General features: G+C 62.5%; 52 protein-coding genes, 1 tRNA gene and 1 pseudogene (1 of these 54 only partly in view). 37 read left to right on the forward strand and 17 right to left on the reverse strand.

All coding sequences use genetic code 11. From position 1 onward, the window contains the following. Window positions 1-60: 60 nt before the first annotated feature. Window positions 61-137, forward strand: a tRNA-Asp gene (locus tag BN1120_RS06710). A gap of 1,312 nt (window positions 138-1,449) precedes the next feature. On the opposite strand, the gene BN1120_RS06720 is transcribed toward BN1120_RS06710, so the two are convergent. The 5 genes from BN1120_RS06720 to BN1120_RS06740 form a co-directional block, all read right to left on the reverse strand. After that, entirely contained in the window at window positions 1,450-2,436 is a 987-nt protein-coding gene (locus tag BN1120_RS06720) for a helix-turn-helix transcriptional regulator (protein WP_029313511.1), read from the reverse strand. 286 nt (window positions 2,437-2,722) lie between these two features. Then, window positions 2,723-3,109 (reverse strand): SirB2 family protein, encoded by a 387-nt coding sequence (locus tag BN1120_RS06725; protein ID WP_039040394.1) that lies wholly within the window; start codon window positions 3,107-3,109, stop codon window positions 2,723-2,725. After that, the gene (locus tag BN1120_RS06730; protein ID WP_042015284.1) at window positions 3,106-4,962 is read right to left on the reverse strand and encodes a monovalent cation:proton antiporter-2 (CPA2) family protein; all 1,857 of its coding nucleotides are present in this window, start codon (window positions 4,960-4,962) and stop codon (window positions 3,106-3,108) included. Before BN1120_RS06730 ends, BN1120_RS06725 begins: the two co-directional genes overlap by 4 nt. Before the next feature lie 70 nt (window positions 4,963-5,032). Next, on the reverse strand, window positions 5,033-5,632 hold the full coding sequence (locus tag BN1120_RS06735) for an NAD(P)H-dependent oxidoreductase (protein WP_042015286.1): 600 nt from the start codon (window positions 5,630-5,632) through the stop codon (window positions 5,033-5,035). Between the two features lie 59 nt (window positions 5,633-5,691). Beyond that, a complete protein-coding gene (locus BN1120_RS06740) occupies window positions 5,692-6,534 on the reverse strand; it encodes a LysR family transcriptional regulator (RefSeq protein ID WP_042015287.1) in 843 nt (280 codons plus the stop codon). Window positions 6,535-6,674: 140 nt separating this feature from the next. On the opposite strand from BN1120_RS06740, the gene BN1120_RS06745 reads away from it, so the two are divergent. The 6 genes from BN1120_RS06745 to BN1120_RS06770 all read left to right on the forward strand — a co-directional run bounded on the left by BN1120_RS06745 (window position 6,675) and on the right by BN1120_RS06770 (window position 14,899). Further along, window positions 6,675-7,397 carry an SDR family oxidoreductase gene (locus BN1120_RS06745; RefSeq protein ID WP_041214285.1) on the forward strand — a complete coding sequence of 241 codons (723 nt, stop codon included), beginning with the start codon at window positions 6,675-6,677 and terminating at the stop codon, window positions 7,395-7,397. A gap of 76 nt (window positions 7,398-7,473) precedes the next feature. Beyond that, complete coding sequence (locus tag BN1120_RS06750; protein WP_010672576.1) at window positions 7,474-7,797, forward strand: hypothetical protein; 324 nt, start codon at window positions 7,474-7,476, stop codon at window positions 7,795-7,797. A 45-nt stretch (window positions 7,798-7,842) separates the two neighbouring features. Next, a complete protein-coding gene (locus BN1120_RS06755; RefSeq protein ID WP_010672577.1) occupies window positions 7,843-8,274 on the forward strand; it encodes a DUF411 domain-containing protein in 432 nt (143 codons plus the stop codon). 288 nt (window positions 8,275-8,562) lie between these two features. Next, window positions 8,563-10,728: a S9 family peptidase gene (locus BN1120_RS06760; RefSeq protein ID WP_042015288.1), complete on the forward strand. Its 2,166-nt coding sequence runs from the start codon at window positions 8,563-8,565 to the stop codon at window positions 10,726-10,728. A 547-nt stretch (window positions 10,729-11,275) separates the two neighbouring features. Continuing rightward, window positions 11,276-12,247, forward strand: coding sequence for a TAXI family TRAP transporter solute-binding subunit (locus BN1120_RS06765; RefSeq protein ID WP_029313514.1), 972 nt, complete (start codon window positions 11,276-11,278; stop codon window positions 12,245-12,247). A gap of 87 nt (window positions 12,248-12,334) precedes the next feature. Beyond that, the gene (locus BN1120_RS06770) at window positions 12,335-14,899 is read left to right on the forward strand and encodes a TRAP transporter permease (protein WP_042015289.1); all 2,565 of its coding nucleotides are present in this window, start codon (window positions 12,335-12,337) and stop codon (window positions 14,897-14,899) included. An 88-nt stretch (window positions 14,900-14,987) separates the two neighbouring features. On the opposite strand, the gene BN1120_RS21530 is transcribed toward BN1120_RS06770, so the two are convergent. Continuing rightward, on the reverse strand, window positions 14,988-15,146 hold the full coding sequence (locus BN1120_RS21530; RefSeq protein WP_005332188.1) for a hypothetical protein: 159 nt from the start codon (window positions 15,144-15,146) through the stop codon (window positions 14,988-14,990). Window positions 15,147-15,318: 172 nt separating this feature from the next. On the opposite strand from BN1120_RS21530, the gene BN1120_RS06775 reads away from it, so the two are divergent. Beyond that, window positions 15,319-15,945 carry a lysoplasmalogenase gene (locus tag BN1120_RS06775; RefSeq protein WP_010672583.1) on the forward strand — a complete coding sequence of 209 codons (627 nt, stop codon included), beginning with the start codon at window positions 15,319-15,321 and terminating at the stop codon, window positions 15,943-15,945. A 60-nt stretch (window positions 15,946-16,005) separates the two neighbouring features. Here BN1120_RS06775 and BN1120_RS06780 read toward each other — a convergent pair whose 3' ends face one another. After that, a complete protein-coding gene (locus BN1120_RS06780) occupies window positions 16,006-17,559 on the reverse strand; it encodes a DHA2 family efflux MFS transporter permease subunit (protein WP_010672584.1) in 1,554 nt (517 codons plus the stop codon). Continuing rightward, window positions 17,559-18,611, reverse strand: a complete 1,053-nt coding sequence (locus BN1120_RS06785; protein ID WP_042015291.1) for an HlyD family secretion protein — start codon at window positions 18,609-18,611, stop codon at window positions 17,559-17,561. The genes BN1120_RS06780 and BN1120_RS06785 overlap by 1 nt, the downstream gene beginning before the upstream one ends. A gap of 97 nt (window positions 18,612-18,708) precedes the next feature. Between BN1120_RS06785 and BN1120_RS06790 the strand changes: the two genes are divergently transcribed. Next, on the forward strand, window positions 18,709-19,611 hold the full coding sequence (locus tag BN1120_RS06790; RefSeq protein WP_010672586.1) for a LysR family transcriptional regulator: 903 nt from the start codon (window positions 18,709-18,711) through the stop codon (window positions 19,609-19,611). A gap of 129 nt (window positions 19,612-19,740) precedes the next feature. Further along, entirely contained in the window at window positions 19,741-20,055 is a 315-nt protein-coding gene (locus tag BN1120_RS06795; RefSeq protein WP_010672587.1) for a putative signal transducing protein, read from the forward strand. Window positions 20,056-20,070: 15 nt separating this feature from the next. Here the strand turns inward: BN1120_RS06795 and BN1120_RS06800 are convergent, their stop codons facing one another. Next, window positions 20,071-21,354, reverse strand: coding sequence for a dicarboxylate/amino acid:cation symporter (locus BN1120_RS06800; RefSeq protein WP_041214291.1), 1,284 nt, complete (start codon window positions 21,352-21,354; stop codon window positions 20,071-20,073). 208 nt (window positions 21,355-21,562) lie between these two features. On the opposite strand from BN1120_RS06800, the gene BN1120_RS06805 reads away from it, so the two are divergent. Together BN1120_RS06805 and BN1120_RS06810 are read left to right on the forward strand one after the other, a co-directional pair. After that, on the forward strand, window positions 21,563-21,808 hold the full coding sequence (locus tag BN1120_RS06805) for a YecH family metal-binding protein (protein ID WP_039040405.1): 246 nt from the start codon (window positions 21,563-21,565) through the stop codon (window positions 21,806-21,808). Window positions 21,809-21,909: 101 nt separating this feature from the next. Beyond that, window positions 21,910-22,509, forward strand: a complete 600-nt coding sequence (locus tag BN1120_RS06810) for a YhgN family NAAT transporter (RefSeq protein WP_010672590.1) — start codon at window positions 21,910-21,912, stop codon at window positions 22,507-22,509. A gap of 62 nt (window positions 22,510-22,571) precedes the next feature. Here the strand turns inward: BN1120_RS06810 and BN1120_RS06815 are convergent, their stop codons facing one another. Continuing rightward, complete coding sequence (locus tag BN1120_RS06815; RefSeq protein ID WP_010672591.1) at window positions 22,572-23,549, reverse strand: LysR substrate-binding domain-containing protein; 978 nt, start codon at window positions 23,547-23,549, stop codon at window positions 22,572-22,574. A gap of 291 nt (window positions 23,550-23,840) precedes the next feature. Between BN1120_RS06815 and tatA the strand changes: the two genes are divergently transcribed. From tatA to BN1120_RS06830, 3 genes are all read left to right on the forward strand, one after another. Next, window positions 23,841-24,005, forward strand: coding sequence for a twin-arginine translocase TatA/TatE family subunit (gene tatA, locus BN1120_RS06820; protein WP_010672592.1), 165 nt, complete (start codon window positions 23,841-23,843; stop codon window positions 24,003-24,005). Window positions 24,006-24,015: 10 nt separating this feature from the next. Next, window positions 24,016-24,318: a YfcZ/YiiS family protein gene (locus tag BN1120_RS06825; protein WP_010672593.1), complete on the forward strand. Its 303-nt coding sequence runs from the start codon at window positions 24,016-24,018 to the stop codon at window positions 24,316-24,318. 216 nt (window positions 24,319-24,534) lie between these two features. Then, window positions 24,535-25,956 (forward strand): MltF family protein, encoded by a 1,422-nt coding sequence (locus BN1120_RS06830; RefSeq protein ID WP_042015292.1) that lies wholly within the window; start codon window positions 24,535-24,537, stop codon window positions 25,954-25,956. 5 nt (window positions 25,957-25,961) lie between these two features. Here the strand turns inward: BN1120_RS06830 and BN1120_RS21535 are convergent, their stop codons facing one another. Further along, window positions 25,962-26,126: a hypothetical protein gene (locus BN1120_RS21535; protein ID WP_154676072.1), complete on the reverse strand. Its 165-nt coding sequence runs from the start codon at window positions 26,124-26,126 to the stop codon at window positions 25,962-25,964. A 72-nt stretch (window positions 26,127-26,198) separates the two neighbouring features. On the opposite strand from BN1120_RS21535, the gene BN1120_RS06835 reads away from it, so the two are divergent. Beyond that, window positions 26,199-27,452, forward strand: coding sequence for a phospholipase D-like domain-containing protein (locus BN1120_RS06835; RefSeq protein WP_042015293.1), 1,254 nt, complete (start codon window positions 26,199-26,201; stop codon window positions 27,450-27,452). Between the two features lie 469 nt (window positions 27,453-27,921). Here BN1120_RS06835 and BN1120_RS06840 read toward each other — a convergent pair whose 3' ends face one another. Next, window positions 27,922-29,040, reverse strand: a complete 1,119-nt coding sequence (locus BN1120_RS06840) for a fatty acid desaturase (RefSeq protein WP_042015295.1) — start codon at window positions 29,038-29,040, stop codon at window positions 27,922-27,924. Window positions 29,041-29,189: 149 nt separating this feature from the next. On the opposite strand from BN1120_RS06840, the gene fabR reads away from it, so the two are divergent. Then, the gene (fabR, locus tag BN1120_RS06845) at window positions 29,190-29,810 is read left to right on the forward strand and encodes an HTH-type transcriptional repressor FabR (protein ID WP_010672598.1); all 621 of its coding nucleotides are present in this window, start codon (window positions 29,190-29,192) and stop codon (window positions 29,808-29,810) included. A 19-nt stretch (window positions 29,811-29,829) separates the two neighbouring features. Further along, window positions 29,830-30,195, forward strand: a complete 366-nt coding sequence (locus tag BN1120_RS06850) for a YijD family membrane protein (protein WP_041212194.1) — start codon at window positions 29,830-29,832, stop codon at window positions 30,193-30,195. 33 nt (window positions 30,196-30,228) lie between these two features. Here BN1120_RS06850 and BN1120_RS06855 read toward each other — a convergent pair whose 3' ends face one another. Together BN1120_RS06855 and rsmD are read right to left on the reverse strand one after the other, a co-directional pair. Beyond that, entirely contained in the window at window positions 30,229-30,543 is a 315-nt protein-coding gene (locus BN1120_RS06855) for a DUF1145 domain-containing protein (protein WP_010672600.1), read from the reverse strand. 108 nt (window positions 30,544-30,651) lie between these two features. Continuing rightward, window positions 30,652-31,281 (reverse strand): 16S rRNA (guanine(966)-N(2))-methyltransferase RsmD, encoded by a 630-nt coding sequence (rsmD, locus tag BN1120_RS06860; protein WP_042015297.1) that lies wholly within the window; start codon window positions 31,279-31,281, stop codon window positions 30,652-30,654. Between the two features lie 110 nt (window positions 31,282-31,391). On the opposite strand from rsmD, the gene ftsY reads away from it, so the two are divergent. The 10 genes from ftsY (at window position 31,392) to hutH (ending at window position 43,393) form a co-directional block, all read left to right on the forward strand. Then, a complete protein-coding gene (gene ftsY, locus BN1120_RS06865) occupies window positions 31,392-33,134 on the forward strand; it encodes a signal recognition particle-docking protein FtsY (RefSeq protein ID WP_042015299.1) in 1,743 nt (580 codons plus the stop codon). A 222-nt stretch (window positions 33,135-33,356) separates the two neighbouring features. Further along, window positions 33,357-34,025 carry a cell division ATP-binding protein FtsE gene (ftsE, locus tag BN1120_RS06870; protein WP_010672603.1) on the forward strand — a complete coding sequence of 223 codons (669 nt, stop codon included), beginning with the start codon at window positions 33,357-33,359 and terminating at the stop codon, window positions 34,023-34,025. Beyond that, window positions 34,025-34,978 (forward strand): permease-like cell division protein FtsX, encoded by a 954-nt coding sequence (gene ftsX / locus BN1120_RS06875; RefSeq protein ID WP_029313524.1) that lies wholly within the window; start codon window positions 34,025-34,027, stop codon window positions 34,976-34,978. Before ftsE ends, ftsX begins: the two co-directional genes overlap by 1 nt. A gap of 452 nt (window positions 34,979-35,430) precedes the next feature. Then, window positions 35,431-36,285: an RNA polymerase sigma factor RpoH gene (rpoH, locus tag BN1120_RS06880; protein WP_029313526.1), complete on the forward strand. Its 855-nt coding sequence runs from the start codon at window positions 35,431-35,433 to the stop codon at window positions 36,283-36,285. 127 nt (window positions 36,286-36,412) lie between these two features. Then, entirely contained in the window at window positions 36,413-37,072 is a 660-nt protein-coding gene (gene can, locus BN1120_RS06885; protein ID WP_010672606.1) for a carbonate dehydratase, read from the forward strand. Window positions 37,073-37,082: 10 nt separating this feature from the next. After that, on the forward strand, window positions 37,083-37,787 hold the full coding sequence (hutC, locus tag BN1120_RS06890) for a histidine utilization repressor (protein WP_041212197.1): 705 nt from the start codon (window positions 37,083-37,085) through the stop codon (window positions 37,785-37,787). A 156-nt stretch (window positions 37,788-37,943) separates the two neighbouring features. Then, window positions 37,944-39,179: an imidazolonepropionase gene (gene hutI, locus BN1120_RS06895; RefSeq protein WP_039040413.1), complete on the forward strand. Its 1,236-nt coding sequence runs from the start codon at window positions 37,944-37,946 to the stop codon at window positions 39,177-39,179. Continuing rightward, complete coding sequence (gene hutG, locus BN1120_RS06900; RefSeq protein ID WP_042015300.1) at window positions 39,172-40,110, forward strand: formimidoylglutamase; 939 nt, start codon at window positions 39,172-39,174, stop codon at window positions 40,108-40,110. The genes hutI and hutG overlap by 8 nt, the downstream gene beginning before the upstream one ends. A gap of 45 nt (window positions 40,111-40,155) precedes the next feature. Further along, window positions 40,156-41,859 carry a urocanate hydratase gene (hutU, locus tag BN1120_RS06905; protein WP_042015303.1) on the forward strand — a complete coding sequence of 568 codons (1,704 nt, stop codon included), beginning with the start codon at window positions 40,156-40,158 and terminating at the stop codon, window positions 41,857-41,859. Between the two features lies 1 nt (window position 41,860). Then, a complete protein-coding gene (gene hutH, locus BN1120_RS06910; protein ID WP_010672611.1) occupies window positions 41,861-43,393 on the forward strand; it encodes a histidine ammonia-lyase in 1,533 nt (510 codons plus the stop codon). A 192-nt stretch (window positions 43,394-43,585) separates the two neighbouring features. Here the strand turns inward: hutH and BN1120_RS06915 are convergent, their stop codons facing one another. Next, complete coding sequence (locus BN1120_RS06915; protein ID WP_010672612.1) at window positions 43,586-44,683, reverse strand: calcium:cation antiporter; 1,098 nt, start codon at window positions 44,681-44,683, stop codon at window positions 43,586-43,588. A 151-nt stretch (window positions 44,684-44,834) separates the two neighbouring features. Continuing rightward, window positions 44,835-46,370, reverse strand: a complete 1,536-nt coding sequence (locus BN1120_RS06920) for an EAL domain-containing protein (protein WP_042015442.1) — start codon at window positions 46,368-46,370, stop codon at window positions 44,835-44,837. A gap of 513 nt (window positions 46,371-46,883) precedes the next feature. Between BN1120_RS06920 and BN1120_RS06925 the strand changes: the two genes are divergently transcribed. Then, window positions 46,884-48,803, forward strand: a complete 1,920-nt coding sequence (locus tag BN1120_RS06925) for an EAL domain-containing protein (protein WP_042015305.1) — start codon at window positions 46,884-46,886, stop codon at window positions 48,801-48,803. On the opposite strand, the gene BN1120_RS06930 is transcribed toward BN1120_RS06925, so the two are convergent. Continuing rightward, a complete protein-coding gene (locus BN1120_RS06930; RefSeq protein ID WP_042015307.1) occupies window positions 48,800-49,714 on the reverse strand; it encodes a 1-aminocyclopropane-1-carboxylate deaminase/D-cysteine desulfhydrase in 915 nt (304 codons plus the stop codon). The genes BN1120_RS06925 and BN1120_RS06930 overlap by 4 nt on opposite strands. 120 nt (window positions 49,715-49,834) lie before the next feature. Between BN1120_RS06930 and BN1120_RS06935 the strand changes: the two genes are divergently transcribed. The 8 genes and pseudogenes from BN1120_RS06935 to mshE form a co-directional block, all read left to right on the forward strand. Continuing rightward, window positions 49,835-50,698, forward strand: coding sequence for a hypothetical protein (locus BN1120_RS06935; RefSeq protein WP_042015309.1), 864 nt, complete (start codon window positions 49,835-49,837; stop codon window positions 50,696-50,698). Next, window positions 50,698-51,290: pseudogene (locus BN1120_RS06940) on the forward strand (PilN domain-containing protein). Before BN1120_RS06935 ends, BN1120_RS06940 begins: the two are co-directional and overlap by 1 nt. Next, a complete protein-coding gene (locus BN1120_RS06945) occupies window positions 51,290-51,937 on the forward strand; it encodes an MSHA biogenesis protein MshJ (protein ID WP_042015312.1) in 648 nt (215 codons plus the stop codon). Before BN1120_RS06940 ends, BN1120_RS06945 begins: the two are co-directional and overlap by 1 nt. Window positions 51,938-51,965: 28 nt before the next feature. Next, on the forward strand, window positions 51,966-52,295 hold the full coding sequence (locus BN1120_RS06950) for a SctD/MshK family protein (RefSeq protein WP_042015443.1): 330 nt from the start codon (window positions 51,966-51,968) through the stop codon (window positions 52,293-52,295). Between the two features lie 69 nt (window positions 52,296-52,364). After that, complete coding sequence (gene mshL / locus BN1120_RS06955) at window positions 52,365-54,041, forward strand: pilus (MSHA type) biogenesis protein MshL (protein ID WP_010672620.1); 1,677 nt, start codon at window positions 52,365-52,367, stop codon at window positions 54,039-54,041. 151 nt (window positions 54,042-54,192) lie between these two features. Further along, window positions 54,193-55,083, forward strand: a complete 891-nt coding sequence (locus tag BN1120_RS06960; protein WP_042015314.1) for an ExeA family protein — start codon at window positions 54,193-54,195, stop codon at window positions 55,081-55,083. Next, complete coding sequence (locus tag BN1120_RS06965; RefSeq protein WP_042015315.1) at window positions 55,080-56,216, forward strand: tetratricopeptide repeat protein; 1,137 nt, start codon at window positions 55,080-55,082, stop codon at window positions 56,214-56,216. The genes BN1120_RS06960 and BN1120_RS06965 overlap by 4 nt, the downstream gene beginning before the upstream one ends. Before the next feature lie 74 nt (window positions 56,217-56,290). Continuing rightward, on the forward strand, window positions 56,291-56,331 hold the 5' portion of the coding sequence (gene mshE, locus BN1120_RS06970) for an MSHA fimbrial ATPase MshE (RefSeq protein WP_042015316.1). 1,672 nt of this gene lie beyond the right edge of the window; only the first 41 of its 1,713 coding nucleotides appear in the window; it begins with the start codon at window positions 56,291-56,293; its stop codon lies beyond the right edge, outside the window.

Consider the following 56,331-nt stretch of genomic DNA (forward strand, 5'->3'; position numbering starts at 1 on the left):
CTGCGAGGATGACACCTCATTAAGAAGCGGCAAATGATTTAGCGAAAGCTAACCGAATGCGGAGCGGTAGTTCAGTCGGTTAGAATACCGGCCTGTCACGCCGGGGGTCGCGGGTTCGAGTCCCGTCCGCTCCGCCACTAAATTGAAAGGCCTTCCCTATTAGGAAGGCCTTTTTGCTACCTGACATTTACCCAGTCTCTCATCCTCAGTAGCAGGTAGCTTGGTTGGGTTATCACCCATCCCTACGGCAATCTCCGCCCTATAGAATGGCATTCATGCTTCATTCGTAGTCACACATATAGACCGTTCAGGGATGACTCAACAATCTGCCTGGCTGAGCAGAAGTCAGTGGCCATCGTTACCTGGAGTTAGTCGCCAGGAAATATCCTGGCTTGTTGGTTGCGGCTGATCTGCTGCGTTCTGAGGGCCTAGTGGATGTCGCTGAGCATAGACGAGGGAGGGCGCAGGAAAGGTAAGGTGCGCTACTGTGGCTGAGTCTGATGGGGTTATCCAGGATGCAGAGGATATCTGGTAAAAGCGCGATGTTGTAGGACCGCTCAGGCTGATTCCATTTTCTGTTGTGTCGCGGGCATGGGGTGCACAAAAGAAAAGGGGACAGCAGATGCTGTCCCCTCAAGTCATTTCGTCCATTCCCTGAACTGCCATGCTCCCTGCAATCCTTGACGCTATCCTTTCCTTTGGAAATTCCCCTTCCCAATCCGTTGGGGTGTCCTGTGGCCTTCCTAGCCTGGCAATCTGTCCTGATTGCTTCACCCTCTCCTTCCTGGAGGTGTCCATTACCACATCCCGTGGTGTTCCTGCGTCATCCTGACTGATAACCATCCTGGCTATCACGCTTCATCTTGAAGCTGTTCCTGACCGCGTCTTGCGGTGTCCTTTCATCCTTGATGAGCGACAATCCGTGCCACTCAACCTCATCCCGAGGTATCCAACTACCGCATCCTGCGGTTGTCCTGTCGATCCTTGTGATAACCATCCTGGCTATCAACCCCATCCCGAGGTGTTCCTTGCCCACATCCTGCAGGCTATTCCTTGTTTATGCGCTGTTTCTGCATCCTGCCGAATCAGCTCGTCCTTGTGAGACCCATACTAAGGCAATTACGGGCTCGAACAAGGTGTGCATTCGGCTTGGGTTCCGTGACATGCGGTGCAGAAATGGGCTTGTGTGGAATATTATCTAAGTTTATCAGTTGCTTAGATAGTTTCCATGGAAAGCATACCCAGTGCGGGATGGCTTCACGTACGGTTCAACACTGAGGGGTCTTACAGGGGGAATGGCAGATCTCTTACAAGCAGAAATCGGTAGGAAAACGATGGTACAGCCGCTTCAATCAGGGGTGTAAGAGTTCAAAATTAATTGAATACTTATGCTTTAAAAGTAGACAAAAGCCGAGATAAATCTCGGCTTTGTATTGTCTGCTGGTTTCTTTAGCTGACCCTTGTCCCAGGAGTCGGGTAGGCCTTGCGCAGTGATTCGGGTGCAAGCACCTCCAGGTTGCCGCTCATGTTGTTCAGCCAGGAGCGGAACTCGGGCGTATCCTGCACTTCGGTCTCCACCACCACGCTGCGCTTGTCGTAACGGGTCATACGCGGGTTATGTCCCGGGATTTGTCCATCGATCAGTGTCGGGCAGTTGGCATCGATGCGCCCGACGAAGCGGATCGGACCGCTGACGTCCTGATAACCCTGGTCGCGGATCAGCTTCTGGATATTGAAGTCCTTCGGCTGGGTCGCGCTGAAGTTGGTCAACTCCACGTTCTTGATGTGATCGAACGGGATGCCGTAGACCTTGGGATCCAGCTCGGAGAGGGTACAGAGCAGGATGGGGCCATCGGGTTGGTTCAGGATGCCGAGGGGATTGATGCGGTCATAGCAGAGCCAGACAGTACGCTCCTTGATGACACGCTGGATCTCGGCGCTGAATTTGCGACCACGCCAGAGGGCGTCGCGGATCAGGGTGCTGCGGCGGATCTCCGGATTGCCGGCGAAGGGGCGAGGTGACTGGTGCACGCTCTCCAGCCAGCGCTCGGCCAGTTCGCTCTGGCTGTCGCGGATCACCTGACCAGCCTTGTCGATCAGCGGGTTCAATTCGGTCAGCACGCTTGCCGGCAACAGTTGGCTTGCCTGGTCGCTCCAGGTTTTCAGGGCCACTGCCAGCGAGAGCGGCATGATGTTGGCAAAGTCATTGAGACCATGGCGCTCGAAGCACCAGCCATGAGGCTTGCTGCGCTCATCGGAGGTGAGGTCGAACAGTCCCATGCCGGACATCTCTTCCAGGTCCCGTTGCACGGTACGGAGACTGACGTGAATGCCTTCCTCTTCCAGTTTTACCTGGAGTTGGCTGGCGGTCAGCTTGTAAGGGCGGTGCGGGATGCAACGCGCCAAGGTCAGTTGTCGTAACAGCTTCTTACTCATGGTGCATGCCTTCACTGGTTTAGCGTTGAGTGTATCCTAGCCATGGCCTGCGACAGTCTATGTCGCAAGTTTTGCTGCGACAACTGTCGCCATTTTCATACATGAAGAAACAAAGCATTGATAAATAAAACAAAATAACAATGGAAAGGGGTTGTTTGAGCCCTTTTTTTATTGAAAACAAGCCTTGCGAGAATGCTTGCGACCAGGGTGACTGGAAGGAAATGGAAGCAATATGGAGGGGGAGGTGGGAAGGAGGTGAGGGACGGGCCCCCACCTCGACACGTCGTTATGCCAGCCAGGACCAGGCTGATTTGGTGATGGCTGCGCCCACCATGTAGCCGAATACTGCGAGAGCGGCCACTCCGGCCACCAGCTTCTGGCCGCGGGCAGGACGCTTGAGCGCCATGACGCCCAGGCCGATGTAGATCACCAGGGCAATCAGCTTGGCCATCAACCAGGGCTGCTGGCCAGGGCTCATCTGCAGGGTCACCGCCAGCAGCACACCAAACAGCAGCAGGAAGGTGTCGTTGATGTGGGGTAGCACCTTCAGCCATTTCTGTTGCAGCCGCCCGCTGCCCGCCAGCGCCAGGCTCCAGCGGTAGAGGAAGAGCAGCAGGCTGACCAGGGCCAGGGTCATGTGAAGGTGTTTGAGCATGGGGTAATAGGCAATCATGTTGCTTCCTTGTCGTTGTCGGGCAGACCGCTGTTCCATTGATGGGCGTGGGTACGCTCCTGTCCTTCCTGATCGTCTTGCAGCAGGTCGGAGAGGATGTCGCGGTATTGCAGGCTCTTGTTGATATAGGTGTGCTCGTCGTCCAGGTAGTTGACCTGTTCCCGCAGCAGCCGGTTGTCATACTGCTTGAACATCTGCCCCGCACGCCAGGCCTGATTGGCCCTGAATCCCAAGAGGGTGAGTGCTTCTACCCCAAGATCCACGGCCGACCCCAGGGTTTCGCGGTGCACGCTGTCTATCCCGTGGCGCAGGATCTCGTGGGCATGGGGTCTATCCTGGGCACGGGCCAGTATTCTGAGGTGCGGGAAGTGCTTTTTCACCATCTCGATCACTTCGAGGGAGGTGGCCGGGTCATTGAGGGAGAGCACCAGGAGTTTGGCCTTGTGGGCGCCGGCCGCGTGCAGCAGGTCGAGTCGGCTGGCATCCCCATAAAACACCTGGTAGCCGTACTTTCTCAGCATCTCTATCTGGCTGGCATCCTGCTCCAGGATGGTGGTGCCAATACCATGGCCGTGGAGCAGGCGCCCCACTATCTGACCGAAGCGACCGAAGCCGGCGATGATGACCGGGTGTTCCACCAGCTCGGGCTGTTCATGTTCGGGGGTGTCACTCTGGTTGCGGTAGTCGAACCAGGGCTGGATCACCCGATCGTTGAGGATAAGCAGCAGCGGTGTCAGCGCCATGGAGAGGGCGACGACCAGAGTCAGCAGTGAGATGGTGCTGCCCGGCAGTACCTTGTTCTGGGCGGCGAACGAGAACAGCACGAAGGCGAACTCCCCGCCCTGGGCCAGGGCCAGGGCGAAGGTCCAGCGCTGGTTCGGGGAGAGGCGAATGACAAAGCCGAGCCCCATCAGCACCAGCCACTTGAGCACCATCAGACCGATCACCAGTGCCGGGATCAACAGGGGATGGGCGGCAAAGAGGCTGAAGTCGATGCCGGCACCCACCGACATGAAGAAGAGGCCGAGCAGCAGCCCCTTGAACGGCTCTATGTCTGCTTCCAGCTCGTGGCGGTATTCGCTGTCCGCCAGCACCACGCCGGCGAGGAAGGAGCCGAGGGCGGGGGAGAGACCGACGGATTCCATCAGCACGGCGATGGCGATCACCAGCAGCAGGGCGGCAGCGACGAAGATCTCCCGCATGTGGGACTGGGCGATGGCGCGAAACACCGGCCGCATCAGGTAATGACCACCCAGCACGATTCCAGCGATGGCGGCCACCACCAGCAGGCCGTGCTGCCAGCCTGCCAGCTCAGAGCCACCGTTGTTGGCGACCGGTGCGATGGCCAGCAGCGGCAGGATCGCCAGGATGGGGATGACGGCGATGTCCTGGAACAGCAACACCGCAAACGCGGAGCGGCCGCTCTCGCTCTGCATCAGTTTGCGCTCCTGCAGGCTCTGCAGCACGATGGCGGTGGAGGAGAGCGCAAGAATAAGACCGATGGCGAGCCCCTGCTGCCAGGGCAGACCCAAAAGATAACCCACCCCGGTCAGGGCGACACTGGTGAGCAGCACCTGCAGACCACCGGTGCCGAGGATGGGCCCTTTCAGTTGCCACAACAGGGCCGGGCGCAGCTCCAGACCGACCAGAAACAGCATCAGCACCACCCCGAACTCGGCGAAGTGCATCACGTCTTTCTGCTCGCCTACCAGACCAAGCAGGAAGGGACCTATGATGATCCCCGCCAGCAGGTAGCCAAGGACGGAGCCCAGCCCCCACCGCTTGGCCAGCGGGACGGCGATCACCGCCGCCGAGAGGTAGATCAGGGCATCAAACAGCAATCCATGTCCCATCAGCGGCTCCTCCTTAACATGATGAATGCCGGTGAGGGCTGGCCGGGCCTGCGCCCGGATCGAGTGTGTGTCATGGGAGTACCCCCAGCAGATCGCGCAGATAGGGGCTCTCGGCCAGCTGGGCCGGGGTCAGCTGCTCGTCACGCAGGGCGCACAGCAGTTGGCGATAGTCCTGGCCGCAGCGGCGCAGCGCCTCGGGATCCTCGATCTTGTGGAAAGAGTGCAGCACGAAAGGGGGCAGCCAGCGCATGCCGCACAGCTGTGCGGTCTGCTGGAAGGGGAGCAGGAAGTCGAGCAGCGGGCGCTGGTTGTAGCCGGCGCGGCAGTAGGATTCGGGGCCACCCCCCGTGGTGATGGCACTGAGCCACTGCTTGCCGTTGAGGGCGTGGGCCTCGGGGCCGTAGGCATAGCCGTACTCCAGCACCAGGTCCATCCACTCTTTCATGATGGCCGGGCAGGAGTACCAGTAGAAGGGGTGCTGGAAGACGATGATGTCGTGCTCCGCCAGCAGGGCCTGTTCCCGTTTCACGTTGATGAACATGTCCGGATAGCGCTGGCAGAGATCGTGCAGGGTGATCCCCTCCAGCCCCTCGATGGCGTGCAGCAGCTGCTTGTTGGCCCGGGAACTCTGCAGCGCCGGGTGTGAAAAGATGACCAGAATGCGTTTCATGGGATTCCTGAAGAGGGTCTGCTGCCGGCACATGCGACAGATTGTGAGCTGAAACGTTATCAAGAAGCTCCCTGGCCCGCCAGTTCCGGGATCAGTGCGCGCAGCGCCGGATTCAGGGTCTGGTGGGCGGGGTAGCAGAGGCCGATGCGGCGGAACATCCGGGGGCCGCTCACGGGCAGGGTGCACAGGCCCGCTTCGTCCTCCACCAGCCCGTCGGGCAGGAAACTGATGCCCACCCCGGCCAGCACCAGCGCCATCACCAGCCCCTTGCTCTCGGCCTTGGCCACCAGATTGAGGGTGAGCCGGTCACAGGCCAGCAGGCCTATGGTTTGCTGATGGGCTTCGCAGGGGGGGCACTCAATAAAATCATAATGTTGCAACTCAGCCAGCTCGATGCGCGCCCTGCCCGCAAGAGGGTGCCCCCTGGGAACGCACAGCACGTACTCCTCTTCCCAGAGCGGCAGGAAGATCTCGTCCTCCCGGCGCAGGGCATCCAGGGTCAGCCGGCAGTCGGCCGGGGTGCCGTAATCGGAGAGGGTGAGATCCAGCTCGGGCAGCACCCCCTGCACCCGCCGAAGCAATCCCGCCAGCCGACGGCGGCTGAGGTCGGGCATGATGGCCATGTTGAGTCTCGCACGCGTCGCCTTCTGGCGAAACAGAGTCGGCAGGCGACGCGCCTCTTCCACCAGCTTGACGGCGTGGGGATAGAGATAGTGGGCCGGATCCTTCGCTTCCACCCCCTTCTTGCCCCGGATGAAGAGGCTGTCCCCCAGGCTCTCTTCGAGCTGGCGAAGGCCGGCGGAGAGGGAGGGTTGGCTCACGTGGCAGCGGGCTGCTGCTGCCGTGATGTTCTTCTCTTCATAGATGGCGATGAAGAAGCGCAGCAATCTCAGGTCCAGCATGGGGATACCATAGTTAATTCAGATGATAACCAGCGGAAAACTATATTTATCGCCGATGGATGTAGCGACTATAGTGACTGGGTCCCGTGCTGGCCAGCCCTTGTTTGACGCCCATTTCAACGCATCAGAAGGAAAACTCCATGTCCAAGTCCCTCGTGGTGATCACCGGCGCGTCCGCCGGGATCGGTGCCGCCATTGCCCGCGCCTTCTCCGCCGCCGGCCATCCGCTGCTGTTGCTGGCCCGCCGGGTCGAGCCCATGCAGGCGCTGAACCTGCCCGATACCCTCTGCATCGGGGTCGATGTCACCGACACCGCCGCCATGAAGGCCGCCGTGGCGCAGGCGGAGGCGCAATTCGGCCCGGTGGGATGTCTGGTCAACAATGCCGGCGTCATGCTGCTGGGACAGGCCGACGTGCAGGATCCCGCCGAGTGGCAGCAGATGCTCAACATCAACGTGATGGGGGTTCTGAATGGCGTGCATGCGGTATTGGCCGGCATGAAGGCCCGCCGCAGCGGCACCATCATCAACATCAGCTCCATCGCCGGTCGCAAGACCTTCCCGAACCATGCCGCTTACTGCGCCACCAAGTTCGCCGTTCACGCCCTGACCGAAAATATCCGGGAAGAGGTGGCCGATGTCGGCGTGCGGATGGTGACCATCGCTCCGGGCGCGGTGGAGACCGATCTGCTCAGCCACACCACGGACGAGAGCATCAAGGCGGGCTACCACGACTGGAAGGATCAGATGGGAGGCGTCATTGCCCCCGAGGTGATCGCCGACGCCGTGCTCTACGCCTGGCACCAGCCGGCCAACGTCTGCGTGCGGGAGATCGTGCTGGCAGCCACCCGCCAGCAACCCTGATGCAAACAGGGGAGGGGTTGACCCTCCCCCTGGGCCAAGGGTTACCATAGGCCCTCTTTCGTCATTGAGTCGTCTCATGGTCCTGACCCGTCGCCAACTCGCTCGCGCCCGCCGCTGGCTCCCACTGTGGAGTCTGGTGCTGGTGCTGATGTCGTTTGGCAGCCGTGCGGCCACCGATCTCTGTACCCTGACGCCCCATTGCAGCCAGAGCGAGCGTACCCTGGAAAAAGCCATGCCCTGCGGCAGCTTCACCTCGGCGCTCGCCATGACGGTGCTCACCAGCGACAGCCTGACGGTTGCCCGGCTTGAGCCCGACAGGCCGACATACCTCTCTCCCTCTCTGTTCATGCCGGAGGCGCCCCTGAAGCGTCTCGAGCGTCCGCCCCGTCACCACGGCTGAGTCGAGTTTCCCTTTCCGGGCATTTCTTCTTAACCGAGGTGAGATATGTACAAGTCCCTGTTACTGGCCGTGCTGGCCGGTACCGTCAGTTTTTCTGCTCTGGCAACCGGGCAGATGACCGTCTACAAGTCCCAGTATTGCGGTTGCTGCAAGACCTGGATCAAGCACATGGAAGAGAACGGCTTTGAGGTCAAGGTCGTGGAAACCGAGCAGCTTGACCCGATCAAGCAGCAGCATGGCATCACCCCGCAGCTGGCCTCCTGCCACACCGGGGTGGTGAACGGCTATGTGGTGGAGGGGCATGTGCCCGCTGCCGACGTGCAGAAGCTGCTCAAGGAAAAACCGGCGATCCGCGGTCTGACCATTCCGGGGATGCCCCAGAGTGCGCCGGGCATGGATATTCCGGGTCAGCCCTATCAGGTGCTGAGCATCAGTGACGAGGGCGCGACCAAAGTCTGGTCGAGCTACCCCGGCTGATGGATGCTGACCGTGAGCAGACACACTTCCATCATGTGAGGCACACCTGAGCGAACCCGTGTCGCCCACGGTCAGGGAGGAGGGCCGCCATCGCGAGATGGCGGCCCTTTTTCGTCGATTTGGGGGGGAATGTCCGGGGAGCCCTTGCAACCCCGGGCGACAAGGGGCAGATTGATCGCCAATTTTTATTTTCTCAGGGACGCTTTTCCCGCTGCCTGCCGGTGTGCCGTCTGGATGCGTGCAGCACCAGCGGGAGGGGCGGCCCTGTGACAGCGCAAAGGATGCGACATGTTCACCTTTTCCCGGGGGTTGCTGCTGGCTTGCCTGCTTGCTGCGCCCTGTTCCCATGCCAACGAAGAGTCCGCCATGCCTACAAGCGATACTTCCACCCAGCCTGTCATTGTCCCCCCGGTGGCTGCCAAGCACCCCCATACCCTGAAAAAACACGGGGACACGCGCGTCGACAACTACTACTGGCTGCGTGACGACGAGCGGCAGAAGCCCGAGGTGCTGGACTATCTCAAGGCCGAGAATGCCTACACCGAGGCCATGCTTGCACCGATCAAGCCGCTGCGCGAGCAGCTCTACAAGGAGATGGTGGCCCGTATTCCCCAGCAGGACGAGTCTGTCCCCTATGTGAAGAACGGCTACCGTTATCAGACCCGTTACGAGCCGGGCAAGGAGTACGCCATCTACTCCCGCAGCAAGGTGGAAGGGGACGGGGCCTCCGCCCTGCTGCTGGATGGCAACCAGCGCGCCGAAGGCCACGAGTTCTATGCCCTGGGGGCGCTCGAGGTGAGCCGCAACAACCGTTGGTTGGCGGTGGCGGAAGATTATCTCTCCCGCCGTCAATACAGGATCCAGTTCCTCGATCTGGAGAGCGGCGCCTGGGCCGCCGACACCCTCGAGAACACCTCCGGCAACCTGGTGTGGGCCAACGACAGCAAGACGGTCTTCTACGTGCGCAAGCACCCCAAGACCCTGCTGCCCTACCAGGTCTATCGCCACGAGTTGGGCACGGACCCCGCGAAGGATATCCTGGTCTACGAGGAGAAGGACGACTCCTTCTATGTGAGCCTCTACGCCACCACCTCGGAAGATTTCATCGTCATCTCCCTCTCCAGCACCACCACCAGCGAGGCGCGCCTCATTGATGCCAATGTGCCGGGCCAGACGCCACGCCTGTTCCTGCCCCGTCAGGTGGATCACGAATACAGCCTGGATCACTACCGTGGTCGCTTCTATGTGCGCTCCAACAAGGACGGCAAGAACTTCGGCCTCTATGAGACCAAGGAGAGCCCGGTGGATCGCTGGAAGGCGGTGATCGCCCCCAATCCGGACGTGCTGCTGGAGAGCTATGCCCTGTTCAGGGACTGGCTGGTGCTGGAGGAGCGCAGCCAGGGGTTGACCCGGTTGCGTCAGGTCAACTGGCAGAGCGGCGAACAGAAGGAGATCGCCTTCGACGATCCCGCCTATGTCACCTGGCTTGCCTACAACCCGGAGCCGGACACCAGCGCCCTGCGCTATGGCTACTCCTCCATGACCACGCCGTCCTCCACCTATGAGCTCGACATGGACAGCGGCAAGCGGACTCTGCTCAAGCAGCAGCCGGTGGCGGGCTTCGTGCCTGCGCAATATGCCAGCGAGCGGCTCTGGATCACCGCCCGTGACGGCGTGGCCGTGCCGGTGTCGCTGGTCTATCGCAAGGACAAGTTCAAGAAGGCAGGGGGCGGTGAAGGCACCAATCCCCTGCTGGTCTACGGCTATGGCTCCTACGGCGCCAGCATGGACCCGGACTTCAGCAGCTCACGCCTGAGCCTGCTGGACCGGGGTTTCGTCTACGCCATCGCCCATATCCGGGGTGGCGAGGAGCTGGGCCGCACCTGGTATGAAGAGGGCAAGCTGCTCAAGAAGCAGAACACCTTCAACGACTTCATCGACGTGACCGAGGCGTTGGTGGCGCAAGGCTACGGCGCCAGGGATCAGGTCTATGCCATGGGGGGCAGCGCCGGCGGTCTGCTGATGGGGGCCGTCATCAACCAGGCGCCCCAGCTCTATCGCGGCGTGGTGGCCCAGGTGCCCTTCGTCGATGTGGTCACCACCATGCTGGACGAGTCCATTCCCCTCACCACAGGGGAGTATGACGAGTGGGGCAACCCGAACAAGAAGCGCTACTACGACTACATGAAGGCCTACAGCCCCTACGATCAGGTCAAGGCCCAGGCCTACCCGAATCTGCTGGTGACCACGGGGCTGCACGACTCCCAGGTGCAGTACTGGGAGCCGGCCAAGTGGGTGGCCAAGCTGCGTGAGTTGAAGACGGATGACAACCAGTTGCTGCTCAGCACCGACATGGAGGCCGGTCATGGCGGCAAGTCGGGCCGTTTCAAGGCCTATGAGGACATCGCCCTGGAGTTCGCCTTCATTCTGGAGCTGGCTGGCAGCAAGGCGTGATGGCCGGGCCCAAATGAAATCAGCTTGTTACCAAACCCCGTTCCGGCAGCCCCGGATCGGGGTTTTTGCATCTTGGCGACAAAAACGTCATTAACGTCGTGTTTATGCTGTTCAGTATGCATTTCGCAATATAACGGACCAGGTTTCTAATCCTTGCCAGTCAAGGGTTGCGAAAGAATCTGGGCGTGTTTTTTATTGCTTCCCTTTGATAGTTCATGTAATTAATCAGCCCTTGAGAAATGAATGATCCGCTTCAAACTTCTCGCTATTTAAATCCGCCATTTTGCTGTTTTGTTTGATTTATGTTGGTGTTATGTGCTTAATCGGAGCGTTAATGCTTTTGAACTGACCCGTTTCTGGTCAGATCACCTCCGATCGGCATGACGCTGATTATCTCACCGCAGGATGATGGTGGCTTCTGGAAGGGCGCGTGCCGCTCGACCATTTCCTCATACGAGGTCGTATAGGCGAACCCAGTCTTGATGCGGGTCTGTCTCATATTCTCCCGGGAAACGGGTGAAATAAATCAATGAAAAGGATGAAGAACATGAAAGGATTATCCTTGGCGTGCGCCTTGTCGGCGGCTCTGGTCGGTGTGTCGTTTGGTGGTCCGGTGCAAGCGCAGGAGCGCTTCGTGACCATAGGCACCGGCGGTCAGACCGGCGTCTACTACGTGGCGGGCCAGTCCATCTGCCGCTTCCTCAACCGCGGCGCCGCCGATCACCAGATCAAGTGCAACGCCCCGGCCAGTGGCGGCGGTGTTGCCAACGTCAACGGCATCCGCTCCGGCGAATTCAACTTCGGCATCATGCAGTCCGACCACCAGTACAAGGCGATGAAGGGCGTCGAGCCGTTCAAGGCCGAAGGTCCGATGGATGACATCCGCGCCGTCTTCTCCCTGCAGAGCGAAGTGTTCACCATCCTGGCCCGCAAGGACGCCAAGGTAGCCAGCTTCGACGACCTGAAGGGCAAGCGCGTCAACATCGGCAACCCGGGTTCCGGTCAGCGTGACACCTTTGAAGAGATCATGACCGTGAAGGGCTGGGACAAATCCGCCTTCAGCCTGGTCTCCGAACTGAAACCCGCCGAGCAGGCCTCTGCCCTGGGTGACAACAACATCGACGCCATGAGCTACTTCGTCGGCCACCCGAACGGCGCCATCCAGGAAGCCTCCACCACCACGGACACCGTGCTGGTGCCGGTCACCGGCCCCGAAATCGACAAGCTGCTGGCCGAGAAGAGCTACTACAGCAAGGCCGAGATCCCGGGTGGTCTCTACAAGGGCAGCCCGAACCCGACCCCGTCCATCGGTGGCAAGGCGGTGCTCTCCACCAGCGCCAAGGCTGACCCGGAAGTGGTCTACCAGCTGGTCAAGTCCGTGTTCGACAACCTGGACCGTTTCAAGCGCCTGCACCCGGCCTTCGCGGATCTGAAGGAAGCCGACATGATCAAGGTGGGTCTCTCCGCTCCGCTGCATGAAGGCGCTGTGCGTTACTACAAGGAACGTGGCTGGATGTAATCCGGCTGCGTCTTCGGATGTGCCCCGGACTCGCTCCTCCTTCGGGGGAGCGAGTCTCATTTATTGCAGTACCTACAGAGTCACACTATGCAGCAAACACAACAACAAGAGGCGCTCTCGGCCGAGGAGCTGATCGCCCAGGACGTCGGCGCCAGGCTGCCCGTCGGCCCCATGAGCTGGATCATCGCGGGTCTTGCGCTGATCTGGTCCCTGTTCCAGCTCTGGATTGCCTCGCCGCTGCCCTTCTCCCTCGGCATCGGCGTCCTCAACGACACTGAAACACGCTCGATTCATCTGGCCTTCGCCATCCTGCTCGCCTACCTGGTGTTCCCCGCCATGCGCAGCTCACCGCGAGACAGGGTTCCCCTTGCCGACATCGCCCTCGGCCTCGTCGGTGCCGCCGTCGCCAGCTATCTGTTCGTGATGTACCAGGAGCTTGCCCAGCGTCCCGGCAACCTGACCACAATGGACTTCGCGGTGGCCTGCGTCGGCATCCCGCTCCTGCTGGAAGCGGCCCGCCGCGCCCTGGGCCCGGCCCTGGCGGTCATCGCCATCGTCTTCCTGGCCTACAGCCTGGCCGGTCCCTGGATGCCTTCCCTGCTGGCCCACCGCGGGGTGAGCCTGCATGCGCTGGCCAACCACCAGTGGATCACCACTGAAGGGGTGTTCGGCATCGCCCTTGGGGTCTCCACCAGCTTCGTCTTCCTGTTCGTGCTGTTTGGCGCCCTGCTCGAGCGTGCCGGTGCGGGCCATTACTTCATCCAGCTCGCCTTCAGCCTGCTGGGTCACTTGCGCGGCGGCCCGGCCAAGGCGGCCGTGGTCGCCTCGGCCCTGACCGGCGTCATCTCCGGCTCCTCCATCGCCAACGTGGTGACCACGGGCACCTTCACCATCCCCATGATGAAACGGGTCGGTTTCTCCAAGGAGAAGGCCGGCGCGGTGGAAGTGGCCTCTTCGGTCAACGGCCAGATCATGCCGCCGGTCATGGGGGCTGCAGCCTTCCTGATGGTGGAGTACGTGGGCATCCCCTATGTGGAGATCATCAAGCACGCCTTCCTGCCGGCGGCCATCTCCTACATCGCCCTGCTCTACATCGTGCACCTCGAGGCGCTCAAGCTCGGGATGCAGCCCATAGGCAACCGTCAGCCGCGCCCCTGGCTGCGCCGCTTGACCGGCTTCGCCTTCGGTGCCGCCCTCATCAGCGGCCTCTCCATGGCGGTCTACTACGGTCTGGGCTGGCTCAAGCCGGTACTGGGTGACTATGCCCTGCCGGGGATCAGCGTGCTGCTGGCCGTCGCCTACCTGGGGCTGCTGAAGATCGCCGCGAGCAACGCGCCGCTGCCGGCGGAAGACCCGGACAAGCCACTGGACGAGCTGCCCGAGACCCGCGCCGTGCTGCTCTCCGGCCTGCACTTCCTGCTGCCCGTGGTGGTGCTGGTGTGGTGTCTGATGGTGGAGCGCCTCTCCCCCGGCCTGTCGGCCTTCTGGGGTTCGGTGATGCTCATCATCATCCTGCTGACCCAGCGACCGCTGCTGAACTGGCTGCGCACCGACGGCAAGCATGACTACGGCTCCTTCACCGATGGCGTGGTGGACCTGCGCGAGGGGCTGATTGCCGGTGCCCGCAACATGATCGGCATCGGCATTGCCACCGCCACTGCCGGCATCATCGTCGGGGCCGTCTCCCAGACCGGCGTCGGCCTGGTACTGGCGGATCTGGTGGAGTTCCTCTCCATGGGCAACCTGCTGCTCATGCTGATCCTCACCGCGCTGCTGAGCCTCATCCTCGGCATGGGGCTGCCGACCACTGCCAACTACATCGTGGTATCGAGCCTGCTGGCGCCGGTGATCGTCACCCTGGGTCAGCAGAACGGCCTCATCGTGCCGCTCATCGCGGTGCACCTGTTCGTCTTCTACTTCGGCATCATGGCGGACGTGACCCCGCCGGTGGGGCTGGCCTCGTTCGCCGCGGCCGCCGTCTCCAAGGGCGACCCCATCAAGACCGGGATCACGGCGTTCTACTACAGCCTGCGTACCGCAGCGCTGCCGTTCCTGTTCATCTTCAACACCGATCTGCTGCTCATCAACGTGGACTTCGCCCATGGCGTGCTGATCTTCATCGTGGCCACCATCGCCATGCTGATCTTCGCTGCCGCCACCCAGGGCTTCTTCCTGGTGAAGAGCCGCTGGTACGAGAGCGTGCTGCTGCTGCTGGTGGCCTTCACCCTGTTCCGTCCAGGCTTCTGGATGGATCTGCTGCACGACCCGTATCGCGACACCGCCCCGGCCGAGCTGGTCCAGACCATGGGGCAGGTGGAGGCTGAAAGCACCCTGCGCCTGCGCATGGAAGGGGAAGATGCGGTGGGCAAGTTGCGCCGCTTCACCGTGCTGCTGCCGGTGCCTTCGGGCGTCAGTGGTGAGGATCGTCTGGCCAAGCTGGGGATCCAGACCTATGAGCAGGACGGCAAGATCCTGATCGACACCGTCACCTTCGGCAGCCAGGCCGCCGATTTGGGGCTGGAGATGGATCAGCAGATCCTGAGCGTCAAGGCGCCCACCGAGCGCTGGCCCAAGGAGCTGATGTGGCTGCCGGGCTTCCTGCTGTTCGGGGCCGTGGTCTGGCTGCAACGCCGCCGGGTCGCTCGACCCTGATCATCACCCAATAAAAAACGGCGCCTTCGGGCGCCGTTTTTTATGCTGGGCTGTGATGCCGGCCGCTTCGGGCCATCAGTCCAGGGCATCAGTTGGACTGGGTCTGCTTCTGTTTTTGCAGTTGGTCGAGGGTCTGCTGCTCCTGCGGGCTGAGGCCAAGCTGCTCGCAGGCCTGTTCAAAGCTGATGCCAAGATGGCACATCATGATGTCGATAGCGGGCAGGTAGTTGGTCATAGCGTCTTCCATGGTGATCCTCCAGAACTGTCTCTTATGCCCGAGGGCGGGGATGGGGGCAATTAGACTTTAGGTGTAGGGTGCCATCTGCTTCAGCCTCTGCCACTGGCCGGGGGAATTTGCTACTCTTGCGGGCACTAAAGAGGTTGCCGCCCCAGGGTGAGCAGCCGGTGAGGAGCAGGGCATGTTATTGAGTTTCTTGATCATCGCATCGGGCTGGTGGCACATCCGCGCGGCTTACGGCTCAGACTCCCGTCAGTTCTACATCAGCAAACCCCTGACCATGCTGTTCATCATCGCCCTGGCGTTTGGCTACCAGAGCGACGATCACAACGGCTCCCACGCCTGGATCCTGCTCGGTCTCTGCCTGTCGCTGGCGGGGGACGTGCTGCTGATGCTGCCACGGGATCGCTTCATCCAGGGGCTGGCGGCATTTTTTGTCGCTCACCTCTGCTACATCGTCGGTTTCGCCCAGGGGCCCCTGGTGCTCAAGCTGGTGGACGGCCTGCTGCTGTTGCTGGTGGCCGGCATGGTGTTCGGGCTCCTGTGGGGCCAGCTCGGCGAGATGAGGATCCCCGTCTTCTGCTACATGCTGGTGATCATCGCCATGGCCTGGGTGGCCGCCGGTGCCTGGCATGCCTCTCTCACTGCCGGCAGCGCCGCCGCCCTGGTGGGGGCGCTGATGTTCCTCTTCTCCGACAGCATGCTGGCGCTGGACAGATTCCGCCGCCCCTTCCCCCATGCCACGGCCTGGATCATGAGCAGCTACTTCGCGGCACAGTTCCTGATCGCCGCCTCCCTGGCGGGCTGACCGGCGGGCAGCCATGAAAAACGGGCCTTCTGGCCCGTTTTGCTATGTGATCCCCACCTTTCACGCCTCGACCGGTTCTGCGTCAGGGGCCCTCGGGGCCGGCTGCTTGAGCAGCAGCATCAGGGCGCTGGCGATCAGCAGGAAGATACCCATCACGTAGAACACCTGGTTGTAGGCCATGATGGCCGCCTCGCGGCTGATGGTGTTCGACAGCATGGCCCGGGCCTGCAACTGGGCCTGCTCCGGCCCGGCTCCCTGGGCCATCATGTTCTGGGCCAGCTGCATCAGATAGGCCTGCCCCTCGATGCTGGTGGCGGCCAGGGTGCTGCCGATCTGGCTGACATGAGTCCGGGTGTCGTTGTCGATCAGGGTGGCGATGATGGCGATGCCAAAGGCGCCCCCCAGGTTGCGCAGCACGTTGAGCAGGGTCGAGGAAGAGGGGATCTCGTCCGGCGTCAGGCTGGCGGTCGCCACCAGGGAGAGGGGCACCATGATGAAGGGCTGCCCCAGGGCCCGCACGATGAGGGACTGGATCAGCTGGGGCCCGGCGTAGTCGGCATTCATGTTCACGTTCATGAAGCAGCTGATGGCGAAGACCAGAAAGCCGAAGCTCACCAGATAGCGCGGATCTATCTTGTGGGTCAGCTTGGGCACCAGGGGGAGCACCAGCAACTGGGGCAACCCCATCCACATCAGCACTTCACCGATTTCCAGGGCGTTGTAGTTGTGGATCTGGGTCATGTAGAGGGGCAGCACATAGATGGAGCCCATCAACCCCATGCCGAGCACCAGGTAGGCGAAGCAGGCCAGGGCGAAGCGCGGGTTGTGCAGCAGCCGCAGGTTGACCAGGGGGTGGCGGCGCAGCAACTGGCTGATGACGAAGAACACCAGGGCCACCACCGAGATGACGGTGAGCCGCACGATGAAGCTCGAGCCGAACCAGTCCTCCCGGTTGCCCTCTTCCAGCACCACCTCCAGGAGTCCGAGCCCCACCGCCATGGTGAGGATACCGATGAGATCCACCCGCTTGATCACCTCCCAGTCCACGGGCTTCCTGTCCAGTCCGTGGGCCAGCATGGCCATCACCAGCAAGCCGGGCGGCACGTTCAGATAGAAGATGTAGTGCCAGGACATCTGCTCCGTCAGCCAGCCCCCCAGGGTCGGGCCGATGGCGGGGGCGAAGGTGGCGCACAGGCCGAACAGCGCCATGCCGGTGGCTCGCTTGTGCAGCGGCAGCAGGCTGACGATGAGGGAGAAGGCCATGGGGATCAGGGCCCCGCCGGTAAAGCCCTGCAGCGCCCGAAAGACGATCATGCTGGTGAGGTTCCAGCTGAACGAGCAGAGCACGGAGGCGACGATGAAGGCGCCCGTGGTCCACAGCAGGTAGCGCCGCACGCTCAGTCCCCGGCTCAGCCAGCCGCTCAGCGGTATGGCGATCATCTCCGCCACCAGATAGGAGGTGGAGATCCAGGAGCTCTCGCTCAGGGTGGCCGAGAGCGCCCCCTGAATGTCTTTCAGGGAGGCGTTGGTTATCTGGATGTCGAGGATGGCCATGAAGGCGCCGATGAGGCCCCCCATGACCGCGATCCAGTTGCGACGTGGTATGGCGTCCATCAGTGGGCGGCCACCACGGGATCAGGGGTGCGGGTGTCGACGATCACCTCGGTGGAGAGGCCGGGCAGCAGCTTGCCCGCCAGGGCGCCCGGATCCGGGATGCGGATCTTGACCGGCACCCGCTGCACGATTTTGGTGAAGTTGCCGGTGGCGTTCTCCGGCGGCAGCAGGGCGAACTTGGCGCCGGTGGCCGGAGAGAGGCTGTCGATGATCCCCTCGACCGGTTGATCCGGATAGGCATCCAGGATCACCTCCACCTTCTGGCCCGGCTGCATGTGCTGCAACTGGGTCTCTTTGAAGTTGGCCTCGACCCACACCTGGCTCAGGGGCACCAGGCTGGCCACCTGCATACCGGACTGGACGTAGAGCCCTTCCCGCAGGCTGCGCTTGCCGATGATGCCGTCAGCCGGGACTCGCAGCTCGGTGTAGCCGAGTTCCAGCCTGGCTTGTTCAAGCTGGGCCTCGCTCAAAGCCAGCCTGGCCTGGTTCTGCTTGGCTTCGGCATCCAGCACCAGCAGCCGCTCGCGGGCGGCCTGCAAGGCGGCCTTGGCCTCCAGTGCCTGGGCCTGGTTGACCTGCAAGCCGGCGCGCACCTCGTCCAGGCTGTCCTGGGAGCTGTAGTGACGCTCATTGAGCTGGCTGACCCGGCGCACCTGCTGCTGGGCCCGGACCTGCTCGGCGTTGGCCGAGCTGACTTTTGCTTCGGCCTGGCGGATGAGGCTCAACTGCTGGATACGGGTGGCGGCGAGGTTATCCGCCGTCGCCTGGTTGAGGTGCAGATCGGCCTCGGCCTCCGCCACCTTGGTCCTGTATTCGCGGTCGTCGAGCCGGGCGATGAGCTGGCCGGCCTTCACCGCCTGGTTGTCGGTCACCAGTACTTCGCTGATGTAGCCGGAGAGCTTGGAACCGATGCCGGTCACCTCGCTTTGCAGGTAGGCGTTGTCGGTGCTCTCGAAGTAGCGGCCATGCAGATACCAGTAACCGGCAAACAGCAGGCCGAGCAGGGCCAGCACCAGGGCGGCCAGCAGGGGGATCTTCTTGTGTTGACTCATGATATTGGTTTTCCTGAACTGTGGCGGGCAGGCTAACATCGTGCAACTGTTTCGATTAGTATCCATTCATGAGATATACAGTTTCACTGGTGAAACAATGGACCTGAATGCTGCCTTAATCCTCGTTCGTATCGTCGACAAGGGCTCCTTTACCGCCGCTGCCCAGGAGCTGGGCATGACCAAGGCGACGGTGAGCCGCCGCATCGCCGAGCTGGAGCAGCGTCTCGGCGCGCGGCTGCTCTATCGCTCCACCCGGCAGCTCACCCTGACGGAAGCCGGTGAACAATATTATCTACGCTGCAGCAAGGCGGTGGAGGAGCTGGCCCAGGCCGAGCTGATGCTCAGTGCCAGCCAGCAGGAGGTGACGGGGACCCTCAAGCTGGCGGTGCCCATCGAGACGGGACAGCTGGTGGTGGGCAGGCTGGTGGCGAACTTCCTGCAAGCCTATCCGGGCATGAAGGTGGAGCTGGAGCTGACCAACCGCATCGTGGATCCCATCAGCGAGGGGCTGGATGCCATCGTGCGGGTCGGCGACATGAGCGACTCCAACCTGGCGGCGCGGCGTCTCTGGAGCACCGAGCGGCTGCTGTGTGCCAGCCCGGACTATCTGGCGCGCCACCCGGTGATCCAGAGGCCCGCCGATCTGGTGCATCACGAGCGGATCGCGGTCAGCACGGGGTTCCTCGCCTCGCACTGGTGTTTCGAGCTGGATGATCGTGAAGTGCTGGTGGATCCCCCGTCCCGCTTCCAGGTCAACAACATCACCTGTGCCAGGGAGGCGGCGAAGGCGGGGCTGGGGCTGGCTTCCCTGCCCGCCATGCTGTGCCATGATGAGCTGGCGAACGGGACGCTGGTCTCCTTGCTGCCGGAGTGGCAGCAACCCAGGGTACCCATCTACCTGCTGTTTCCCGAGCGGCGCCTGATGCCGCGCAAGCTGAGGGCATTCATCGATTTTCTGGTGGCCAACGGCCCGGCTTACGGCATCGACAAGCTGCTGTAAGGGTTTCGAGGACAACGTATGGAGCGGTGGATGAATCTGTATCGGGCATCGCACTCCCGGAAGATGCTCGCCCTGGAATGATGGTAGTGCTGGTGATGACGGCACTGGCAAGGGTTTCGAGGACAACGTATGGATCAGTGGATTAACTTGTATCGCGCCTCTCACTCCCTGGAGGCGCATGCCCTGAAAGGGGCCTTGGAGGTAGAGGGAGTCAGGGTGCGCCTCAGCGGCGAAGGACTCTCCGGCGCGCTCGGGGAGCTGCCGGTGGATCTGCTGCAAGTGACCCTGATGGTGAACGAGCGGGATCGTCAGCGGGCGGGCCGGATCATCGAGCGCTACCAGCAGCGCCAGGGCAACGGCTGGCTGTGCGGCCAGTGCGGGGAGGAGAACGGCGCCAACTTCGATATCTGCTGGCGCTGCCATCACGATCCCCAGGATCATTGAACGCCCCTCGCGCCCTCAGCGCAGGGTGAAGTCGATGTCATCCCCCGCATGGGCATCGTGGTAGGTGGCGAGATCCAGCTCCTTCTCGCTGCGGGCGATGAGCACGGAGACCAGGATGTCGCCGGAGACGTTGACCGTGGTGCGCGCCATGTCGAGGATCCGGTCTATGCCGGCGATGAGCGCCACCCCTTCCAGCGGCAGTCCCACGGCAGTGAGGGTCAGGGTCAGCAGCATCAGCCCGGTACCGGGTGTGCCCGCCGTGCCTATGCTGGCCAGCGTGACGATGCTGATGATGGTCAGGTAGTCCACCAGATGCAGATCCACCCCGAAGGCCTGGGCCACGAACAGGGCGGTGACTCCCTGATAGAGGGCGGTGCCATCCATGTTGATGGTGGCGCCGATGGGCAGCACCTTGGCGGTGATGGCGGGGGAGACCCCGAGCCTGCGTTCGGCGCAGGCCAGGCTGATGGGCAGGGTGCTGCTGCTTGAACTGCTGGTGAAGGCCACCGCCTGGGCATCGACGATGCTCTTGAAGTAGTGCAACGGGTTGAGGCGCGCCATCAGGAGCAGCAGGCTGCTGTAGACGCCAAGCACGTGGAGCAGGCAGCCGAGGTAGACGGCGCCGATCACCTTGAGCAGCGGCAACAGCAGGCTGACGCCGTACTTGCCGGTCATCCAGGCCATCAGGGCGCAGACGCCATAGGGGGCCAGGGCCATCACCATCTGGGTCAGCTTGAACATTCCCTCCGCCAGAGAGGTAAAGAACAGGATGGCGGGGCGGCCGCGTCGCCCGGTGGCGTTGAGGGCGAGAGCGAGGGCCACGGCGAACACGATCACCTGCAATATCTTGCCATCGCCCATGGCCTGCACCGGGTTGCGCGGCACCAGGTGGCTCAGCACGCTGGCCAGGGTAGGTTGCTGCGCCATGGCGCCCCGTTCATAAGGACCCATATTGGCGCCCATGCCCGGTTCCAGCAGCCAGCCCATCATCAGGCCGATGCAGATGGCGACGGCGGTGGAGCAGAGATAGAAGCCGATGGCCTTGCCGGCGATGCGGTCGAGCCGCTTGCCCTTGAGCAGGGCAGTGAGGCCTGCCAGGACGGAACAGAAGATGAGGGGCACCATCAGCATCTGGATGGTGTTGACGAACAGGACGCCGATGGGCTTGAGCAGCAGGGCCTGCTCGCTGAAGCAGAGCCCCAGACCTATCCCGGTCAGCATGCCGAGCAGGGTCTTCAACCAGAGCGGGCGACGGGTCCAGATCCGCCAGGGTTTGAAGACCAATCCATGGAACAGCATGACGCCAATGTCCTTATTTTCTGTCTGCGGTGGCAAAAAGGGGCGACAGTGTAGCCATCCCCCCGTCAGGTTGCCACATTATCGACAAAGCGGCGCTCACGACCAGCCCGCTGGCGTTAAAAAAGGCGTTTTGTTGGCCTATATCAAGAACCCTCTCCGGGCTTCGGGCTTTAATTGTCATCTGACATGATGATTAAAGAGGTTCGAGATGTCCCAATCGATACACGGTCACGAAGTGATGGAGATGATGCTGGAGCAGGAGAGTCCGTTTACCCGGGCCAGCCTCAGGGCGGCGATCGCCTCGCGCTTCGGTGCCGAGGCCCGGTTCCACACCTGCAGCGCCAGCGAGATGGACGCTGACGCCCTGATCGACTTCCTTGCCAGGCGCGGCAAGTTCATCGACTCGGAGTCAGGGTTCCAGACCCGCGCTGACAAGATCTGCAACCACGGATGATCGCCAGCGGCGAGCGCGGTGGGGCGCTCGCCGAATCCCGCCACCTTTGTTATATTTCGCCCTCCTTCCCCTCTTGTTGAAAGGTTCTGCCCGGGCGATCTATGGACACATTCTCCGCTGCCGTCATGCTGTTTCTGATCATGGATCCGCTGGGCAACCTGCCGGTCTTCCTCTCCATCCTGCGCCATGTCGACCCCAAGCGTCGACGCAAGGTAATGCTGCGGGAGCTGTTGTTTTCACTGGTGATCATGATGGGCTTCCTGTTCGCAGGTCAGCAGATCCTGAGCTTCCTCAACCTGCGTCAGGAGGCGGTCAGCATCGCGGGGGGCATCATCCTCTTCCTCATCGCTATCAAGATGATCTTCCCGAGCCCCGGTGGCGTGACCGGGCTGGCGGCGGGGGAGGAGCCCTTCCTGGTGCCCATGGCCATCCCCATGATTGCGGGCCCCTCCATCCTGGCTTCCCTGCTGCTTCTGGCCAACCAGGAGCCGACCCGGATGGTGGACTGGTCATTGGCCCTGCTGATGGCCTGGGGGGCCAGCGCCGTGATCCTGATGTTCTACGAGCTGTTCAACAAGCTGCTGGGTGAGCGAGGACTCACCGCGGTGGAGCGGCTGATGGGCATGCTGCTGGTGATGATCTCGGTGCAGATGCTGCTGGACGGGGTGCACCACTATCTGGCGGTGACGGGTCAGAACTGACGGGGCGAATGCTGATGTCAACGTGAAACGGGGCTTCTTGAGCCCCGTTTTTTTTTTGCGCGTCAGGCGGCAGCGGCCGGGCCGTCCGCCGAGGTTTCCAGCTTGCCCATGATGAGAGCGAGCAGGGTCTCCCGCAGCCAGCGATGGCCCGGATCCTCCTCGTGGCGCTGATGCCAGATGAGCAGGTGGGAGATGCTGTCCAGGGCGATGGGCAGCGGCAGCGGCACCAGGGGATAGACCTGGGTCGCGTGGCGGGCATAGAGCCGGGAGAGGGTCACTATCATGTCCGAGTGCATGCCCATGCGCAGGGCCGCCTCGAAGGAGGGCACGGTCGCCTCGATCCGGCGATAGAGATCCTGCTCCGCCAGCTTGTGATCCAGCATCCAGCGATCCCGCCCCTCGCAGTAGGTCTGCACATGGGGGTAGGCGAGGTAACGGGCGAGATCCCACTCGGGCTCCTGCAAGGCAGGGTGATCCCGCTGCACCAGGCAGGTGAGATCGTCGATGGTGAGCAACCGCTGGCAGATGGCGTTGGGCAGGGTGTCGAGGCGAAAATCCGAATTGATGCAGTTCTCCCGCACCGTGAAGGCGATATCCACCTGGCCCTGGCTCATCTCGGTCAGGCTGTGCTCGGTCCACTCCTCGTAGCGCAGGCGGATGCCAGGGGCCTGACGCTTCAGCTCGCTCAGGTAGAGGGGGGCAAACAGGGTGAAGGCGCTGTCCATGCTGGCGATGACGAACTCCCGCTCCGTGCTGGCGGGATCGAAGTCCGGCGGCTGGATCAGGTTGTCCAGGGAGAGCAGTATGGGCTGCAGTTGCTGCTGGAGATCCAGGGCGCGCGGAGTGGGATCCATCCCGTAGGCCGAGCGCACGAACAGGGGATCGTCAAAGGTCTCCCGCAACCGTCCGAGGGCCTTGCTGACGGCGGACTGGCTCAGGTGCAAACGGCGTGCAGCCCGGCTGCCGTTGCGCTCTTCCAGCAAGACTTGCAGGATTATCAACAAATTAAGGTCTATGCGTGCAAGCTGTTCCAGCAACATGATATGAATCCTCTTCAATTCCTAGATGAATATATACCATTTGTTTTCATATCTTGGCGATCCTATGCTCGACGGGTCTCTCGCCCTGGTGGCGGCTGGTACAGGATGTAGCGGTTGAGGGGACAAGTAGCACCGACTCATACGGCGGCCCATGGTCGCCGTATTTTTTTGCGCCTCGTCGCCGTTTTGCGCGATTTTTTCGCCAACTTGCACCTGCCTTGATTTTGCCCAACAATCGATACGCTTTCTTTTGATACAACCTCCAGGTATCTAACAGTCAGGAGTCTCCCTATGGGACTGGGTGGCATTCATATCTGGCATCTGCTGATCCTGCTCGTGGTCGTCGTCGTGGTGTTTGGCAGCAAACGCCTGGCTGGCGCCGGTGAGGATCTGGGCACTGCCATCAGGGATTTTCGCAACGCCTTGCGCGACGATGACAATATCCGGAATAAGTAGGAGTGAACGTATGTCTGTAGACGAGAAAGTGGAACTGAACGAGACCTGTGACAGTTGCGGCTGTTTCGCCGAAATTGGCACCATCATCGGCGAAGGTGACGACGTCATGGAGCTGGTGATCGAGGCCGCTGCAGAAGCCGACGCCCGCGAGAAATTTGCGGCTTACGAGGCGCTGGCCAAGCAGGTCACTGCCGAAGCCAAAAGCAGCAGCGAGCTGAGCCGGGGCCCTGATGGCGTGATCCTGAAGGCCCGCCTGCAATTCACCTGTACCGCCGAGAAGCTGATCTTCGAGATGCGCGCCCGCTCCCTCTGAGATCGTGATGACACGGCAGGCTTGCCTGCCGTCTTGCTCTGTCCCTCGCTTTTTCCCTCCCTTTGCGTTGTATAGTGAGTTATCCCACGGACGATCCGTTTTCCGTCCGGCATGCGCCGATCGGCAGAAGATCCCGCGACGCCCCATGACTTGGCGCAGGCGCCTTCTGCGACAGACCCGACGGTGCGCACCGGCCCACAGCGAGGTGGTTAAATCATGATGCGGCGATGGATCTGGGCCCTGCTGGCTCTCTGCTCTCTCCCTCTGCTGGCGGCGGATCTCAAGCCGCAGTTGCTGCCCCAGGCCGGTGATCTCGAACACATCCTGCAAAAAAAAGAGCTCAGGGCCCTGGTGGTCTATGAGCGGGGGTTTTTCTTTTTCGACAAGGGAGCCCAGTACGGCATCCTGGTCAATCAGCTTCAGGGATTCGAGCGCTGGTTGAACCAGACCTACCTGGCCAAGGAGAAGCTCAAGCTCAAGATCATTTATATCCCGGTGCGCCAGGACAAGCTGCTGGACTATCTGGCCGAGGGGCGTGGGGATCTGGTGGCCGCCAACCTGACGGTCACCCCCACCCGGCGCGAGCAGGTGACCTTCTCCCAGCCACTGATCGCCCCCATCGAGGAGTGGGTGGTGAGCCAGCGGGATCTCCCTGCCTTCAATCGCATCACCCAGCTGTCCGGCCGGCGGATCTGGGTGCGAGCCAGCTCCAGTTATTTCGAGAGCCTGCACCAGCTCAACTGGCTGTTTCGGGAGCTGGGGTTGCCCCCGGTCTACATCGAGACGGTTCCCGAATACCTGCAGGACGGGGACCTGCTGGAGATGGTGTCAGCCGGGATCATTCCGCTGACGGTCACCGACAGCTTCAAGGGGCGGATCTGGCTCGACATGATTGGCGGCCTCAAGGCCCACAGGCTGATTCCGCTGCGGGACAAGGGGCGAAGCGCCTGGGCCCTGCGCAACAACAGCCCGGAGCTGCTCAAGGCGGTGAACGCCTACATCTCGGAGTCGAGCAAGCGGACCCTCTACAGTGACATGACATTGCGCCGCCTGCTGGCGCAAAGCGACCGCATGAGCAACATACTGGCGCCGGACCCGCTGGGGCGCCTGTCGACCATTCGCAAGGTACTGGAGGCCCAGGCGGACAAGTATCAGCTGGACTGGCTGATGCTGGCCGCGCTGGCTTACAAGGAGTCGGGGCTCAATCCCAATGTCGGCTCCCACCGGGGGGCCGTCGGCATCATGCAACTGCTGCCGAGTACCGGCAAGGAGGTGGGGATCCGAGGCGCCAGACTCACCAGTCTGGAGGGCAATGTGGAGGCGGCCTGTCGCTACATGCGGCTCATCCTGGACACCTACTTCAATGATCCCGGGATGGACAGGCTCAATCGCCATCTGTTCGCCCTGGCCGCCTACAATGCGGGTCCGAACCGTGTCCAGGCATTGCAGGCCAAGGCGGCCGACAAGGGGCTGGATCCGAACGTCTGGTTCGGCAACGTGGAGCAGCTGGTGGCCAACGACGTGGGCCAGGGGCCCATCAACTACGTTGGCACCATCTACAAATACTACGTGGCCTACCGTTTCAGCCTGCCCCAGCTGGAGGGCAAGTCAGAGGCCATCGAGGCGGTGCAGCCCTGAGCCTGTCAATGCTGGTCGGGGAGGGGATCCTCGTGATGCTGCGCAAGGGGTTCCCAGCCCAGATCCCGGTGCTGCTGGTACCAGGGCATCAACAGCCTGGCCGGGGTGGGATCCGGTTGGCTGGCATGGGGTCTCTGACTGAGGGAGGGGTAGTCGCGCAGTTCCATCATCGGCTCCTTGACACTGGGCTATCGGGGCGGTTGTCTGGGTTATGCCACCACCAGATGACAGGGAGATGACCCTTGATCCCCGCCGAGTTTGCCTTGCTCGCCGATCCCGGTGCAGCCCTCAAGGCCCGATGCCAGTTGATCCGCCAGGCTCGCCACCGGATCCTCGCCCAGTATTACAGTTGGGAAGAGGACGGCAGCGGCAAGCTGCTGCTGGCGGAGCTGGTGCGGGCGGCCCGGCGCGGAGTAGTGGTGCAACTGCTCATCGACGATCTCTACGGCGGGGAGAACCGCTTTCTGGAGGCGGTGGCGGCGGAACCGGGCATCGAGGTACGCCTGTTCAACCCCTTCTGGCTGCGGGGCTGGCGTCCTCTGACCCTACTGCTGGAAGGGGTGCTGAGCTTTCGCCGCATCAATCACCGGATGCACAACAAGCTGCTGCTGGTGGATGGCAGCCAGGCGGTGATCGGCGGGCGCAATATTGGTGATCGTTACTTCGGGCTGGGGATGCCGCCTCACTTCATCGACCTGGATCTGCTCTGCCGCGGCCCCCTCTGTCAGCAGGCCGAGCAGGGGTTCGCGCTGTTCTGGCACAGTCGCTGGAGCCACCCGGTCCGTCGCCTGTTGAGGCGCCCCTTGTTGCCAGCCGAAACCCGGGCCCTGAACGACTTCCTGCTGACCCTGACAGACCCCGCCATGGCGGCCGCCTATGATCTGCCGGCCACTCTGTTTGATGAGTGCCCCGTTCCCCTTTGCTGGCATCCCGGGCGAGGGCAGTGCTGGTTCGATCGCCCCGGCAAGGGGCTGGTCGCCCGGCCGACCACGGCGCCCCTGCTGGGACGCACGCTGGCGAGCAATCAGGGGGCCCTGAGGTTGGTGAGCCCTTACCTGATCCTGACACGGGGGCTGCGTCGCCGGCTCAAGGGGCAGCGACGGCAGGGGGTCGACATCGAGATCCTGACCAACTCCCTGGCCAGCACGGATGTGCCCCTGGTCTATGGCGCCTATCGACGTCACCGCCCCTGGCTCGAGCGTCAGGGGATCACCCTGTTCGAGCTGACGACGGAGGCGTTCAGTCTGCATGCCAAGCTGATCCTGATGGGGAAGGAGGAGGCGCTGCTCGGCAGTTTCAACCTGGATCCCCGCTCCCTGATGCTCAACACCGAGCTGATGCTGCACCTCCATAGCCCGACGCTGTGCGACGAGTTGCAGCAACTCATCGATGGCTGGTTGCAGCAGGCCGTGCACCCGGTGGTGGCGTCCCCCTCTGCATGGCGGCGCCTGCTGGCGCAATTGAGCGATTGGTTACCTTTGCATCGTTGGTTGTGAGTGGGATCCGCCTTGTGCGAGATCTCGCAAAGCCTTGTGCGCCTTCGAGGATAACGTTTGCCATCCAAAGGCGGGACTGGATTGTATAGTATTGTTTTTAATCGATTTATATTAAGAGTGCAGTAACAATCCAGGGGCCTCGACTGCATAGAGGTGCGTGTAGAACGGTTTTTTATTTTATTTAACTGCGTAGTATCTCGAGTGCAAGGACAAACACGGCGGCTGGTCTGCCGTGTGGGTGACGGCAACAGGGGAAATGGGCCAACCGGATTGCTCCGGCAGGCGAGGCGGATCGGGAGCGGAAACCCGTGATGCCAGACAGACCCCCGTGGTTGCGGGAGCCCAATATGGAACATGCTATTTGCGAGGGGGTGACATGCGAATGTTGCCCCATTTTTTTATGCCCGCCGTCCGTTTGCCCAATCAAAAAGACCGCCTGCTGGCGGTCTTTTGCGTGATGTCTCGGCGATCAGGCGAGGCCCGCCAGCAGACGACTCCAGTTGCGCTTGGCAACGAGGAAACCGTCTCGCAACGTGCGGTACTCCAGTTGCAGCCTGAGCCTGTCATAGCGTGCGAGGGCTGTGCGCTTGCGCTGCTCCAGCAGTGACTTGCGGCTGGCATAGTAGTGCTGGATCTGCAGGCTCAGCTTGTCGTACTCCTCCTGCAGCAGTGCCTGCCAGCGTTCCCTGTCATCCTGCTTGTGCACTCTGGCCTGGGCGCGCTTGAGCTGCATCTCCAGCCTGGCCTGTTCGATGCGTTCCTCCGGGCAGGATCTCAGGTCTTTGGCGAGCCCGCACCAGGCGGCTGTGCGGATCAGCCACTTGGTGGGGTCGAACTGCCACCACTGAATGCCGTTGCGGTAGTCGTTCTCGAACAGGTGATGGAAGTTGTGATAGCCCTCGCCAAAGGTGAAGAAGGCCAGGATGCCGTTGTCCCGGGCGCTGTTGCGATCCGTGAACGGCTGGCTGCCCCAGATGTGGGCCAGGGAGTTGATGAAGAAGGTGGTGTGATGGGTCATCACCATGCGCAGCACCCCGGCCAGCAGCAACATACCGAGCAGATCCCCGTGCAAGAGGCCGAGCAGCAGCGGAATGCCGATGTTGGTGACCAGAGCCAGGGTCAGATAGTGCCTGTGCTGGAAGGCGACCACGGGGTTGTTTTGCAGGTCGCGCACATTGCTGTAGTCGTGGTAGGTATCGCGCTGGTATTCCCGCAGCATCCAGCCGATGTGGGAGTACCAGAAGCCGCGACCCGCACTGTAGGGATCCTTCTGGTTGTCATCCACGTGGCGGTGGTGGCGGCGATGATCCGAGGACCAGTGCAGCGCCGAGTTCTGCAGGGCGAGCGCGCCTCCGATGGCGAAGATCCATTGCAGGGCCGGGTGCGCCTTGTAGGCCTTGTGGGACCAGAGCCTGTGGTAGCCGGCGGTGATGGAGATGCCGCAATAGCAGAACAGCAGCAGGAAGCAGAGCCACTGCCAGAGGTCGTAGCCCTGGCTCAGTCCATACCAGGGGACCGCTATCAGTGCCGTCAGCCCGGAGAGGGCGAACAGCAGGGTGTTGGTCATGATGATCGGGGGGCGGTCCATTTCACTCGGCTCCTTTCAGCGAACAGCTGTTCACTATTCTCCATTGAGCCGGAATGCGGGTCAATGGTAAAAAAGTCGGAGACAAACCTGATCCCGGCCCCGCCTTCGGGTTATCATCTGGCCTCGCTAATCTCAAGGTGACTGTTTTCGTGGGTATTCGCGCGCAACAAAAAGAAAAAACCCGGCGTACGCTGATCGAGGCGGCGTTCAGTCAACTCTGCGCCAACCGCAGTTTCTCCAACCTCAGCCTGCGGGAAGTGGCCAGAGAGGCGGGCATAGCGCCGACCTCCTTCTATCGCCACTTTCGGGACATGGAAGAGCTGGGGCTGACGCTGGTGGACGAGGGAGGGCTGACCCTGCGCCAACTGATGCGCCAGGCGCGCCAGCGCATTGCCGGTGGTGGCAGCGTCATCAGCACCTCGGTGCAGACCTTCATGGAATTCGTCGAAAACAACCCGAACATCTTCCGGCTGCTGCTGCGCGAGCGCTCCGGCACCTCGGCTGCATTCCGTCAGGCGGTGGCCCGGGAGATCCAGCACTTCATCGCCGAGCTGACCGATTATCTGGAAGCCACCACGCAGGCGCCACGGGAAGAGGCCTATATCCAGGCCGAGGCCATGGTGACCATCGTCTTCAGCGCCGGTGCAGACGCCCTCGACATGACTCCGGAAGAGTGCAAGGCACTGTCGGAGCGCACCATCAGCCAGTTGCGGATGATCGCCATGGGTGCCGAGGTGCAGAACCGCAAGCGCCACGAATCTCTCACATAACGCAAGGATGGACAGCCTCATGCATGAACCGAACGCGATTCCGAAGAAGCCCCTGGTGCTGGCCCTGCTGATCGGTATCTGTGGCGATGCCTTCCTGTCGGCCTTGATGGAGTCGGTCGTCCCCTTCTCCTTCTACCCCCTCATCGCCCTGTTGCTGGCGGCCAGCCAGCTCTATCAGCACTATCGCCATGAGCCCATGGTGGGCAACACACCCAGCTGCATCCTGCTCTGCTTCTTTATCGGCGTGTTCGGCCATTCTGCCCTGGTCAAGGTGCAGTACCCCGAGCTTGGCAGCAACTTCTTCTCCCTCATTGCCATGCTGCTGCTGCTCGCCGCCCTCTCCATCAAGCTGGGAATCAGCCTCGGAAAAACGCAAAAGGAGTGACGAATCACTCCTTCTGGTCGGGCCGGGGGTGGCCTAGTCGGCCCTGGGGGGAGTCTCTCCCTTCTTCCTGGCGTCTATGATGGCCTGCAGCTTGGTGCGGATATCCATCATGCCGAACACCCCGAAGATCAGCACCTGGGTGAATTCGAGACGAGTGACCGCGAAGTAGGGTTTGCAGGCCGCCTTGATCATGCTGGCCTGTACCCAGTGCATCAATATCACGATGACGCCGCACACCGGCAGAAAGCCGTTCAGTTTGCCCGGCAGGGTGCCCAGCAGGGCGAGTGCCACACCGAACCAGAAGAACAGCAGCACCCCCATCGCCAACAGATTAAACACCCGCTTCATCGTTTACCTCCCGTACATAGAGTTGATAGCAGGCCTGATGTGATCGACCTGCTTGTCCTTGAGCCGTTGTCCAAATTGACGGAGAAGGGGACTGTGCCCATCTCCCCTTTAAACAGCTGCGTCATGCTTGGTGTCCCGCAGATAGAGCTGATAGCAGACCTGACCAGCCTGCTTGTCCTTGAGTAGTTTCCAGCTGGCGGGCAGCGCCAGATCGGCCATCTCTTTTTCCCGCTCCAGATAGATGAGGGCATCGGATGCCAGCCAGCCGCGCTGCTCGAGCAGCTCGCACACCTGGGGCAGCAGCTCGCGACGAAACGGTGGGTCCAGAAAGACCAGGTCGAAGGGGGTGGCCGGGCCTTGCAGCCAGCTCACGGCATCGGCCTGGATCACCAGCCCCTGGCTGCTGCCCAGGGTCGTCAGGTTCTTCTTGAGCTGGTCGGCGGCGCCTCTGTCCATCTCGATCAGGGTGACCTGTTCGGCATAGCGGGACAAGGCTTCCAGCCCCAGCCCGCCGCTGCCGGCGAACAGATCCAGGCAGCGGGTACCGCGCACGTGGGGAGCCAGCCAGTTGAAGATGGTCTCCTTGACGCGATCCGTGGTGGGTCTGAGCCCTTCCACATCCCTGACGGGGAGTTTGCGCCCCTTCCATTGGCCGCTGATGATTCGTACCACGCCCGCTCGCCCCTGAGGGGCCGGGCTCTTGCTCGGGCTGTTACGGCTGGATTTCACTCTGGGCATCGCGTTTCGTCGTCAGAAAATAAAGTGATAGTATAAGGCGGTTCATTTTTATGCCGACCCGCCGAGGGACGGCTATCTTAGCAGTCAGCCTTTGATGTGAGTATTTTTAGATGGCAAAAGGTTTGTTTTCCTGGCTGGGTTTCGGCCGCAAGAAAGAAGAGGCTGAGGCCGTTCCATCGCAGGCGCCCGACGCTACCCCGGCGGTAGTCGAGTCGGAGGCCGCCGCTGTTCCTGCGCCTGTCGCCGATGTTGCCCCGGCTGATGCCCCCGCCGCCAAGCCCGAAGCGCTGCTGAGCGGCCCTGACGAAGGCCCCCTGGTTGTGGAAGAGCCGGAGGGCGAGCTTGAGCCCGTCATCGTCAATGAGGCTTTGATATCAACCGAAGCTCAGGTCGCAGAAGAAGCCATTGTTGCCGCCGAGGATCGCGCCGCGGAAGAAGCTCGTCTTGCCGCCGAAGCCCGCGCCGCAGAAGAGGCCCGTGTTGCCGCCGAAGCTCGCGCTGCGGAAGAGGCTCGTGTTGCCGCCGAAGCCCGCGCTGCGGAAGAGGCTCGTGTTGCTGCCGAAGCCCGCGCTGCGGAAGAGGCTCGCATCGCTGCCGAAGCCCGTGCAGCAGAAGAAGCTCGTATTGCCGCCGAAGCTCGCGCTGCGGAAGAGGATCGCATCGCTGCCGAAGCCCGCGCCGCAGAAGAGGCCCGTGTGGCCGCCGAGGCTCGCGCTGCGGAAGAAGCTCGTATTGCTGCCGAAGCCCGCGCCGCAGAAGAAGCCCGTGTTGCCGCCGAAGCTCAGGCTGCCGAGGAAGCTCGTGTCGCCAAAGAGGCCCAGCGAGCGGAAGATTTGCGTCTGGTCGCCGCGATGGAGGCTGAGGCCGCCGCTCTGGCCGCTCTGCCACTGGCCGCCAAGGTGGACGACGACACTCAGGAGAAGCCGCAGCGGGAGGGCTTCTTTGCCCGCCTCAAGCGCAGCCTGGTGCGTACCAGGGAGAATATCGGTTCCGGTTTCTTCGGCCTGTTCAGCGGCAAGAAGATTGATGACGATCTGTTCGAAGAGCTGGAGACCCAGCTGCTGACCGCCGATCTTGGCGTCGACACCACCACCCGCATCATCGAGGGGCTGGTACAGCACGCGGATCGCAAGCAGCTCAAGGACGCCGAGGCGCTCTACGGTCTGCTCAAACAGGACATGGGCGAGATGCTGGCCAAGGTCGAGCAGCCCCTGGTGATCGACACCAGCAAGAAGCCTTACGTCATCCTGATGGTCGGCGTGAACGGCGTCGGCAAAACCACCACCATCGGCAAACTGGCCAAACAGTTCCAGGCCGAGGGCAAGAGCGTGATGCTGGCCGCTGGCGATACCTTCCGTGCTGCGGCGGTCGAGCAGCTGCAGGTGTGGGGTCAGCGCAACAACATTCCGGTGATTGCCCAGCACACTGGTGCCGACTCCGCCTCCGTCATCTATGACGCCATCGAGGCAGCCCGCTCCCGCGGGGCTGACGTGCTGATCGCCGATACCGCCGGCCGCCTGCAGAACAAGAGCAACCTGATGGAGGAGCTCAAGAAGGTGGTGCGGGTGATGAAGAAGCTGGACGATGCGGCGCCCCACGAGATCATGCTTACCCTGGACGCAGGCACCGGCCAGAACGCATTGAGCCAGGCCAAGCTGTTCAGCGAGGCGGTGGGCCTGACCGGTATCACCCTCACCAAGCTGGACGGTACCGCCAAGGGTGGCGTCATCTTCGCGGTGGCCGACAAGTTCCAGATCCCGATCCGCTACATCGGGGTGGGCGAGGGGATCGACGATCTGCGCCCGTTCGTCGCCAACGACTTCATCGAGGCGCTCTTCAGCCGCGAAGAATAAATCCGGCTGACATGAGCCGGCCCGGCCGTGACAAGCACGTGTTCCATACCCCGACTCCGGTCGGGGTATGTCACTATGAGGGCGCAGGCATGGCTCATCCGGACAAGGATGACACGCGGCATGGTTGTGAGCGGTGTTGTCATCCAGGTGTTGTGCCGGTACGGGGGAGTGAGCGCCCCATGCTTTATCCCGGTCGGGGTTTGTCAATCTCAGGGAACCGTTATGATTCGTTTTGACAAGGTCAGCAAGGTCTACAGTGGCGGTCATCAAGCGCTGCAAAAGGTCAGTTTTCACCTGCGCAAGGGGGAGATGGCCTTCCTGACCGGCCATTCGGGGGCGGGCAAGAGTACCCTCCTCAAGCTCATCAGCGTGATGGAACGGCCGACCGACGGCCGCGTCTTCTTCCACGGCGATGACGTCAGCCACATCCAGCGCAGTCAGATCCCCTACGTGCGCCGCCAGATCGGCATGATCTTCCAGGATCACCGCCTGCTGATGGATCGTACCGTGTTCGACAACGTCGCCCTGCCCCTGGTGATCGATGGCTACAGCCATGGGGACATCAACAAGCGGGTGGCGGCGGCGCTGGACAAGGTCGGGCTGCTCGGCAAGGAGCGCTACCAGCCGCGCATGCTCTCCGGTGGTGAGCAGCAACGGGTCGGCATCGCCCGCGCCATCGTCAACAAGCCGCCCCTGCTGCTGGCGGACGAGCCGACCGGCAATCTGGATCCCCAGCTTTCCATGGACATCATGCGCCTGTTCGAGGAGTTCAACCGCTTCGGCGTCTCCGTGCTGATTGCCACTCACGATCTGGGGCTGATCGCCCGGATGCGCTACCGCACCCTGACCCTCAAGGCGGGTCGCATGTATTCGTCCGGGGAGGATCGCTGATGGCTATTGTTCGTCATAAACAGCCGCCGTTGCGTCGCTTGATGATGTATGGGGTGGATCACGTGCGTCAGGCCTTTGCCAGCCTGGGTGAGCTGTGGCGCAACCCGCTCGCCTCCCTGATGACCCTGGCGGTGCTTGGCGTGAGTCTGGCGCTGCCTTCCTGTTTCCACGTATTGCTGAAGAATGCCGAAGTGGTAGAGGGGAGCTGGCAGACCAGCTCCCAGATCTCCCTCTATCTGCGCAAGGATCTGCCGGAGCAGAGCATCCTCGACATGAAGCAGCGGATCCTGCTCTATCCGGAAGTGGAGTCTGTCACTTATATGAACCGTGACGAGGCGCTCAGGGAATTTCGGGAGATCTCCGGCTTCGGTGATGCCCTGGATTATCTGGACAGCAACCCGCTGCCGCCGGTGCTGAGCGTGATCCCGGATCCGCGCTGGCAGAATCCGGAAGGGGCCGCCGAGCTGCTCGCCAAGCTGGAGAACGAGCCCGGTATCGAGCAGGGCAAGCTGGATCTGCAGTGGTTGACCCGGTTGCAGGGGATCATGAACCTGCTGCGCCACACCATTACAGGTATCGCGGTGTTGCTGCTCTCCGCCGTGTTGCTGATCGTGGGCAACACCCTGCGCCTGAATATCCTGAACCAGCGTTCCGAGATTGAAGTGCTCAAGCTGGTGGGCGCGACCGATGCCTTCATCCACCGTCCCTTCCTCTATACCGGCATCTGGTTCGGGGTCATTGGCGGCATGCTGGCCTGGTGGCTGACCGAGGTGATGGTGATCTGGAGCGAGGGGGTGGTGAAGGAGCTGGCGGGGCTCTACAACAGCAACTTCCGTCTGGTGGGGATGGGGGCGTTCGACGGCTTCAATCTCATACTGCTGGGCGCCCTGCTGGGGTTGATCGCCTCCTGGTTCTCGGTGCACAGGCACATTCGCGACATAGAACCGTCCTGATTAATTTGTCAGCATTTTAAAGCGCTGGATTTTGCGAACTGGATCAAGTAAAAGAGTGGCCCGTTTCTGGCACGGGCCACTTTCTCAGAGTAATCTGAATGGTGTCTGCGCCGAGGATCATATGTGGATCCTCTGAACCTTTTGATTTATCAATGGTCTATTGACTGCAGCAGAATGAATACGGGTATGGCCCCTATGCCTTGCTCGTCTGACTTGGCAAGCATGTGAAGGTTGCGAGCTCCGCAACAATGGACTTAGCATGCTACTTTTCAGGGGTCCTTTACTGTGACCCCTTTTTTTTGACTGTTCATTTATGATTCATGCCGTCAGCCTAAGATAGGCCGGGTTCATGCTGGGGTGATGTATGATGCAGCACGCAGAATGATACCTGGTCGGTAGACACGTCTTCTCAGGGTGTTAGACTGATTCGATTGAAAAGTAAGAGGTAGAACATGGGAACTTCATTGCAACGCACTATGGCTCTGATTCCGCAAGGTAGTCTGGAAGGCTATATCCAGGCCGTCAACTCGATCCCTGTGCTGAGCGCAGAGGAAGAGCGCGAACTGGCGATGCGTCTGCAGCAGGATGGCGATCTCGAAGCTGCACGCCAGCTCGTTATGTCGCACCTGCGTTTTGTCGTTCACGTGGCCAAGAGCTACTCCGGCTATGGCCTGCCTCAGGCCGATCTGGTGCAGGAAGGCAACATCGGCCTGATGAAAGCCGTCAAACGCTTCGACCCGAGCGTGGGCGTGCGTCTGGTCTCCTTCGCCGTGCACTGGATCAAGGCCGAAATCCACGAATATGTGTTGCGCAACTGGCGCATGGTCAAGGTGGCGACCACCAAGGCCCAGCGCAAGCTGTTCTTCAACCTGCGCAAGTCCAAGAAGCGTCTGGGCTGGCTGAACCACGAAGAGGTGCAGGCCGTGGCTGCCGACCTCGGGGTATCCGCTGCCGACGTCACCGAGATGGAAGCGCGCATGAGCAATTACGATCAGGCTTTCGACCTGGTCGGTGACGATGAAGACGAGGGTGGCTTCGCGCCGGTGCACTATCTGGAAGACAAATCTTCCGATCTCGCCGCGAACATCGAGAACGACAACTGGGACAGCCATGCCACCCGTCGCCTGAGTGCGGCCATGGCGACCCTGGACGAGCGCAGCCAGCACATCATCCGTGCCCGCTGGCTCGATGACGAGAGCAAGACCACCCTGCAGGAGCTGGCCGATACTTACGGCGTCTCCGCCGAGCGGGTGCGCCAGCTTGAGAAAAACGCGCTCAAGAAGCTGAAAGATGCCATGGATGCCTGACGGCCTCCTCCGGTAAGAAGCAGGGCCTGATGGCCCTGTTTTTGTTTTGCGGGGATCTGGTCGGCCTTGCCTTGGTTACCCTTGTGTATGGTATGTTGCCGCCACTGCCACAGTAGGGAGAGCAGAAGTGAAACTGTTGAACGACTTGTTTACCAACAACCGCGAGTGGGCGGAACGGATCAAGGCCGAGGATCCCAATTTCTTCGCTACCCTGTCCGCCCAGCAGGCACCCGAGTACCTCTGGATCGGCTGTTCCGACAGCCGGGTTCCCGCCAACCAGCTGATGGGGCTCTTGCCGGGGGACGTCTTTGTCCACCGCAACGTCGCCAACCTGGTGGTGCACACCGACTTCAACTGCCTCTCGGTGCTGCAATACGCGGTGGAGGTGCTCAAGGTGAAGCACATCATCGTCTGCGGCCACTATGGCTGCGGTGGGGTCAAGGCTGCGATGCAGAACCAGGAGCTGGGTCTCATCGACAACTGGCTGCGCAACATCAAGGACGTCTACTTCAAATACGGCGAACAGCTCGAAGCCATCGAGGATGAGCACGAGCGCTTTGACTACCTGTGCGAGCTGAACGTGGCCGAGCAGGTCGCCAACGTCTGCCACACCACCATCATCCAGAATGCCTGGCGCAAGGGGCAGGAGCTGGCGGTGCACGGCTGGATCTACGGCATCAAGGATGGCCTGCTGCACGATCTCGATCTCTGCATCAGCGGCCCTGACCAGATCCCGGACGTCTATCGCGCCTGGCCGGACATGCGTCCGCCCCATCGTCGCCGCTGAGGACCAGCCGGTGGCTCCTGCGCTCTACCTTCAGATAAAACAGCACATCCTGGACGGGATCCGCGAACGCCACTATCAGGCGGGCGACCGGATCCCGACCGAGGCCGCCCTGTGCGAGCAGTTTGCCGTGAGCCGCATGACGGTGAACAAGGCGCTGCGTGAGCTGGTGGCCGAAGGCTGGCTGGTGCGCACCGCCGGATCCGGCAGTTTCGTGGCCGACAGGCGTACCGAGTCGCCGCTCCTGGCGATTCGCAACATCGCCGACGAGATCGCCGAGCGGGGCAGCGAGTACAGCGCGCGGGTGATCCGGCTGCAACGTCAGGCCGCCGACGAGAAAGTAGCGGTGCGTCTGGGCCTGCGGGTCGGGGCGCCCACCTTTCACAGCCTCATCGTCCATCAGGCCGATGGGGAGCCGCTGCAACTGGAGGAGCGCTTCGTCGATGCCGAGCGACTGCCCGGCTATGGCGAGCAGGATTTCACCCAGCAGACGCCAAACAGCTATCTGATGGAGATCTGCCCCCTCTCCGAGATGGAGCACGTGGTAGAAGCCGTGTTGCCGAGTGCTGGTGAAGCCGGACTGCTGCAAGTGAGGGTCGACACCCCCTGCCTGCTGCTGCACCGGCGCACCTGGTCAGACGGCTGTCTGGTCTCCTATGCCAGATTGTTGTCGCCGGGTTCCCGCTACAAGCTGAGCTCCAAGACGCGCCTCGCATAGTTGTATATACAAATTAAGCATTTAAAAGCCCACCTCTCGGTGGGCTTTTTTGTGCTTACACTCTAATAAAGCCGCTGTTATCAAGATGTGAACTTGATCCTTTCTTTCTTTTCTGAGATCGACTATAAATTATTGTATATACATTTAGAGGTCGGTATGAACAAGGAACTGTTGAACTGCGAGCGGGTCTGGCTCAACGTGACACCCGCCACCCTGCGCCCCGATCTGGCGGACTACGGCCTGCTGGAGCCCCATGCCCTTGGCGTGCGGGATGGCAAGATCCACGCTCTGGTCCCCATGCAGGATCTCAAGGGCCCCTATGCCGCCTCCTGGCAGGACATGAAGGGGAAGCTGGTCACCCCCGGTCTTATCGATTGTCACACCCACCTCATCTTCGCCGGCAGCCGCGCCGAAGAGTTCGAACTTCGCCAGAAGGGAGTCCCCTATGCGGAGATTGCCCGCAAGGGGGGCGGTATCATCAGCACGGTGCGCGCCACCCGGGCAGCCAGCGAGGAGCGGCTCTATGAGCTGGCGTTGCCGCGGATCAAGTCCCTGATCCGGGAAGGGGTCACCACAGTCGAAATCAAGTCCGGCTACGGCCTCACCCTGGAAGACGAGCTCAAGATGTTGCGGGTGGCCCGTCGTCTGGGAGAGACGCAGCCCATCCGGGTCAAGACCACGCTGCTGGCGGCTCATGCGGTGCCGCCGGAGTATCGCGACGATCCCGACTCCTGGGTCGAGACCATCTGCCAGGAGATCATCCCGGCGGCGGCCGAGGCAGGTCTCGCGGATGCGGTGGATGTCTTCTGCGAGCACATCGGCTTCTCCCTTGCCCAGACCGAGCAGGTCTATCTGGCGGCGGATCAATACAACCTCGCGGTGAAAGGACACATGGATCAGCTCTCCAACCTGGGGGGCAGCACGCTCGCCGCCCACTTCGGCGCCCTCTCGGTGGATCATCTGGAATATCTGGATCAGGACGGGATCCAGGCGCTGGCCCACCGTGGCGTGGTCGCCACCCTGCTGCCCACCGCTTTCTATTTCCTCAAGGAGACCAAGCTGCCCCCGGTCGCCGCCTTGCGCAAGGCGGGGGTACCCATGGCTGTCTCCTCCGACATCAACCCGGGCACGGCCCCCATCGTCTCCCTGCGCATGGCCATGAACATGGCTTGCACCCTGTTTGGTCTGACTCCGGTGGAGGCCATGGCCGGGGTGACCCGCCACGCCGCCAGGGCGCTTGGCGAGCAGGAACGGCTGGGGCAGCTCAAGGTCGGCATGCTGGCGGATTTCCTTGTCTGGAACTGCGGCCATCCGGCCGAGCTCAGCTACCTCATCGGCGTCGATCAGCTGGTGAGCCGTGTGGTCAACGGGGAGGAAACCCTTCATGGATAAGTTCAACGGGATCGACATGTCGGTCTGGCAGGGGCGTCAGGATCCCGAAGACGGTGAGTTGGCCCTGCGCTGGCACGACAGGGTGCAACCCTGGCAGGAGAATCGCGAACCCGGCGTGGTGCTGCTCGGCTTTGCCTGTGACGAAGGGGTCCGCCGCAACAAGGGACGAGTAGGCGCGGCCGGTGCACCGCTGGCGCTGCGCAAGCTGCTGGCCAACACGGCCTGGCACCTGGGCGCCCCCGTCTATGACGGCGGGGATCTGGCCTGTGAGGACGGCGATCTCGATGCCGCCCACGGGCGCTTGGCCGAGCGGGTCGCGAGTGCGCTGGATCAGGGGCACTTCCCCCTGGTGCTGGGAGGCGGCCACGAGGTGGCGTTTGGTAGCTGGAGCGGCCTGAACCGTCATCTTGGCGGCGAAGGGCGGGTCGGGATCATCAATTTCGACGCCCACTTCGATCTGCGCATGAAACAGGAGCAGGCGAGCTCGGGCACCCCCTTCTTCCAGATTGCCGAGCAGTGCGCCGCCCAGGGCACCCCCTTTCACTATGCCTGTCTCGGGGTGGCCGAAACCGCCAATACCGCGGCGCTCTTTGCCCGCGCCGAGGCGCTGGGAGTCTGGCACGTGCTGGACGAAGCGATGACGCCGACCGAACTGCCAGCCTTGCTAGGCGGGCTGGATGCCTTCATCGCCCGTTGCGACCACCTCTATCTCACCATCGATCTCGACGTGCTGCCGGCGGCGGTGATGCCGGGAGTCAGCGCTCCCGCCGCTCGCGGCGTGGAGCTGGCGGTCATCGAACCGCTCATCGCCCATATCCGGACCAGCGGCAAGCTCAGGCTCGCCGATCTGGCCGAGTACAACCCGAACCTGGATCAGGACAACCGCAGTGCCCGCGTGGCCGCGCGCCTGGTTCACCAGTTGACCAAGTAGTGGCGCACCGCGCCGCCTGACTGCATCGCTAAACAAGGAGTGTCTATGTCTGTACAACACCAGGATCCCCGCCACGATCCGAGCCGCGTGATCCGTGCTCCCCACGGCACCCAGCTGACCGCCAAGAGCTGGCTCACCGAAGCGCCACTGCGGATGCTGATGAACAATCTGGATCCGGATGTTGCCGAGCATCCCCAGTCCCTGGTGGTGTACGGCGGCATCGGCCGCGCCGCCCGCAACTGGGCCTGCTATGACAAGATCGTCGAGGTGCTGACCCGGCTCGAGGACGATCAGACCCTGCTGGTGCAATCCGGCAAGCCGGTCGGGGTGTTCCAGACCCACAAGGATGCGCCGCGGGTGCTCATCGCCAACTCCAACCTGGTGCCCCACTGGGCCAACTGGGAGCACTTCAACGAGCTCGATAAAAAGGGTCTGATGATGTATGGCCAGATGACCGCCGGCTCCTGGATCTACATCGGCACCCAGGGGATAGTGCAGGGCACCTACGAGACCTTCTTCGCGGTGGCCAACCAGCACTTCAACGGTGAACCCAAAGGCCGCTGGATCCTGACCGGCGGGCTCGGCGGCATGGGCGGTGCCCAGCCCCTGGCCGCCACCATGGCCGGTTTCTCCATGATCGCCGTGGAGTGCGACGAGACCCGTATCGATTTCCGTCTGCGTACCCGCTACGTCGACAAGAAGGCCCACAGCCTGGATGAGGCGCTGGCCATGATCGAGGAGGCCAAACGCAGCGGCACCGCCGTCTCCGTCGGCCTGCTCGGCAACGCCGCCGACGTCTTCGCCGAGCTGGTGGCTCGCGGCATCACGCCGGACGTGGTGACCGACCAGACCTCCGCCCATGACCCGGTACACGGCTACCTGCCCCAGGGCTGGAGCGTGGCCCAATGGCGCGATCTGCAAAAGAGCGCACCGGACGAGGTCAACGTGGCGGCTCGCCGCTCCATGGCCCGTCAGGTCGAAGCCATGCTGACCCTGCAATCCCGCGGCGCCGCCACGCTCGATTACGGCAACAACATCCGCCAGATGGCGCTGGAAGAGGGGGTCAAGAATGCCTTCGACTTCCCGGGATTCGTGCCGGCCTATATCCGCCCGCTGTTCTGCGAGGGCATTGGCCCGTTCCGCTGGGTGGCCCTCTCCGGTGATCCGGAAGACATCTACAAGACCGACCAGAAGGTGAAGGAGCTGATCCCGGACGATCCCCACCTGCACAACTGGCTCGACATGGCCCGCGAGCGCATCGCCTTCCAGGGCCTGCCGGCGCGGATCTGCTGGGTTGGCGTCAAGGATCGGGTGCGCCTGGGCCTGGCCTTCAACGAGATGGTGAAGAACGGCGAGCTGAAGGCCCCCGTGGTCATCGGCCGTGACCACCTGGACTCCGGCTCGGTGGCGAGCCCGAACCGCGAGACCGAATCCATGATGGATGGCTCCGACGCCGTTTCCGACTGGCCGCTGCTCAACGCCCTGCTCAACACCGCCGGCGGCGCGACCTGGGTCTCTCTGCACCACGGTGGCGGTGTGGGCATGGGCTTCTCCCAGCACTCCGGCGTGGTGATCGTCTGTGACGGCACCGACGATGCCGCCAAGCGGGTCGGCCGCGTGCTGCGCAACGACCCGGCCACCGGGGTGATGCGTCACGCCGACGCCGGCTACGAGATTGCCATCAACTGTGCCCATGAGGCGAAACTGGATCTGCCGATGATCGACGCCACCGGCAAAGGGGTGAAATAAGATGTTCGAACTCAATCTGCAACCGGGCAAACTCTGCCTCGCCACCCTGCGTCGTGTCAGCCGCGAGCCGGTACACGTCAGCCTGGATCCGGCTGCCCTGGCGGGGATCCACGCCTCCGCCGCCGTGGTCACCAAGGTGATCGAGCAAAACCGGGTGGTCTACGGCATCAACACCGGCTTTGGCCTGCTGGCCAACACCCGCATTCCGGTGGAGCAGCTGGACGAGCTGCAACGCTCCATCGTGCTCTCTCATGCGGCAGGGATTGGCGAGTACATGGATGACGCCACCGTGCGGTTGATGATGGTGCTCAAGGTCAACTCGCTCGCCCGTGGCTTCTCCGGCATCCGGCTGACGGTGCTCGAGGCCCTGATGACCCTTATCAACGCCGAGGTCTACCCCGTGGTGCCGAAGAAGGGCTCCGTCGGCGCCTCCGGCGATCTGGCGCCCCTGGCCCACATGAGCTGCCTGCTGATCGGTGAAGGCAAGGCCCGTCACAAGGGCGAGCTGATCGACGCCGCCACTGCCCTGAAGATTGCAGGACTGGAGCCCATCGCCCTGGCGCCGAAAGAGGGGCTGGCCCTGCTCAACGGCACCCAGGCGAGCACCGCCTTCGCGCTGGAAGGGCTGTTCCATGCCGAGGATCTCTACGCCGGTGCCATCACCATCGGTGCCATGAGCGTTGAAGCGGCCCTCGGCAGCCGCCGTCCGTTCGATGCCCGCATTCACGAGGTGCGTGGCCAGCGCGGCCAGATCGATGCGGCCGCCTGCTACCGCCACCTGCTGGTGGACGGCAGCGAGATCGGCATGTCCCACCACAACTGCGAGAAGGTGCAGGATCCTTACTCCCTGCGCTGTCAGCCCCAGGTGATGGGTGCCTGCCTGACCCAGATCCGTCAGGCCGCCGAGGTGCTGGTGTGCGAGGCCAACGCGGTCTCCGACAACCCCCTGGTCTTTGCCGAGGATGAGGAGATCATCTCCGGCGGCAACTTCCACGCAGAACCCGTGGCCTTTGCCGCCGACAACCTGGCCCTGGCCATCGCCGAGATCGGGTCGCTGTCCGAGCGGCGCATGGCGCTGCTCATCGACTCGCGCATGTCCGGCCTGCCGGCCTTCCTGGTGAACAACGGCGGCGTGAACTCCGGCTTCATGATCGCCCAGGTCACCTCGGCGGCGCTCGCCTCCGAGAACAAGACCCTGGCCCACCCGGCCTCGGTGGACAGCCTGCCCACCTCGGCCAACCAGGAGGACCACGTCTCCATGGCCACCTTCGCCGGTCGCCGGCTGGCGGACATGGCCGAGAACACCCGCGGCATCCTGGCGGTGGAACTGCTGGCAGCGGCCCAGGGGCTCGACTTCCGCGCTCCCCTGCGCTCCACCGAGCTCATCGAGCTGGCCAAGGGCCGTCTGCGGGAAGAGGTCAGCTTCTATGACAAGGACAGGTACTTTGCACCGGACATCGAGGCGGCCGCCGCCCTGCTGGGCCGTGCCAGCTACAACGACCTGATCCCGGCAGGGACCCTGCCCAGCCTCTGAATTGGAGCCTGAGCAACCATAAAAAAGACCGCCCATGGGGCGGTCTTTTCATTTTCGTCTCCCGCGCCTCGCGTCGGGGCCATCGGAAGTGCGCTGCGCAGAGTGGCAGCAGACAGAGGCGGCGGCTTTATCCGTGTTCAAACATCCGGAACAGATAAACCACGAACAGCACTGGGGTGAGTGCTGGCAGCCTTATCCGTGTTCAAACATCAGGAACAGGTAAACGACAAACAGCACAAGATGGGTGGCGCCGTGCAGGGCGTGGGTGCGGCCGCTGCTGAAGGTCACTTTACAGACCATGAGGGTGGTGATGAGCAGCACCATGTCGGCAGGGGAGAGGCCCAGGCGCACTTCCTGCCCCATCAGGGAGCCGATGAAGAGCACCGAGGGTACCGTGAGGGCGATGGTGGCCAGCACGGAGCCGAAGTAGAGATTCATGGCCCGCTGCAACTGGTTGTTGAAGGCCGCCTTGATGGCGCCGACCGCTTCGGGAGCCAGCACGATACAGGCGACGATGAAACCACCCAGTGCCATCGGGGCTTCCATCACGTGCACCCCGTAGTTGATGGGGATGGCCAGGGTCTTGGCCAGCAGGATCACCACCACCAGGTAGGCGAGCAGCAAGAGGGTGTGATAGACGTTGCTCTGCAGCGGGCCGTGGTGATCCTCGAGATCCTCGTGATCGCTGTCGACGAAGAAGTGGCTGTGGCTGCGGGTCTGGATCAGCAGGAAGACACCATAGAGTAGGATGGAGATGATGATCAGCATCCATGACATGGCCTTGGAGAGGCTGCCCAGAGTGCCGCCCTGGGTGAAGTTCGGCAGGACCAGACAGAGCAGTGCCAGGGGAATGATGGCCACCAGATAGGATTTGACCCCGTCCAGATTGAAGTTCTGGGTGTGATAGCGCCAGCCGCCAAACAGCAGGGTGAAGCCCACCAGACCGTTGGTGACCAGCATCACCACCGCGAACATGGTGTCCCGGGCCATGGTGGGATTGGGATCGCCGGTCAGCATGACGGAGGAGATCATCACCACTTCCAGGGAGATGACCGAGAGGGTCAGGATCAGGGTACCGAAGGGTTCCCCGAGCTTGATGGCGAGGGCGTCAGAGTGACGCACGACGGAGAAGATGGCCCAGGTCACGATGGCAAGCAGGGCCAGCGACACCGGCAGGTAGACCGCAAGGGGGGTTGTCTCTGCCAGCAGGTCGCTCCCCAGGGTTTTGAAGAAGAGCAGGGTCAGCAGACCGGCAGGCAGAGCAATCTCTTGTCGGATAAAAGACTTCATAGGCAGTGGTTCTCATCTCGGGGCGGCCTCGGCCGACGGGGTATGGAGCGACTTGGTGCACCCAAGGTGCACAGACCCATGATAAGGGGAGATGCTCCTCATGCGGAGCATCATTTTGTTGCAAAGGGTGAGAGGCGGGGCAGATACCGCCTCAGTGCGGGTCGGAGGGGCTGGTTGTCTCGCCCTCTTGCCATGCCATCAGCCAGATCTTCAGTTTGCTCAGGGGCATGGGCTTGGCATAGACGTAGCCCTGGATCAGGTGGACTCCGTGGCGATGCAGATAATCCACCTGCTCCTGGGTTTCGACCCCTTCGGCGATCATCTCCATGCCCGATTTGAGGCCAAAGGCGATGGTGGCATCCAGCACGCTGCGCTTGAGGTCGTCCGTGCCTATGGTATCCACGAACATCTTGTCGATCTTGATCTGGCGAATGCCGAGCCGTTGCAGGTAGGCAAAGCCGCCATAGCCGGTGCCGAAGTCATCCAGCTTGAAGTGATAGCCCCTCTCCTGCAGAGCTGCGATCTCCGCCATGGCCCCCTGGATGTGCTTGATGGGATCCCGCTCGGTGAGTTCGAAGGTGAGGCGGGCCGGCGAGGGCCAGCCATGGCGCTGCAACTGGGTGCGCAGACGAGGCTGCTCGATATGGCCCGCCACCAGATTGACGCTGACCCACTGGTGCGGGGCCAGGACGGGGAGATCCGCCAGGATGCGCTCCAGCAGTTGATCCGTCATCGGCAGGATCAGCCCCTGCTCCTCCGCATAGGCGATGAAGGTGCCTGGCGACACCAGATCCCGTCCTCGCTGCCAGCGCAGCAAGGCCTCGAATCCCACCACCCTTCGGTTTCTGCTGTCCACTATGGGCTGATAGAAGGGGATGAACTCCCGCCGAGCCAGCCCTCTTTGCAGCAATCCTTTGAGGGAGCGCCGGTAGTTTCTAAGGCTCCAGTAGAGGGCCGCCAGCAGCGCCCCCAGCGCCCCGGCCGACCAGAGGCCATCGCGGTGTATCTGTGAGCGGGCGTAGCGTTTCAGTGCCTCGCCAGCCCAGAGGGTCTGCTCCACCTGATGCTGGGGGTCGAAACTGAGCAGCCGCATCGGGTTTGCCTCTTCTCGAATGTGCTTGTTGCCACGGGGGAAAAAGAGCCCGGACTGGGTCGGGTGCTTGTGGTTGAACTCCAGATAGAAACAGTCGTTGCAGGGGGTGCGCAGCAGCTCATGGCTCCAGCTGCTGTCGAGCACCCAATAGGCCAGATTGCCGTTGCGTCTCGCATAGACCAGGGTTTCGCGTTCGGTATCGAACATGGGGGCCGTGCTGGATATATGAAAGTCGGGGGAGGCCGGTATGCCGGCGTCGGCAAGCTGGGGCAGGGCGGGGCCCAGGGTGGAGCAGCCGCTCCCGTTGGCAAGCTGCAGGCCGGCCAGGCGAATATGGCGGTTGTAATACTGGGGTGAGCGCAACAGCGCCATGTCTGTGGGGCCGCAATCGAAGGCAAAGTGGGCGAGTTGAGCGGGGACATCGTGATCCAGGAGCTGGTTGCGCTCCTGCAGGTAGTCGAGCAGAGCCCTTTCCTTTGTCTGCAGCAGGTGGTGAGCCAGCTTGTCGCTCAACAGGGGGGTGAGCAACAGCATCAGCAGCGGGGGCACACAGAAGAGGGCCAGAGGAATCCATAGCGGAGATCGTGCTGACATGGTGAGCATCCTTCTTCCATGAAATGAAACAACCCGATTGAGACTCAAGCATCATAGCATTAGCTGCATCGATTTGAGCCAAGTTGGTCGCACTTGGAACAAAAACGATAATTAATTGATAAATAAAGGATATGGCTACACACCTGAACAAGATTCAATCGCTGACCTGTCATAAATGACAATTGTCCAGCTTATCTGAAGTGGCTAAAGTAGCGGTGCGGTTTGACTCACCGTGTGTTCAATACTCCTGTATCTATTTTTGTCAGTAGCACAGAGTGTTAGTTTTGATATGAGTGTTTCTTTTGGTCCCCGTTGTGGGACCATTTTTCTGTCCGCTCCTCAGCCTGTGTCCCCTCGTTCTCTCCCTTGATGCCTCTTGTGCGGCCCGCACAACGGCGCCGCATGACGCATCCACCCGCTTATTTGCAGAAGCGGGATCTTCATCCATAGGCGGCGTTTGGTCTGGGCTGATACCATGATGCCCTATGGATGCTGTCGGCTACGGAAAGGCACATGAAACTGACCACTCAACTCGTCTCTTTTATTACGCTGTGCGTGATCTCGGCCATGGCCATGGTGATGCTCGGCGGGGTCTTCAGTTTCCGCCAGATGGGAATGGAGCTGCAGCAGAACCGGGTCGACTCCCTGGTGGAGATCATCGACAAGCAGCTCGGGGTGACCGATGACCAGCAAGCCCTTGCCCGCTGGCTGCCCTCCCTGTTGCGGGCCTCCCATGTGGTGGAGCTGGAGATCCGTCAGGACAAGCAGCGGGTCTACTGGTTTCGCGACGTGCAGCAGCAGACGGACGAGAGCCTGCTGATCGCCTACAGCGAGGCGATCCCCAATCAGGCCGGGATGCGGGCCGACTTCAAGCTGGACAGGCCGTTCAAGGAGTTCGAGTACTCCATGAAGGCGATGTTCGGCATCTCTCTGGGTATCTTCATCGTGGTGTTCGGGCTCTGGTACTCCATCCGCTGGCTGCGTCAGCAGTTGCGCGGTGCCGAGCTGCTGGCGGAGCGTGCCCAGCTGATCCTGGATGGCAAGCTGACCAAGCTGGCCCATGATCCTGCCGAAGAGTGGCCTGTCTCGGCCAGTCAGGCCCTCACCCATCTGCTGACCGAGCTGGCCGACGCCCGCAAGGAGCGTAGCCGCTTCGACAACTTCATCCGCAGCAACGCCTTCGTCGACAAGACGACGGGCATCGGCAACCGCCTCTTCTTCGACAACCGGCTGGAGAGCGCCATCATGGAGGCAAGCGTGATCAGCGGCGGTGTGCTGCTGATCGAGTTGGCCGGTCTGGAGGAGCTGGATCCCGAGCTGAGCGGGCGCCCGAGCCAGGAACTCCTGATGGAGGCGAGCGCCACCATCGCCGCCTTCGTGCGCAAGCACAGCGGAGCCCTGCAGGCGCGCTATGCCGGTCAGGTCTTTGCCGTGCTGCTGCCGAACATGTCAGAGAGCGAGATGGTGGACGGCGCCAGCCAGTTGCTCAAGAGTCTGCAACGACTGCACTGGCCCGAAGCGGTCAATGCCGACACCGCCGTCTATCTCGGTGCGGTCTGCTATCAGGCACAGGATTCCCTGCTCAAGGTGCAGGAAGAGGCGGAGCTGGCGCTCAAGAGCGCGCGCCTGCAAGGACACAGCGGCTGGTTCCTGTTCGAGAAATCCCTCAACGAGGAGGCGAGCAGCAAGGGAACGGTGCGCTGGCGCACCCTGATCAGCCGTCGCATCGAGGAGCAGGGCATCGACTTCTACGTCCAGCCTGTGCAGCAGGAGCGGGATCAGGTGGTGTTGCAGCAGGAGCTGCTCATCCGCCTTCACGACGAGCAGGGCCGGGAGCTGCAGGCGGGGGTCTTCATGCCCATGGCGGAGAAGGCCGGTCTGCTGCTGCCGCTGGACAGGCTGGTGGTGGCCCGAGCCTTGCGACTGCTGCGCCAGCGACCGGCATCGAGCTGCCCCATCAGCCTCTCTCTGTGCGCCCAGAATCTGCTCACCCGCGAGTTCCAGCGCGAGCTCTTCTTCGAGCTGTTCCAGTTGCCGCGCAGTACCAACGAGGGGTTGATCCTGCAGTTGTCGGAGTCCCAGGTGACCCGCCACTACGAGGCCCTCAAGCGGCCGCTTCGGGCGATGCGCATGCTGGGGTGCAGGCTTGCCATCGATCATGCGGGCCAGGACGTGGTGAGCACCCAGTACATCAAGGAGTTCGAGATCCACTTCCTCAAGCTGCACCCCAGCCTGGTGCGGGAGATCCACCTGCGCCAAGTCAACCAGATGGCGGTACGCAGTCTGGTGGGGGGCTGTGCCAATACCCAGGCCCGGGTCATCGCGGTGGGGGTGGAGAGTGGCGACGAGTGGAAGATGCTGCGACACTTGGGCGTGCATGCCGGTCAAGGTCCCTGGTTTGCCGACCCCGAGCCCCTCAACCTGCTTGACTAGCGTCCCGGCCGGGGTGACAGGCGGCCCTGCTCCTGCAGGCCCGCCAGCCCCTGCAAGCCACCTGTGTGGATGAAGATGATCTTGCTGCCACGCGCAATGCGGCCTGCCGCCAGTTCGCGAAACAGCCCCCACATCGCCTTGCCACTGTAGATGGGTTCCAGCGGCAAGCCGGTTTCGGCACTGAATGCCTGCACCCATTGCCAGAGTGCCGGACTGAACCTGGCATAGCCGCCATCGTGGTGATCCAGCGCAATGCGCCAGCCCGGAGTGGTGGCCGCTGCCGGATGCAACCGGCATACCTCGCCGGTGATGAAGTCGGCCCCCTTGAGCACCGCGATGGCCAGGATCTGCTCCTGCGCCCGCTTGCCCGCGATGAGCCCCGCCAGGGTGCCGCCGCTGGCGCAGGGCAGCACCCAGAGATCCGGCGAGAAGGGCACCTCGTCGACAAGCTCGGCCACTCCGGGGATGGCCAGCGGGCTGCTGCCTCCTTCCGGTACCAGCAGGGTGTCGTCATCCTCGAACCGGGCAAGCCATTCGGGATCCTGGCGCCGGCGATAGTCCTGGCGGTCGACAAAAACGAGATCCATGCCCCAGCCTTTGGCCGCTTTCAGGGTGGGATTGCTGACGGTATCCCCTTCACCGCGTATGATGCCCGTGGTACGCACTCCCAGTCTGAGTCCTGCTGCGGCCAGGGCGTGGATGTGATTGGAGTAGGCGCCGCCAAAGGAGAGGATGTGGCCCTTGCCCAGCATCTGTGCCTGTTGCAGATGGTATTTGAGCTTTCGCCACTTGTTGCCGGAGAGGGTCGGGTGGATCAGATCGTCCCGCTTGCACCAGAGCGTGACGTCATGGGCGGCCAGCAGAGGATGCCGGATCCGGTGCAGGGGGGAGGGGAGCTGAAGGGGAGCCATGGGATCGTCTCCCGTGGGTGCCAGCGTGGCCGTCGATGCGTCGTTTGTCATAAAGTTGGAGGCTAATAGCCTGTTTATGTTAAGGTTTAGTCCGTTTTACGCGGCCAGGTGAAGATCCAGATGAAGTCACTGTTCAGGCGTTCTCCCTCCAGTCATCAGGTCGGGATCCTGCTGGCCAGCGATCGCATTCTGCTGGCCTGCGTGGACCCCGTTCCCGTGTTTGCCAGCCAGCCTGTCAACGGCCCCCACGACTGGTCCAAGGCCCTGGCCGAGCTGTTTTCCCGGCACGGTCTGGCCAAGTCTAAGGTGCGGGTGGCCCTCGCGGCCAGCCTTTATCAGCAGATCCAGATCGACAAGCCCGCCGTCCCCGATGCCGAGATGGCGGGGGCCCTGCCCTGGGCCATCAAGGATTTCGTCAACGAGCCGGTGTTGCAGCTCGCCATGGATTATGTGGACCTGCCGACGCCCCCTGCCGGGCGTCCGCGCATCAACGTTGTCTGCATGTCCAAGAGCCGGGTGCAGCAGGTGGCGGATGCGGTCAACGGCGCGGCGACCCTGGAGGCCATCGTCAGTGACGAGCTGGCCATGACGGCCCTCTACGAGGCGGACCAGATGGTGCGCATGCTGCTCTGGCAACCCCGGGGGCAGGAGCTGCAACTGCTGGTCTTCCATCGGGGCGGACTCTGTTTCTCCCGCCAGTTGCGCGGATTTGCGAGCCTCACCGGCAGCCATGAGCCAGATGCCGACCAGCTCGACGCGCTGGCGCTGGAGATCCAGCGATCCATCGATTATCTGGCCGGCCATCTCAAGCTGCCCGAGCCCGGCCAGTTGCAACTGGCCATCGCCTCCTCCGCCATGGGGGTACTGGTGCGTCACCTGGAACAGACATTCGGTTTCCCGGTGTCGGCCATGGCAAACAAGGCGGTACTGGCAGGAGTCGAATACCTCAGTGCCTATGGCGCGGCCCTGGGCAGGAGCGACTGATGAAACACCATATCAACCTCTATGGCGCCGAATTCCGGCCAAGACGTCTGTGGGCCAGCCTGCCCCAGATGGCATTGGTCTGGGCGGCGTCCTGGTGCTGCTGCTGGGGGCCACCCTCTTCTATGGCTGGCAACAGCAGGGCCTCGATCGTGAATTGGCTGGCGTGCGGGCACAGCTCGACGTGCAGCGCGGCGAGGCCAGGCGTCTCGATGCGGAGCTGGCGCGCCATCTGGCGAATGCAGACTTGCAGCGGCAACTGGCCGACAAGCGGGAAGAGCTGGGGGCCAAACAGGCGCTGATGCAGCAGCTTGGCCACCTCTCCCTGCAAAAATCCCAGGGTTATGCGGGGGTGATGGCGGACCTGGCCCGCCTGCGGGATCCCCGTCTCTCCCTGCAACGGATCGAAATAAGCGACGGGCGGATCAACCTCGCGGGCGTGGCCGAACGCAGTCAGGACGTGCCCGCCTGGGTGAACCGCTTCAAGCAGACCCCCTCCCTGGCGGGCAAGCAGTTTGGCGAGCTCACCCTGAGTCGGGACAAGGAGGGCCAGCTTGCCTTCCAGCTCAGTGGCATAGCGCGGGAGACTCCCTGATGGACATGAAGGCACAATGGCAGGGATGGGCGCAGCAGATCGCAGCCCTCAGCCTGCGTGAGCGGATCCTCATTCTGTTGACCGGGGTCGTGCTGCTCGGGGCCATGGGCATCTATGGCTGGCTGGATGACGCCGACACCCGGCTGGGCCAGGATCGGCTGGCCCTGGCTGCGGCGCAGCGGGATCTGGAGATCCTGACCCTGGAAAACCAGGGCAAGCAGGCCAGGCTGGGGCGGGATCCCGATGCTCAGGTACGCGAGCAGCTCGCCGGTGTCGAGACCACTCTGCGCCAGATGGATGCCGAGCTGCTGGCTCAGACGGTGGATCTGATCCCCGCCCACGAAATGCCCGCGGTGCTGGAAGCCCTGTTGTCCCGCTCCGCCAACCTGCATATGCTGGCGCTCACCTCCCTCAAGCCCGAGCCGTTGATGGCCGGGGAGCAGAAGGTGAACCTGTTCAGGCACGGCATCCGGCTTCAGCTGGAGGGCGGCTATTTCGATGTCTACCAGTACCTGAAAGCGCTCGAAGCCCTGCCTCGCCACTTCTACTGGAAGGGCTTTGACTACCGGGTGGTCGAGCATCCCAAGGCGGCGGTAGCGATGGAGATCTACACCCTCAGCACCAGCAAGGAGTTCATCCGTGGTTAAGCGGCATGTCGGCGGGACGGGATCCCGCATTTTTGCCTTCCCATCCTGGCGCTGGCTGGCCCTGTGGGGGAGCCTGCTTGCGCTGCAGGCCCAGGCCGAGGTGCTGCAGGATCCCACCTTGCCCCTGGCGGGATCCGGCTCGGCGGCGAGTGTCGCCAAGGAGGCCGGTCTGCCCAGGTTGCAGAGCGTCATCCTGGGGAGCGGGCCCGCCCTGGCGGTGCTCGACGGTCAAAGCTACCGGGTCGGCCAGCAGGTCAACGGATTCCGGCTGGTGGGGATCAGCGCCGACAGCGTGGTGCTGGAAAAAGCGGGCAAACGCCAGACACTGACCCTGTTTGGCAGCAAGATCCGGATGTGAAGTGGGTGTCGCACGGATGGTGCGGGCCAGGTTTGTCGAGTTTCTTAGCGAGTCAGGTGCACGAATAACATGAAAAAACACCCTTTTTGTCTGCTTCCCCTCGCGCTGGCGGTGGCGGGTTGCACTACCTATCGTCACCCCGAGCCGGTACAGGCCAAAGATGCACTCAAGCAGGCGATGAGCGAGCAGAGCCCGACCGCCCCCCTGACTTCCCTGCCGCCCTCGGTGCAGAGCGAGCTGTTGCAGCTCAATCGTCCCCAGCAGCCGATGACCATTCCCGAGAAGCGGATGCGCATCGCGGCCCATGACGTGGACGCGGTGGAGTTCTTCGGCTCCCTGTTCAAGGGCTCCCGCTACAGCGTGGCGGTCCATCCCGGTGTGGCGGGCGTCATTTCGGTAGAGCTCAAGGATGTGACCTTGCAGGAGGCGCTGGCGACCGTCGGCGACATGTACGGCTTCGATGTGCAGCGCAAGGGCAACGTGTTCCACGTCTATCCCGCCGGTCTGCGTACCGAGACCATTCCGGTCAACTACCTGATGATGGCCCGGCGCGGTCTCTCCCGTACCTCGGTGAGCACAGGCGGGGTGACGGCCAACGACAACAACAATGGCAATAACAACAACTTCGACAACGGCCTGAACAACAGTGGCAACAACAACAGCCAGGGCAACACCGCCAGCGGTGACAACAACACCAACAGCAACGGCACCCGCATCGAGACGGACAGCAACAACGACTACTGGACCGATCTGCGGGATGCCCTGCAGACCCTGATCGGCACAGGGGAAGGGCGGGCCGTCATCACCAGTCCCCAGGCGGGCCTGGTCACGGTGCGTGCCTATCCCAAGGAGCTCAAGGCGGTGCGCGAGTTCCTGGACCAGTCCGGCGAACACCTCAAGCGCCAGGTGGTGCTGGAGGCGCGGATCCTGGAAGTGTCCCTCAACGAGGGTTACGAGCAGGGGGTGGACTGGAGCGGCCTCTCCGCAAGCTGGGACGGCGGCAAGGGCATCACGGGGGGCGGCTCCCTCATGGACAGCCCCATCGCTTCGACCCCCAACCAGATCTTCCGGGCTCTGGGGGGCGGCGCCGGCTTCACCATCTCCGATGGCAACTTCAACGTCGCGGTCAGCCTGCTCAAGACCCAGGGGGATGTGAACACCCTCTCCAGCCCGCGCGTGACGGCCACCAACAACCAGAAAGCGGTGATCAAGGTGGGGACGGACGAATACTTCGTCACCAACGCCTCGACCACCACCACCACCTCGGGGACTTCGGCCCCCATCGTCACCCCGAACGTGGAGCTGACCCCCTTCTTCTCGGGGATAGCCCTGGACGTGACGCCCCAGATCGACGAGCAGGGCAAGGTATTGCTGCATATCCACCCCTCCGTCATCGACACCGAGGAGCAGAGCAAGACCATCAACGTCGGCACCGCCGATCCCCTGGTGTTGCCGCTGGCCAAGAGCTCCATCCGCGAGTCCGATACCGTGGTGCAGGCCAACAATGGGGACATCATCGTCATCGGTGGTCTGATGAAGACCGACAGGCAGGAGATTGTCAGCAAGGTGCCCCTGCTGGGTGACATCCCCTGGGTCGGCGAGGCCTTCACCAACCGCCGGGAGAGCAACCGCAAGGTGGAGCTGGTGATCCTGCTCAAGCCCACCGTGGTGGAAAAGGACACCTGGCAGAAAGAGCTGCAACGCTCCTCCGAGCTGCTCGACAAATGGTATCCCCCCAAGGGCTGATCCGGGATGACGCGCCTGTTGAGCACTCCTTCTCCCATGTGGCGGCGCCTCCCGGCTGCCGCCACTCTGCCCTGCCCGACGGCGGTGGCGCCATGTCGCTGATCCGGGGCTGTCTGCGGCTGCGCGCCCTGGACTCTGGCCGGGAGGGTGCATGTATCTGAGCCACTTCGGACTGCGGGAGGCTCCCTTCGGCCTGACCCCGAACACCGGTTTCTATTACGGCCTGCCCCCCCACGAGGAGGCCATGCAGGTGCTCAACTGGGCGCTTTCCCAGGGGGAGGGGTTCATCAAGGTGACCGGCGAGGTCGGCACCGGCAAGACCCTGCTCTGTCGCAAACTGCTGAGCGAGCTCGGCTCCGAGGCCTGCCCGGTGCGCCTGGCCTGGCTGCCCAACCCCCATCTCACTCCGGGGGAGCTGCGCACGGCCCTGGCCCTGGAGCTGGGGTTGACGCTGGCGGGGGAGAGCGAGCTGGATCTCACGGATCGTATTCACCGCCATCTGATCTCCCTGCATCGGCAGGGGAGTCGGGTGGTGGTGCTGATCGACGAGGCGCAAGCCCTGCCGGACGAGACCCTGGAGGCGATCCGGCTGTTTGGCAACCTGGAAACCGAATCCAGCAAGCTGCTGCAAATCGTGTTGTTCGGCCAGCCCGAGCTGGATGCCAGGCTCGGGCAGCCCCGTCTTCGCCAGTTGCGCCAGCGCATCGGTTTTTCCTACCGCCTGCGGCCGCTGCGGCTCGACGAGACCCGGGCCTATCTGGAGTACCGGCTGCAGGTGTCCGGTTATCGCGGGTCCGCCCTGTTCGATGGCCGCGCCCTGCGCAGGCTGTGGCGCGCATCCCGCGGCATTCCCCGCCTCATCAACATACTGGCGCAGAAGTGCCTGATGCTGGCCTATGGCCGCGGTGTACGGCGGATCGACAGCGCCCTGGTCCGGCTCGCCATCCGGGATACCGATGATGCCCGCCGTGGCCGTCTCACCCTCTGGTGGCCCCTGTTGTTGTTGCTGGGCACTGCCCTGGCGTATGGAGTCTGGTCATGAGCGTGATCAATCAGATGCTGAAAGATCTGGATAGGCGTCAGCAAGAGGCCGAGGGCGCCGCCGTCTATGTGGCGCCGGTGCGCCAGCAAGGCTGGTGGATGCTGGTGCTGACCCTGCTGTGTACCCTGGCCCTGGGGATCCTCGGCTGGCGCACCTGGATCTTCTGGCAGCAGAGCCAGCGAGCCTCCCTGCCAGCGGCGCAGGTCGAGGCCCTCCGCACTGCCCCTGCGGCGGCGCCATCCGCGCCCCTGGCGGTGGTGGCCACCACGCAGGCGGTCTCCTCTGCCGCGCCAGTGGCAAAGGTGCCCGCCGCCGGTGCCGAGTCGACTGCCACGAGAGTGGCCTCCTCCGCAGCCGAGCAGGTCCCGGCCGATGAGGCCGTGCTCGCCGATGAGGGCAATCCGCAGGAAGCGCTGGGGGACGAGACGATCCCGAGCGACGAGGAGCTGCAGCCGGACCTCTATGCCGAGCTGGCTGCTGAGCAGAGCGCCGAAGAGGCGCCTGCACCCGCCGCGCCGCGCAAACCCGGGATCCTGAAGATCGAGACAGTGGAACTCTCCGACGCCGAGCTGGCCACCCTGGCCGAGCGCAAGGCGACCACGGCCATGGCCAAGGGACGGATGGAGGAGGCGCAGGATGGCTACTACGAGGTGCTGGCCCACGATCCCCACAACCAGGGGGCGCGGGAACAGCTGGCGGGCCTGCTCTATGGCGCCGGACGGCTGACCGAGGCCGCCCAGGTGCTGGAAGAGGGGCTGAGGCTGGATCCCGCGCAGGCGGACCTGCGTCTGCTGCTGGCCCGTGTGGCCATCAGCGGCGGGGATCGGCAGAAGGCGTTGGACTGGCTCACCGGCTATCAGCCCGATATTGCCAGCAATCTGGATTATTACGCCACCTGGGCCGGTCTTGCCCAGGAGCTGGGGCAGCCTGTCCAGGCGTCCGAGATGTACGTCAGGCTGTTGCGCCAGCAGCCGGATCAGGGGCGCTGGTGGCTAGGACTGGGGGTGGCGGAGGATGGTCAGGGACACCGTCAGCGGGCACTGGATGCCTATCGCAATGCCCAGTTGCACGGCAATCTGGGGGAGGCCTCCACCCAATGGCTTGAACAACGAATTGGCCAACTGACCCATTGATTAAAGCGGCAGTTCGATGAGCCCATGCCATCGGACCAGGCAGCGGGCGTGAAGCAACAGAGATCGGAGCAACAATGGCACAACCCAGACTGAAAATGCGCCTAGGCGACTTGCT

The organism is Aeromonas caviae, from assembly GCF_000819785.1.
Lineage (GTDB): Bacteria > Pseudomonadota > Gammaproteobacteria > Enterobacterales > Aeromonadaceae > Aeromonas > Aeromonas caviae.

What these genes read in the sequence shown, in the direction of transcription:
- BN1120_RS06720 (WP_029313511.1), bottom strand. Translation starts at nt 2,436, where the DNA reads ATGAGTAAGAAGCTGTTACGACAACTGACCTTGGCGCGTTGCATCCCG.
- BN1120_RS06725 (WP_039040394.1), bottom strand. Translation starts at nt 3,109, where the DNA reads ATGATTGCCTATTACCCCATGCTCAAACACCTTCACATGACCCTGGCC.
- BN1120_RS06730 (WP_042015284.1), bottom strand. Translation starts at nt 4,962, where the DNA reads ATGGGACATGGATTGCTGTTTGATGCCCTGATCTACCTCTCGGCGGCG.
- BN1120_RS06735 (WP_042015286.1), bottom strand. Translation starts at nt 5,632, where the DNA reads ATGAAACGCATTCTGGTCATCTTTTCACACCCGGCGCTGCAGAGTTCC.
- BN1120_RS06740 (WP_042015287.1), bottom strand. Translation starts at nt 6,534, where the DNA reads ATGCTGGACCTGAGATTGCTGCGCTTCTTCATCGCCATCTATGAAGAG.
- BN1120_RS06745 (WP_041214285.1), top strand. Translation starts at nt 6,675, where the DNA reads ATGTCCAAGTCCCTCGTGGTGATCACCGGCGCGTCCGCCGGGATCGGT.
- BN1120_RS06750 (WP_010672576.1), top strand. Translation starts at nt 7,474, where the DNA reads ATGGTCCTGACCCGTCGCCAACTCGCTCGCGCCCGCCGCTGGCTCCCA.
- BN1120_RS06755 (WP_010672577.1), top strand. Translation starts at nt 7,843, where the DNA reads ATGTACAAGTCCCTGTTACTGGCCGTGCTGGCCGGTACCGTCAGTTTT.
- BN1120_RS06760 (WP_042015288.1), top strand. Translation starts at nt 8,563, where the DNA reads ATGTTCACCTTTTCCCGGGGGTTGCTGCTGGCTTGCCTGCTTGCTGCG.
- BN1120_RS06765 (WP_029313514.1), top strand. Translation starts at nt 11,276, where the DNA reads ATGAAAGGATTATCCTTGGCGTGCGCCTTGTCGGCGGCTCTGGTCGGT.
- BN1120_RS06770 (WP_042015289.1), top strand. Translation starts at nt 12,335, where the DNA reads ATGCAGCAAACACAACAACAAGAGGCGCTCTCGGCCGAGGAGCTGATC.
- BN1120_RS21530 (WP_005332188.1), bottom strand. Translation starts at nt 15,146, where the DNA reads ATGGAAGACGCTATGACCAACTACCTGCCCGCTATCGACATCATGATG.
- BN1120_RS06775 (WP_010672583.1), top strand. Translation starts at nt 15,319, where the DNA reads ATGTTATTGAGTTTCTTGATCATCGCATCGGGCTGGTGGCACATCCGC.
- BN1120_RS06780 (WP_010672584.1), bottom strand. Translation starts at nt 17,559, where the DNA reads ATGGACGCCATACCACGTCGCAACTGGATCGCGGTCATGGGGGGCCTC.
- BN1120_RS06785 (WP_042015291.1), bottom strand. Translation starts at nt 18,611, where the DNA reads ATGAGTCAACACAAGAAGATCCCCCTGCTGGCCGCCCTGGTGCTGGCC.
- BN1120_RS06790 (WP_010672586.1), top strand. Translation starts at nt 18,709, where the DNA reads ATGGACCTGAATGCTGCCTTAATCCTCGTTCGTATCGTCGACAAGGGC.
- BN1120_RS06795 (WP_010672587.1), top strand. Translation starts at nt 19,741, where the DNA reads ATGGATCAGTGGATTAACTTGTATCGCGCCTCTCACTCCCTGGAGGCG.
- BN1120_RS06800 (WP_041214291.1), bottom strand. Translation starts at nt 21,354, where the DNA reads ATGCTGTTCCATGGATTGGTCTTCAAACCCTGGCGGATCTGGACCCGT.
- BN1120_RS06805 (WP_039040405.1), top strand. Translation starts at nt 21,563, where the DNA reads ATGTCCCAATCGATACACGGTCACGAAGTGATGGAGATGATGCTGGAG.
- BN1120_RS06810 (WP_010672590.1), top strand. Translation starts at nt 21,910, where the DNA reads ATGGACACATTCTCCGCTGCCGTCATGCTGTTTCTGATCATGGATCCG.
- BN1120_RS06815 (WP_010672591.1), bottom strand. Translation starts at nt 23,549, where the DNA reads ATGTTGCTGGAACAGCTTGCACGCATAGACCTTAATTTGTTGATAATC.
- tatA (WP_010672592.1), top strand. Translation starts at nt 23,841, where the DNA reads ATGGGACTGGGTGGCATTCATATCTGGCATCTGCTGATCCTGCTCGTG.
- BN1120_RS06825 (WP_010672593.1), top strand. Translation starts at nt 24,016, where the DNA reads ATGTCTGTAGACGAGAAAGTGGAACTGAACGAGACCTGTGACAGTTGC.
- BN1120_RS06830 (WP_042015292.1), top strand. Translation starts at nt 24,535, where the DNA reads ATGATGCGGCGATGGATCTGGGCCCTGCTGGCTCTCTGCTCTCTCCCT.
- BN1120_RS21535 (WP_154676072.1), bottom strand. Translation starts at nt 26,126, where the DNA reads ATGATGGAACTGCGCGACTACCCCTCCCTCAGTCAGAGACCCCATGCC.
- BN1120_RS06840 (WP_042015295.1), bottom strand. Translation starts at nt 29,040, where the DNA reads ATGGACCGCCCCCCGATCATCATGACCAACACCCTGCTGTTCGCCCTC.
- BN1120_RS06850 (WP_041212194.1), top strand. Translation starts at nt 29,830, where the DNA reads ATGCATGAACCGAACGCGATTCCGAAGAAGCCCCTGGTGCTGGCCCTG.
- BN1120_RS06855 (WP_010672600.1), bottom strand. Translation starts at nt 30,543, where the DNA reads ATGAAGCGGGTGTTTAATCTGTTGGCGATGGGGGTGCTGCTGTTCTTC.
- rsmD (WP_042015297.1), bottom strand. Translation starts at nt 31,281, where the DNA reads ATGCCCAGAGTGAAATCCAGCCGTAACAGCCCGAGCAAGAGCCCGGCC.
- ftsY (WP_042015299.1), top strand. Translation starts at nt 31,392, where the DNA reads ATGGCAAAAGGTTTGTTTTCCTGGCTGGGTTTCGGCCGCAAGAAAGAA.
- ftsE (WP_010672603.1), top strand. Translation starts at nt 33,357, where the DNA reads ATGATTCGTTTTGACAAGGTCAGCAAGGTCTACAGTGGCGGTCATCAA.
- ftsX (WP_029313524.1), top strand. Translation starts at nt 34,025, where the DNA reads ATGGCTATTGTTCGTCATAAACAGCCGCCGTTGCGTCGCTTGATGATG.
- rpoH (WP_029313526.1), top strand. Translation starts at nt 35,431, where the DNA reads ATGGGAACTTCATTGCAACGCACTATGGCTCTGATTCCGCAAGGTAGT.
- hutI (WP_039040413.1), top strand. Translation starts at nt 37,944, where the DNA reads ATGAACAAGGAACTGTTGAACTGCGAGCGGGTCTGGCTCAACGTGACA.
- hutG (WP_042015300.1), top strand. Translation starts at nt 39,172, where the DNA reads ATGGATAAGTTCAACGGGATCGACATGTCGGTCTGGCAGGGGCGTCAG.
- hutU (WP_042015303.1), top strand. Translation starts at nt 40,156, where the DNA reads ATGTCTGTACAACACCAGGATCCCCGCCACGATCCGAGCCGCGTGATC.
- hutH (WP_010672611.1), top strand. Translation starts at nt 41,861, where the DNA reads ATGTTCGAACTCAATCTGCAACCGGGCAAACTCTGCCTCGCCACCCTG.
- BN1120_RS06915 (WP_010672612.1), bottom strand. Translation starts at nt 44,683, where the DNA reads ATGAAGTCTTTTATCCGACAAGAGATTGCTCTGCCTGCCGGTCTGCTG.
- BN1120_RS06920 (WP_042015442.1), bottom strand. Translation starts at nt 46,370, where the DNA reads ATGTCAGCACGATCTCCGCTATGGATTCCTCTGGCCCTCTTCTGTGTG.
- BN1120_RS06925 (WP_042015305.1), top strand. Translation starts at nt 46,884, where the DNA reads ATGAAACTGACCACTCAACTCGTCTCTTTTATTACGCTGTGCGTGATC.
- BN1120_RS06930 (WP_042015307.1), bottom strand. Translation starts at nt 49,714, where the DNA reads ATGGCTCCCCTTCAGCTCCCCTCCCCCCTGCACCGGATCCGGCATCCT.
- BN1120_RS06935 (WP_042015309.1), top strand. Translation starts at nt 49,835, where the DNA reads ATGAAGTCACTGTTCAGGCGTTCTCCCTCCAGTCATCAGGTCGGGATC.
- BN1120_RS06945 (WP_042015312.1), top strand. Translation starts at nt 51,290, where the DNA reads ATGGACATGAAGGCACAATGGCAGGGATGGGCGCAGCAGATCGCAGCC.
- mshL (WP_010672620.1), top strand. Translation starts at nt 52,365, where the DNA reads ATGAAAAAACACCCTTTTTGTCTGCTTCCCCTCGCGCTGGCGGTGGCG.
- BN1120_RS06960 (WP_042015314.1), top strand. Translation starts at nt 54,193, where the DNA reads ATGTATCTGAGCCACTTCGGACTGCGGGAGGCTCCCTTCGGCCTGACC.
- BN1120_RS06965 (WP_042015315.1), top strand. Translation starts at nt 55,080, where the DNA reads ATGAGCGTGATCAATCAGATGCTGAAAGATCTGGATAGGCGTCAGCAA.